Raw genomic sequence first — 56,394 nt, forward strand, 5'->3', positions numbered from 1 at the left:
GTGTCGGGTATCCGCCCGGCGGTCTTCTCGTCGGTGATGAGCAGTGCGGGCCGCGCATCGCCAAGGACGTAGGCGATCCGGTCGACGGGGTAGTCCGGGTCGATGGGCAGATACGCAGCTCCCGCCTTGGTGACGGCAAGGATCGCCACCGCAGCCTCGACGCAACGGGGCAGCGCGATGGCAACGAACCGCTCCGGGCCGACGCCCTGGGCGATCAGGTGGTGGGCGAGCTGGTTGGCTCGGGCGTTGAGCTCGGCGTACGTCAGCCGGGCACCCTCGTGCTCCAGCGCCGCAGCATCCGGGGTGCGCGCCACCTGCGCCTCGAACAGCTCGGCAAGCGTCGCATCGGGGACATCGCGGCCAGTGGCGTTCCAGCCGTTGACCAGCTGCTCCCGCTCCTCCGCCGCAAGAATGTCGATCTCCGCGAGCGGACGAGAGGCGTCCGCCACGACCGCCCGCAGCAGGCGCTCCAGCCGGGCAGCAATCGCCTGGGCGCTCCCGCGGTCGAAGAGATCGGTGGCGAACTCCACCGACCCCCGCATCCCCGCGGGCACACCCGCCCCGTCGTGCTGCTCCTCCACATCGAAGGACAGGTCGAACTTGGCCGACGCCATCCCCAGCGCGTAGTCCTCTGCCGTCAGTCCGGGCAGCCGCACCGCGGCGTCGTTGTTCTGGAAGGTGAGCATCACCTGGAAGAGCGGGTGGTGCGCCAGGGAACGGGTGGGGTTGACGATCTCCACCAGCCGCTCGAACGGCACGTCCTGGTGGCTGTACGCCGCGAGGTCCGTCTCGCGTACCCGCGCGAGGAGCTCGGCGAAGGTCGGGTTGCCGGAGGTGTCGGTGCGCAGCACCAGCGTGTTGACGAAGAACCCGACGAGGTCGTCGAGCGCGTCGTCGGTGCGTCCGGCGATGGCCGAGCCGAGGGGGATGTCGGTGCCGGCGCCGAGGCGGGTCAGCAGGGTCGCCAGTGCGGCCTGCACGACCATGAACACACTCGCCTGGTTCTCTCGCGCCAGGCGGGTGATGCCCTCGTGCAGGCCGGCGTCCCAGGCGAAGGGGAGGGTGTCGCCCTGGTGGCTGGCCACCGCGGGCCGCGGGCGGTCGGTGGGGAGTTCCAACTGCTGGGGAAGCGCGGCAAGTTGGTCCTGCCAGTAGGCCGTCTGCCCGGCGATGACGCTGTCGGGGTCGTTCTCGTCGCCCAGGACCTCGCGCTGCCACAGCGTGTAGTCCGCGTACTGGACCGGCAGCGGCGCCCACTGCGGTGCCGTGCCCTCGCAGCGGGCCGTATAGGCGGCCGACAGATCGCGGATGAACGGGTCCGTCGACCAGCCGTCGCCGGCGATGTGATGGGTCAGGACGAGCAGCACGTGCTGATCGGGCGCCGTGGTGAACAGCCAGATGCGCAGCGGCAGTTCGGCCGACAGATCGAAGAGGTGGCCGGCCGCTTCCTCGATCGCCGTGGCGACGTCGTCGCGGGTGGTGTGGACGACCTGGATCACGGGCCGGGCGGCGTCGCCGGTCAGCACCCGCTGGTGCGGGACGCCGTCGGTCTCGGGGAAGACGGTGCGCAGGGACTCGTGGCGGTCCACCAGATCCGCCGTCGCCGTGCGCAGTGCGTCGAGGTCCACCGTCCCGGACAGCCGCAGCGCCATCGGCAGGTTGTACGTCGCGCTCGGTCCCTCCAGCTGGTGGAGGAACCACAGCCGCCGCTGCGCGAACGACAGCGGTACGCGCTCGGGCCGCTCCACCGGGGCCAGCGCGGCCCGCGCCCCGGCGGCGTCGTCGAGCCGGTCGGCGACACCGGCGACCGTCGGGGCCTCGAAGAGGTCACGGACGGCGAGTTCGGCGCCGAACGTGGTGCGGATGCGGCTGATGAGGCGGGTGGCGAGGAGGGAGTGTCCGCCGAGGTCGAAGAAGTTGTCGTCGATCCCGACCCGCTCCACGCCGAGGACCTCGCCGAAGAAGCCGCAGAGGATCTCCTCCCGTGCGGTGCGCGGACGGCGCGCGGCGGGCGTGGCGGACAGCTCGGGTGCCGGGAGGGCCTTGCGGTCCACCTTGCCGTTCGGGTTGAGGGGGAAGGAACCGAGCTGAAGGAAGGAGGCGGGGACCATGTACGCGGGCAGCGCACGCGCCGCCCGGTCCCGCAGGCCGGCCGTGTCCAGCTGCACGTCGGCGTCGACCGGGACGACGTAGGCGGTGATCCGCTGGTCACCGGGCCGGTCCTCACGGACGATGACCACGCACTGGGCCACGCGCGCATCCGCGAGGATCACCGACTCGATCTCGCCGAGCTCGATGCGGTAGCCGCGGACCTTGACCTGGAAGTCGACCCGGCCCAGGTAGTCCAGCTGCCCGTCCGCCCGCCACTTCGCCAGGTCGCCGGTGCGGTACATCCGCGCGCCGGGGGCGCCGAACGGGCTCGCCACGAAGCGTCCGGCCGTCATCCCGGGCTGGTTGAGATAGCCCCGGGCCAGTCCGTGACCGGTGATGTAGAGCTCTCCGGGGGTGCCCACCGGGACGGGGCGCAGCGCCGAGTCCAGGACATGCATCTGCATATTGCCGATCGGCCGGCCGATGGGCGCGGCCCCGTCACCGGTGACGTCGGCGAACGTCGACCAGACGGTGGTCTCCGTCGGGCCGTAGAGGTTGGTGACGGACGCGGCGAGTTCGGTCATCCGGCGCGACAGGGCGGGCGGCATGGCCTCCGCGCCGACGAGGATCCGCAGCCCGCGCAGGGCGTCGGGGTACTGGGAGACCAAGCCCTGCCACAGTGAGGGCGTCGCCTGCATGAGGGTCGCGCCGGAGGCGGTGAGCAGCTCGGCCAGCTGTGCGGCGTCGCGTACCTGCTCAGAGGTGGCGATCACCACCGAGGCGCCCGAGATCAGCGGCAGGTGGATGTCCAGGCCCGCGATGTCGAAGGCGACCGTCGCCACGGCGAGGAACCGGTCCGAGGGCCGCGGCGCGATCAGGTCCTTCATCGCCGCCAGGAAGTTGACGAAGTTTCCGGTCGTGATCACCACGCCCTTGGGGCGGCCGGTGGACCCGGAGGTGTAGATGGCGTACGCGGGGTGGCCGAGCGAGCGGTTCCCGAGGAGTTCGCCGTCCGTCAGGTCGGTGTCCGGAAGGTTCGTGAGGGCGTCCCGGGTCGGCTCGTCGTCGGTGATCAGGAGGCGGTCGGCGTCGACGGGCAGGTTCGCCACGGTGCTCGTGGCGGCCAGCACACAGACGGGACGCGCGTCGGACAGGATGTGGCCGATACGGTCGGCCGGATGACCGGGGTCGACGGGCAGATAGGCCGCGCCGGTCTTCACGACCGCCAGCAGCGCCACCGGCAGTTCCACCGTCCGCGGCAGGGCCACCGCCACATAGCTCTCCGGCCCGGCGCCGCGCGCGACCAGCCGGCGCGCCAGCCGGTTCGCCCGGGAGTTCAGCTCCGCGTACGACAGCCGGGTCTCGCCGCAGATCACCGCGTCGGCGTCGGGCGTCAACGCGACCTGGGCCTCGAACAGTTCCCGCAGGCTCAGCGCGGGCACCTCGCACGCGGTGTCGTTCCACTCGGCCAACACACGCAGGAGGTCCGCCGTGTCCGTGGCAGGAAGCTGCCCGCCCGGCAGATCAGAACCGTGCATCTCAGAACCGTGCATCGATGCTCCAGCCATGCCGCTGACTCCTAGTGCGTTCGTAATGAGGCCATGGGCGCGTATGAGGGCTCGGCCCGCGATCTGGTGACCCGGCGCGGCACGAAGGGTCCTCACCACTCCCGCAAGTCCCCGCGTAGTACGCCAGTCTGTGAAGGTAAGTGGCTCACCTTTCGTCTCGTTATCGCTGGCACTTCGCGGTGTGACCTGGCAGAACGCGGCATACGGGAACGGCCGGGGCGGGCGATAGGCCGCCGATAACTCCGGTCCCTAGGCTCCCGCGTATGCCTCTTTCTTCCGGCTCGCTCTCCACCCGGTGGCTGCGGACGTTCCGACCGGTGGCCTCACCCCGGCTGCGGCTCGTCTGCTTCCCGCACGCCGGCGGCACCGCGAGTTTCTTCCGCGCCTGGCACCAGCACCTTCCCGCCGACTGGGAGGTGAGCGCGGTGCGTTATCCGGGCCGGGAGGAGCGCATCGCCGAGCCCGACAGCACGAGCATGGCGGAGCTCGCCGGTCAGCTCGCCGATGCGCTGACCCCCTCCATGACGCCGCGCACCGTCTTCTTCGGCCACAGCATGGGGGCGTCCGTGGCACACGAGGTCGCGGCCCTGCTCGCGGAGCGCGGGGCGACGGGCCCGGCGGCGCTGCTCGTCTCCGGCCGGGCCGCACCGCACCGTCTGCGGCGTCTGACCACCGGCGACCTCACCGATGAGGAACTCCAGGCCAAGGTCAGCCAACTGGGCGGCCCCGGGGCGGAGCTGCTGCTGGACCCCGAGCTGCGCGATCTGGTCCTGCCGCCGATCCGGGCGGACTACCGGCTGCTCGAAGCGTATGTGGACGGCGCCAAGGCCCCCGCCGTCGACGTCCCCGTCATCGCCTACTTCGGGGAGAACGACCCCGGGCCCACCCCCGACGACGTCCGGGCGTGGACGGAGCTGACCACGGCCGGCTTCGAGGTGCGCGGGTTCACCGGCGACCACTTCTATCTCGTTCCGAACGAGGCCGAGTTGCTCCGCGACATCCGCGAGCGGCTCACCGCCCTCGGGTGACGCGGGCGGAGGGCGGCGCGGTCGCGCCGCCCTCCCGGACGACGGCCGCTCAAGGACGGGGCGACGCCGCCTGGAAGCGCGGCAGCGGGCCGCAGAGTACGGCCGACCGCGCGACCGTCCGTGGCTGCCGCGTTCCGTCGGCCCACCGCGCCCACACCATCAGCACCAGCGGCAGCGCCAGATAGCCGAACCGTCCGGCGGGCGCGAGCAGGAAGGCCACGCTCAGACCGGCCGACAGCCGGTCCACGGCCGCGACGATGCCGGACGGCGGCCACAGGACGAGCGAGACGGTCACCGCCACCGCTCCCAGCAGGAGCAGGCCGACCGTCACATACCAGCCGCCGGGCACGAGTTCCGCGATCAGATGCCCCGGCAGGGGACTGTCGGCCGGGGTGCGCACCGCGCCCTGCCCCGTCGGAAACGCCAGTACCTGCTCCACCATCGCCGCGGGGGAGAGCAGCGCGCCGGGAAGCACGAGCACCAGCGTGCCGGCCAGGGAGGCCCCCGCACACCGCAGGGCCGGCCGGAGCCCGCCCGCGGCCGCGAGCACGGACACCGCGACCGCGACGGCCGGCAGCGCCGTCCACTTCAGGGAGCAGGCGACGGCGAGCACCAGCCCCGCCGCCAGCGGCCTACGGCGCACCGCCAGCGCAAGTCCCAGACCGCACAGCCCGGTCAGCGGGAGATCGACGCCGCTGACGCACAGCGGCATCGCCACCACGGGAGAGGCCACCAGCGCCGTCATCGCCATCCGGTACCGGGCGCCGTGGCCGGGGGAGTGGCCGGAGCCGCCCCAGGACCGTCGTCGCAGCACCACCCGCCCCGCCTGAAGGCAGAGCAGAAACACCGCCGCGCACCACAGACGGGCATCGCCCAGCAGGTGCGTCACCCCGTTCTGGTCACCCAGCAGCGCCCTCGGCACCCCGAACACCGCCATCCCGGGCAGATACGGCGTGTACTCCGTGACGTTCTGCGGGTGCGGCAGATAAGGCGTGCCCTGGCTGATCAGCAGCAGTCCGGAACGCTCGATCACCCCGACCTCGCTCTGCGCCCGGCCGGTCAGGACCAGGTACAGCAGCGGCAGGACGACGGCCCCGGTCAGCGCGCATGCCAGCGCCACGGAACGCGCACGCGGCCGGGGCAGCAGACATCCGGCCAGCGCCGCCCCCGCATATCCCACCCCGGCGCACAGTCCCCACGACCGATGGGTCTCCAGGTGCGTCGAGAATGCGAGCGCGGCCGCGAATCCGGCCGCCAGCAGCCATCCCGCGCCCCAGACCACTCGGCGGTCCCACCCCTGAACGGTCCGCCACACGGATGCGGCGGCCAGCTTCTTCTCCCCGTTATGTATCAGCACATTCCCTATTTTCCGCTACTGCATCCGGGCAGGTCATGACGGGTAGGGCCAGATCTCGTGGTGGGGTTTTCCCCACCACGAGATCTCGCCCTCGGCCACCCGCCCCGTCAGCCGCAACGGCTGGACGCCCAGGGCCCCATCAGCGTCGCCGTGAGATCCCGGCCGAGTCCGTCCATACCGCACAGCGTGGCCTGGTCGATCACGGAGATCAGGGCGGGCCGCTCGGCGGCCAGCCAGTCGGACGGCGAGGCCGTCAGCTTGTCGAGCATGGCCGGGTCGATCAGCCGGCGCAGTACGGAAGCGCGCAGCGGCGGGCTGCCGTGGCCGCTCTCCTGCCGGCGGGCGTGCTCGGCGATCGTCAGCCAGCAGCGGAAGGCCCGGCCCAATGCCTCCCGCAGCTCCGTGTCGTCGCCGTCCCGCTGCGCGACCTCCCGTGCGAAGAGCCGGGAGAGCCCGCGGAAGCGGTAGCGCGGCTGACCGGTGGCATCGAAACCCGCGGTGTGCAGGAGGTGGGCGTCGACCAGCCGTTCCATCAGACGCTCCGCCGTATCGGTGTGCTCGTCGAGCAGCGCCGCCCCCACCCAGCTCGCGAAGTCCGGTGCGTCCAGCAGCCCGAGCCGCTGATAGAGCACCGCGGCCTGCCACGGCAGGGACCGGTAGGTGAGCTCGAAACCGGACCGTACCGGGGACTCGCCCGAGCTGAGTTCGTCCAGCCGCAGACGCTCGTTGTCGAGCCGGGAGACCAGGTGCCCGACCGGCCAGTGCGGTTTGGCCGCCAGTTTCGCCGCGGCGATCCGGACGGTCAGCGGCAGCCGGTCGCACAGCTCGACGAGCCGCTCGGCCTCCGGACCGGCCGCGCTCACCCGTTCCTCGCCGATGATGCGCGCCAGCAGCTCGGTCGACTCCTGCCGGGACAGCGCATCGAGGTCGATACGGACCGCACCGTGGCGGACCATCAGCGCCTCCACCTGCCCGCGGCTGGTCACCAGGACACAGGAGCGCGAACTGCCGGGAATCAGGGCCTGGATCTGATCGAACGTCCGGACGTCGTCCAGCACGATCAGCACCCGGCGGTCGGCCAGCAGGCTGCGGTAGAGCGCGATCCGCTGGTGGAAGTCGTCGGGGACGTCCGCCTCCGGGACGCCCAGGGACCGCAGGAACCAGCCGAGCACCGCCTCGGCGGTGGCGGGGTCGTGGGTCTCGTCGTGCCCCCGCATATCGGCGAACAGCAGACCGTCGGGGAAGCGGTCGGCGACCTGGTGCGCCCAATGGACGGCCAGGCCCGTCTTTCCCACCCCCGGGCTGCCGGTGATCAGCCCCGCCGCGAGCGGCCCCGGCTCCCCCTGGTCGTGCAGGAGGCCGTCGAGCGCGGCGAGCTGCGCGGCCCGGCCGCCGAAGTCGGGGACGCCGGCGGGCAGTTCGATGGGTGTGCCACGCTCCTCGGTGGGGCCGGCGGGTGCCGCCGCGGGCACGGCGAGCGCGGGGTCGTCCCGCAGGATCGCATCGTGCAGCCGTTGCAGTTCGGGCCCCGGCTCCAGGCCGAGGCCCCGTACGAACTGCTCCCGCCCTTCCCGGAACGTCTCCATGGCCTCCGCCCGCCGGCCGACCCGGTACTGGGCCAGCATCAGCGCGCCGCGGGCACGCTCGCGCAGCGGGTGGTCCCGGACGACGGAGAGCAGGTCCGGCAGGAGGTCCCGATGGTGGCCGAGTTCCAACTTGACGGCCACATAGGCGTCGAAGGTGGCGAGCCGGAGTTCCTCCAGACGCTCCATCTCGTCCTCCACCAGCGTGCCGGCCACCCCCGCGAGCGCCGGTCCCCGCCACAGGGCGAGCGCCTCCTCGTACCACTGCGCCGCATCCGCCGTACGGTGCTCCCGGACGGCCTCCTGGGCCCTCGCGGTGAGCTGCTCGAACTCGACGGCGTCGACGTGGTGGTTCTCCAGCGCGAAGAGATACCCCGGGTGGGCCGTGACGATGACGTCGGTGGCGCAGCCTTCGGACTTGAACCTCTTGCGCAGCGCGGCGATGCAGATCGCCACCTGGGTGCGCGCGGTGGCGGGCGGCCGCCCGTTCCACACGGTCTCCACCAGTGTGTCGACCGAGACAATTCGGCCGGGATTCAGTAAAAGCAGCGAGAGGATGCTGCGCTGCCGAGCGCCCCCAATGGCAATCCGCCGTCCATCCATTGTCACCGTGAGCGCACCCAGTATGGTGAATTTGAGCTGTTCCCCCATGGCTTCCCCCCGAAGCTGATCATTCGCGACTCAACGGCACGCAGATCGTGGTCAAGGACCCGCGTGCGGTAGCTGCTCGTGGTGCTGGTGTTGCTCATGTGGAGTTCTGGATACTAGCCCTCCCGGGAGCGATTGAGAACTTCGCATTCCCGCTGGCCATGTCCGGCGGGGAGAGTCTTCGTGCGGACTTAAGCGTTCCGTATCGCCCGCCGGTACGGGGCGGGGCGCGCGGTGCGATCAGGCTGAAGACACTACCGGCAGGCCGTCCGGCCAGACTTCTGCTCAAGAAATTCTATGACAGAGCCATATCGCCTCGATATCACCTTCGTATTGATTCCTTATCGGGTCAATATCGTGTCGATATCGAGCCGTTGGGCGTCCCGCGTCACATTTCCCGATGGGAGCGGGATACGGGAGCGGGATACGGGAGCGGGATACGGGTGCATGGACGCGGGTACGGGGAATTCGAGGCGATATCGTTCGCCAATTCCCCCTGAAAGATGGGGTGTCGGTGCGCTCCGCACCCGTGCGCAGCCCCCGCGCAGCCGGGAGAGCTGCGAAGGCGGCCGGAGCTCCGGGAGTCGTTACCGGTACGTGGCGGCGCCCGTCGGCCCCGTTCGGGTACAGTCGGCGAACCGGGTGTCTGCGCCCCGGCTGGTGCAGGTCATACCTGAGAGCTACAGACCAGTTGGCTCTCGGGCGGGATGTTCTTTCCGGCCGCGAATTCTAGGGTTCCACTCAGTCGGACAATGAGTGGAAGGGAACGGCGGCTGTGCGAGCGGCAAGATGGGGGAGGGGCGGTCTGATGGTGGCCGTCGCCGCAGCGATCGTGCTGTCGGTCAGTGCGGGGACCCGGTCGACGGCCGGCGCCCCCGCCGCGCCACGGCTGCCTGCCGTACAGGCCGACACCTTGACCGCGCGCTACGCCGCGAACCGCACCTACATATCCGACTCCGCGGAAGCGGCACGGCGTATGGGGGACACCGGCCGCGAGCGGCACCTGGAGCAACTGAACTCCCCCGGCCGCACCTTCCTCTCCTTCAGCCCGAAGGGCGACGGACAGGCCGTGGAGGTCCTCGGCGACCTGGCCGCGGCACACCGGATCGTGGTCCTGGTCCCGGGATCGGACACCACCGTCGACACCTTCGACTACCTCGGTTCCCACCAGGCTTCCCTCGGCGGCGGCGCCCGCTCGCTGTACGCGGAGCTGAACCGCCTCTCCGAGGCGCCGGTCGCCGTGGTTGCGTGGTACGGCTACCACGCCCCCCGGACGATGAGCCGGGAGATCGCCACCACCGCCCGTGCGGAGGAGGGCGGCCGGCTGCTGACGACGCTGTTGCGGCAGCTGCGGGCCGCCAACACCCGCGCACAGGTGACCTTCCTGTGCCACTCCTACGGCTCCGTGGTGTGCGGCAAGGCCCTCGGCGGGATGACCTCCCGCACCGCGTCCGGCCTCGCCGGCGTCGCCGTCTTCGGCAGCCCCGGTATGAGCCTGACCTCGGTGTCCGACCTGCCCGTGCGGGTCCCGGTGTGGGCCGGCCGCGGCACCGACGACTGGATCGCGGGCGCCCCCCACGTCAGCGTGAACGTCTTCGGTGCGACCCTCGGCTTCGGCACCGACCCGACCTCCGCCTCCTTCGGCGCCCGGCCGTTCGCCGCCGGGGGCGCCGCCCACAGCGGCTATCTCGTACCGGGAAGTCTGCCGCTGCGCAATCTGGCCCTGATCGGTCTCGGCCGGGGCGCGGAGGTTTCCCATGACTGAGCTGCGCGCGCACCGCACGTGCCCTCCCCCTGAACCAGAGTCCAACCCCATCCGTACGCAACGTCCCCGTGGAGGGAACATGGAATCCATAACCGTCGAACAGGTCGCCAGCCTCTACCAGAAGTACCAGGACGACCTGCGCGCCGTCCGCGACAGCCAGCGGCAGTTCCTGCGCGACCGCGGCAAGGCGATGAAGGCCCAGCTCGACGACTACGAAGCGGAGATGACGTATCTGCTGCTCCGCGATCTGCGTCCCGAGGTCGTGGTGGAGATCGGCACCTTCTACGGGTGGTCGACGATGTGGATCCTGAGCGCGCTGCGCGACAACGGCATCGGCCATCTGTACTCGTTCGACATCGTCGACAACGTGGTGCGCAACGTTCCGGAGGAACTCTCCGCGGACCGCTGGACGTTCACCAAGGGTGACGTCAAGCAGCACATGGAGAAGGTCCCCACCGAGAAGACCGACTACCTCTTCATCGACGCGGACCACGGCGCCCGCTTCGCCCACTGGTACATCGACAACCTCTTCCCGGCGGTTCCCTCGGGCACGCCCACCAGCGTCCACGACGTCTTCCACGGCCGGCGGCCCAAGCCGTTCAGCGAGGGCTCGGTCGTCATGAAGTGGCTGGCCGAGAAGAACGTCGAGTTCCTGACGCCGTCCACCGCGAAGGCGCCGGAGGTCACGAAGCAACTGGCGGCGGTAAAGGCGGATCTGGGCCTGAGCGAGCCGGTGCGGGAGAGCGACCACAACCCGATGATCTTCTTCCACCTTCCGTAGTCACAGCCGCGGAACAGGGCCGACACACGTCCGCCGGCGGAGCAGGAATCCTGCTCCGCCGGCGGACGTTGTCGTGCGGGGGGCGTTATGCGGTGACGGTGTCCCCGCGCAGCAGACCGGAGTCGGCCGGGACGTCCGCGGGGTCGCTGCCCTCGGTGAGGACCTTGTTCTGCCCGTCGACGAAGACCACCCGGGGCTTGAGCTCGCGGGCCTCGGCGTCGTCCACCGCCGCATACGCGATGATGATCACCAGGTCTCCCGGGCTGATCAGCCGGGCGGCGGCGCCGTTGATACCGATGATCCCGGAGTCGCGCGGGCCCTCGATGACATAGGTGGACAGGCGCGCACCGTTGTCGATGTCCACGATGTCCACCCGCTCTCCGGGGAGCAGATCGGCGGCCTCCATCAGGTCCGCACTCACGGTGAGCGAGCCCACGTAGTGCAGATCGGCCTGCGTCACGGTGGCGCGATGGATCTTGGACTTCATCATGGTCCGGTACACGGTTGTCATTCCTTCGTCGATCTGTACACGGTCATCCCCTCGCACCGTAGGAGCCGGACCTATCGGCACCGTATCGGCCGCCTAACACGGGCGGAGCCCGCCGGAGAGGGCGCACCGCGCGGCGCGTCGGCGCCCGTCCACCCCGAAGGACCTCGGTGTTCGCCCCGTGCGCCCGGACCCCAAGTGCCCGAAAAGTCGGCCGTGAAGAGCCGATAACGAAAGAAAAGCCCGGCTGTCTACCTTCGCCGCAGGCAAACCGGCCGGACTGTCGGCTCGGCGTGCCGGCACGATCCAGCTCTCATCTCTGACCGGCTGGTTCCGTTCTTCGACGCAGGAGTTTCAGCGTGATCAAATCAGTTGTCATTGTCGGCGGTGGCACCGCGGGATGGATGAGCGCCTCGTACCTCAAGGCGGCGTTCGGGGACCGCGTTGACGTGACGCTGGTGGAATCCGACCGGGTCTCCACCATCGGCGTCGGAGAGGCGACATTCAGTACCGTCCGCCACTTCTTCGACTACCTCGGCCTGGACGAGCGGGAATGGCTTCCGGAGTGTGCGGGCTCCTACAAGCTGGGCATCCGCTTCGAGAACTGGCGCAAGCCGGGCCACCACTTCTACCACCCCTTCGAACGGCTGCGGACGGCCGAGGGATTCACCCTCGCCGACTGGTGGCTGCTGGAGGGCGACCGCAGCGAGCCCTTCGACCGCTCCTGCTTCATCACCCCCGCACTGTGCGAGGCCCAGCGCTCGCCGCGGATGCTCGACGGCTCCCTCTTCGCCGGCGACCTCGACGGCTCCCTGGGCCGCTCGACGCTGGAGGACCAGCGCGACCAGTTCCCCTACGCGTACCACTTCGACGCCTCGCTGCTCGCGAAGTTCCTGACCAAGTACGGCACCGACCGCGGCGTGCGGCACGTCGTGGACGATGTCGTCGACGTCGCCCGCGACCAGCGCGGCTGGATCGACCACGTCACCACGCGTGAGCACGGGGAGATCTCCGGCGACCTGTTCATCGACTGCACCGGCTTCCGCGGACTGCTGATCAACCAGACCCTGGAGGAGCCCTTCGAGTCCTTCCAGGACGTGCTGCCCAACAACCGGGCGGTCGCCCTGCGCGTCCCGCAGCCGGACCAGGCCACCAAGGGCATGCGGCCCTACACCACCGCGACCGCGATGGACGCGGGGTGGATCTGGACGATCCCGCTGTTCGGCCGCAACGGCAACGGCTATGTGTACTCGGATGAGTTCTGCACCCCCGAGGAGGCCGAGCGCACCCTGCGCGAGTTCGCCGCGCCGGGCCAGGACGACCTGGAGGCCAACCACATCCGCATGCGGATCGGCCGCAACCGCCGTTCCTGGGTCAACAACTGTGTGGCCATCGGCCTGTCCAGCGCCTTCGTCGAACCGCTGGAGTCCACCGGCATCTTCTTCATCCAGCACGGCATCGAGCAGCTGGTGAAGAACTTCCCGGACCAGCACTGGGACCCGGCGCTGATGAAGGACTACAACGACCGCGTCGCCAACGTCCTCGACGGCGTCAAGGAGTTCCTGGTCCTGCACTACCGCGCCGCGGAGCGCGACGACAACGCGTACTGGAAGGAGGCCAAGGTCCGCCCCATCCCGGACGGGCTCGCCGCACGGCTGGAGACCGCCTCCTCGCACATCCTGGACGAGCACACCATCTACCCGGCCTACCACGGCTTCGAGCAGTACTCGTGGATCACGATGCTGATGGGCCTCGGCCATGAGCCGGTCCGGCCGCGCCCGACGCTCGCGCACCTCGATCCGGCCGCGGCACGTGCGGAACTGGCGGCCCTGAAGGCCGACACGGAGCGCCTGGTCAACTCCCTGCCCAGCTGCTACGAGTACCTCGCCTCGATCAACAAGGCCGGCTGAGCACGGTCCTCCTGCGCCGTGCGTTGATGCCCGTCCCCCGCCCCACCGGCGGTCGGGCATCGGCGCCGCACGTCCCCGTATGCCCACCTTCTCTCCTGAAGGGCGACCGCGCATGGCCAGCCGCCTGCCCCTGTCCCCAGCCGCACGCACCGCCCCGCCTCCCGTCCGGTGGGAGACCGCCGACGACGGCCCGGCGCCGCTGCCCGTCAACGACTTCCGGTCGCTGATGAGCGCCTTCCCCGCCGGCGTCGCGGTGGTCACCACCCACGGCCCGGACGGGGACCCACGCGGCCTGACCTGCACCTCCCTGGCCAGCGTCACGGCCGAACCACCGATCCTGTCGGTCTGCCTCACCACCCGCGGCGAGACCCTCCAAGCGCTGCGCGGCTGCGGCGCGTTCGCCGTGAACCTGCTGCACGAACGGGCCCGGCACACCGCGGAGACCTTCGCCAAACCCGTGCCGGACCGGTTCGCGCAGACCGTCTGGCGGCCGTCTCCCCAGGCCGGTCTGCCATGGCTGAGCGAGGACGCCTTCGCGACCGCCGAATGCCAGGTCGTCCACCTGGCGGAGGTCGGCGACCACACGCTGGTCCTGGGCCTGGTCACCGGCCTGGTGCAGGTCACCGGGACCCCGCTGCTCTACGGGGCGCACCGGTTCGCCTCCTGGCCCGGCGGCGCCGTCCCGGCCCCTCGGCATCTGGCCGGGCCGGCCCCGGTCCGCGCCGGTGCGGCGGAGTCGCCATGCTGACGCCGGCCGTCTCCGGCGGCGCGGGCGCGGTGGACCCGATGGCCCGCTTTCTGCTGGCCGTCGCGGTGATCGTGCTGCTCAGCCATCTGCTGGGCGTACTTCTCGGCAGGCTGGGCCAGCCCCTGGTGATCGGTGAGATCCTCGGCGGGCTGCTGCTGGGACCCTCGGCGCTGGGCTGGATCTGGCCGGCGGGACAGGCATGGCTGCTGCCCGAGGAAGTCACCTCCACGCTCGACATGGCGGCCCAACTGGGCCTGGTGACCTTCATGTTCCTGCTCGGCTGCGAACTGAGCCTGGAGCAGACGGAGCAGACGGAGCAGACGGAGCAGACGGAGCAGACGGAGCATACGGGCCGCAAGGCGCTGGGCGCGGCCGTCGTCGGGGGAATGGGCCTGCCGTTCCTCGTCGGAACCGGCATCGCGGCCCTCGCCCCGACGATGCTGAAGGGCTCGGCGCCGCAGTTCGCGGGCTATGTCTGCTTCTTCGGCCTCGCCATGTCGATCACCGCGCTGCCGGTGCTCGCCAGGCTCCTGGTCGACCTCGGCATGGACCGCTCGCCGCTCGGCTCGTTCTCGCTGGCCGCCGCGGCCGTCGGGGACGGCGTCGCCTGGCTGGGCCTGACCGTCATCCTCGCCGTGACCGGCACCGGCGGCACCCTGCACATCGCGACGACCGTCGGCATCACCCTGGCCCTGGTCGCCCTCACCGTGTTCGTGGTGCGCCCGTTGCTCGCCGCGGTCGTCCGCACGGCGGAGCAACGCCCTGGCGGGGAACGGCTGTTGCCCCTGCTGCTGGTCGGTGCCATCGCCTACGCCGTCATCACGCATCTGCTGGGTCTGCACCCGGTCATCGGCGCGTTCCTCTTCGGTACGGCCGTCCCGCGCGATTCGACGGTCACCGCCCGGATGAACCAGCAGCTCCAGGGCTTCACCCTGACCGTGCTGCTGCCGCTGTTCTTCGCCGGTGTCGGGCTCCATGTCTCGGTCGGTGCGCTCGGCCTGCACCCCGGCCCCTGGCTGGTGTTCGCCGGAATCCTGGTCGCGGCCACCCTCACCAAGATCGTCGGAGCCGGCGGAGCCTCCCGGATGATGGGATTCCCCCGCACCGACGCGCTGCGCTTCGGCGCCCTGATGAACTGCCGCGGCGTCACCGAACTGGTGGTGGCGGGCATCGGCTGGCAGCTCCATCTGATCAGCGCGACCGGGCTGACGGTGCTGGTCCTGATGGCCCTGATCACCACCGCGGTCACGAGTCCGCTGCTCAAGGCCCTGGGGCCGACGCCCACACCGCCCGCGCCGCGGTCGCGGGAGAAGCAGCCCGTGGCCCAGCCGGCCGGATGACACCCCGCGGGCCCGTACGACACCGGGCCCGCGCCCCCCATACGCATCTGCGACGACATCGCAGCTGGTCAGCGCCCGTATGAGAGGCGTCGCCGCAATCGCCTCCGCGTGCCATGGTGGCCGTATGGCAGGCAACCACACCCCTCCGCACGGCCACGGTCACGACCACAGCGCGGGCCACAGCCACGGCCACGATCACGCCCACCCCCGGCGCCGTTGGGCGCGCCTGCGGCACCGGCTCGCGCACCTGGTCACCCCGCACAGCCACGACGCCATGGACAAGGTCGACGCGGCGATGGAGACCTCGCGCGAGGGCATGCGCACGCTGTGGCTCTCGCTCGGCATCCTGGGCCTGACGACCGTCGTCCAGGCGGCGGTCGTCGCCCTGTCCGGGTCGGTGGCGCTGCTCGGCGACACGATCCACAACGCGGCGGATGCCCTGACCGCCGTCCCGCTGGGCATCGCCTTCGTCGTCGGCCGGCGCGCGGCGAACCGCCGCTACACCTACGGCTACGGCCGCGCCGAGGACCTGGCCGGTATCGCGATCGTCCTGACCATCGCGGCCTCCTCGGCGCTGGCCGGGTACGCGGCGATCGACCGGATGCTGCACCCGCGCGAGGTCACGCACCTGTGGGCGGTGGCGGTGGCCGCCGTCGTCGGCTTCGCCGGCAACGAATGGGTGGCCCGCTACCGCATCCGCACCGGCCGCCGGATCGGCTCCGCAGCCCTGGTCGCCGACGGTCTGCACGCCCGCACCGACGGGTTCACCTCCCTCGCCGTCCTCCTCGGCGCGGGCGGCGCCGCCCTCGGCCTGCGCGCGGCCGACCCGGTCATCGGGCTGCTGATCACCGCCGCGATCCTGATGGTCCTGCGCGATGCGGCGCGCGAGGTCTACCGGCGCCTGATGGACTCCGTCGACCCCGATCTCATCGACACCGCCGAAAACGCGCTGCGCCAGGTGGACGGCGTCCTCGGCGTCGGGCAGGTCCGTATGCGCTGGGTCGGTCATGCCCTGCGGGCCGAGGCGGACATCGTCGTCGACGCCCGGCTGACCGTGGTGCAGGCCCATGCACTCGCGGTCGCCGCCGAGCACGCCCTGATCCACGCCGTTCCCCGGCTGACCGCCGCCACCGTGCACACCGACCACACCAGCGACGGCACCGACCCGCACGCCGTCCTCGCCCACCACCTCGCGGCCTGACGGGGCTCCTGCGCGGCGGAAGCAAGCCGGCCCCACAGCCGGGCGATCGGGGAGGGGGTGGTCGAGCGCGGTCCGGGCCGTGAGTAGACTTGCTGGGTACAAGCAATATGTTTATCCGATCGACAGTGCTACCGAGCAGAGATGGCGGGGGACATGACGATGGGCGACGGCACGGTCTGCCCCGGTGACCCGGCCGGTACCCCGCAGATCACGGCCGCTTCGGGGCTGGCCGACGCGGCCGCCGGGCTGGGTACGGAGATCGTGCGCTTCTCGCGGCTGATCGCGGCGTGGAAGCAGCGGGCCAAGAACGGTGCGGCCGACCGGGTCCTGCTGGCCCGCCTGGTGGTCGGCGGGGACCGCAGGGCGACCGATCTGGCCGCGGATGCCTTCCTGGACCTTTCGACGGTCAGCCGGCAGGTGCGCTCCCTGGTGGAGCGGGGCCTGGTGGCCCGGCGCCCGGATCCCGAGGACCGCCGCGGGACGCTGCTGACCGCCACCGACGCGGGGCGGGCCGCCTTCGAGCAGTACCGGCGCCAGCGCGATGCCGAACTGGCCGCGCTGCTCGAACCGTGGGCGCCCCAGGACCGGGCCGATCTGATCCGGCTCCTGGGCCGGCTCAACGAGGACTTGGCAGAACAACACGCACGGCAGCTCCCAGGGGGAGACCAGGGCGACGCCGTGGATCAGGGAGACACACACGTATGAGCACCTCCACCTCGCCGCCCGTGGCGGACAAGCCCGCGGCGATACCCGGCGCGGGGGGTCTGAGTCACCGGCAGATCCTCACCATCCTCAGCGGTCTGATGCTGGGGATGTTCCTCGCCGCGCTCGACCAGACCATCGTCAGCACCTCGATCCGTACCATCGCCGACGATCTGCACGGCCTCAGCCAGCAGGCGTGGGCCACCACGGCCTACCTGATCACCTCGACCATCGCCACCCCGCTGTACGGCAAGCTGTCCGACCTGCACGGCCGCAAGCCGTACTACCTCACCGCGATCACCGTTTTCGTCGTCGGCTCTGTGCTGTGCACCTTCTCCACCTCGATGTCCGAACTGGCCGCCTTCCGGGCGGTCCAGGGCCTGGGGGCCGGCGGTCTGATGTCGCTGGCGCTGGCGATCATCGGTGATATCGTCCCGCCGCGCGAACGCGCCCGCTACCAGGGCTACATGCTCGGCACCTTCGCCACCTCCAGCGTCGCCGGACCGCTGATCGGCGGCGCCCTGGCCGGTCAGGACCAGCTGCTGGGCATCACCGGCTGGCGCTGGGTCTTCCTGGTCAACGTGCCGATCGGCATCATCGCGCTGTTCGTCGTCGCCAAGGTGCTCAACATCCCGCACACCCGCCGCGACCACCGCATCGACTGGTGGGGCGCGCTCACCATCGCCATCGGCGTCGTACCGCTGCTGCTCGTCGCCGAGCAGGGCCGCGAATGGGGCTGGGGCTCGACCAGATCCCTGGTCTGCTACGGGGTCGGCGCCGTCGGCATCATCGCCTGGATCCTCGTGGAGCGGTGGATCGGCGACGATGCGCTGATCCCGATGCGGCTGTTCCGCAACGGCACCTTCAGCATGACCAGCCTGCTGTCCGTGCTGATCGGTATGGGGATGTTCGGTGGGATGCTGATGATCCCGCAGTACCTCCAGATCGTGAAGGGCGCCAGCCCCACCAGGTCGGGCCTGGAGATGCTGCCGCTGATGGCGGGCATGTTCATCGCCTCCATCGCGTCCGGCCAGATCACCGCCAAGACCGGCCGCTACAAGATCTTCCCGATCATCGGCACCGCGCTGATGGTCGCGGCGATGCTGCTGTTCCACTTCCGCGTCCAGTGGGACACCCCGCTGTGGCAGACCATGGTCTACATGCTCGTCTTCGGCCTCGGCCTGGGCGGCTGTATGCAGACCCTGGTGCTGGCGGTGCAGAACGCGGTGCCGCCGAAGGACATGGGCGTGGCGACCGCCTCGTCCACCTTCTTCCGGCAGATGGGCGCCACCGCCGGTACCGCGATCTTCCTGTCGGTGCTGTTCAGCACGGTCGGCGACAAGATCGCCTCGGCGTTCCGGTCGGCCGCCCGGACCCACGGCTTCCAGGCCGCGCTGCACGACCCCGCGGTGCTGCACGATCCGGCCAACGCGCCGGTGCTGAAGATGCTCAAGGGCGGCGGCGGGAACTCCTCCGGGGTGCTCAGCGATTCGTCGTTCATCCAGCACCTCGATCCGCGGCTGGCCGAGCCGTTCAAGCGCGGCTTCGCCGACTCGATGCACACCGTCTTCCTGATGGGCGCGATCGTGGTCGCGCTGGCCTTCCTGCTGGTGCTGTTCGTCAAGGAGGTGCCGCTGCGGCAGCTGTCCGGACTCCAGGCGCGGGCGCAGGCGGATGCGGAGGCCAACGGGGACGCGACCGGGGCGGCAACCGGAGACGCCACCGAAGAGGCGACGGGCACGCAGAGCGCGGCCGAGGTCGCCGCGGTGCCGGAGCAGGCCGGGGAGGCGGTCCCCGTGGCCGCCGCTGCACCCGTGGCGGACGGCCCCGTCATCCGCGGATCCGTACGGGACGGCAACGGCAGCCCCGTCGGGCAGGCCGTGGTCACCCTGATCGACGTCGGCGGGCGGCAGCTCGGCCGGGCCTCGACCGCGGCCGACGGCGGCTATGAGCTGCCCGCGCCCGGCCCGGGGACATACGTCCTGATCGGCTCCGCCGGCTCCCGGCAGCCGCAGGCGGCGACCCTGGTCCTGGCGGCCGAGCCGGTGCACTTCGATCTGACGCTCAGCGGTTCGGCGGGGCTGTCCGGCGAGGTGCGCGAGGAGAAGGGCGACGAGCCGGTGCCCGGCGCGCTGGTCGTGGCCACCGACGTCCGGGGCGAGGTCGTGGCCTCGGGCCTGGCCGGCCAGGACGGCGGCTTCAGCTTCGGCGAACTGGTCCCGGGCAGCTACACGCTGGCCGTCAGCGCCGACCACCACCGCCCCTCCGCCCTCCAGGTGGAGGTCGTCCCCGGCAGCCGCAACTGGTACGAGGTCCGGCTGGCGCACGGCGCACAGGTGCGCGGTGTGGTGCGCACGGCGGACGGCGCCCCGGTGCACGACGCCCGGGTGACCCTGCTCGACCCGGCCGGCAACGTCGTCGGCACCGCCACCACCGGCCCCGACGGCGCGTATGTCTTCACCGATCTCGACGGCGGCGAGTTCACCGTGATCGCCAGCGGCTACCCGCCGGCCGCCCGGCCGCTGCGGCTGGAGGGCACCGGGCGCGGCGAGTTCGACATCGAGCTGGGGCACGATCCGGTGATCTGACGGCCGCCGGAGCGGCACCCTCGCAGCGAGCGCCCGGCCGGAGCTTTTGGCCGGGCGCTCGTCCGTGGCAAGCGGTGGTTCGGCGCACCCCTCAGCCGGGCTCGGCGGTGACCCGGCCCGCCCGGACCGCATCCACCAGCGCCTGATGGTCGTGCTCGTTCTGGTCGGCGTAACACTCCGCGAACCGCGCCAGCGCCTCGTCGAAGGCATCGCCGTTGCCGAGATACCCGGCCATCGCGATCCGGTCCCCGCTGCGCGCATGGGCCCGCGCCAGCGTCGCCCCGCACAGCGCGGCAAACCGCCGCATCCCCCGCGGAACCATGATCTGCGTCTCGACGATGCCCTTCCAGTCCCGCAACTGCCGTACGTAGAAGTCGCGTTGGACGCCGTCGAGGCCGGTGACCCGCTCCCAGCCGAGAAAGATGTCACCGGCCGCCTGCATCAGCCGCTGCCCCGTGACGACCCGCTCGCCCTGGTTGTCGTAGCGGCTCGGGGCGGTGTGCCGGGCGAGCACGGAGGTGCCGGCCTCCTTCGCCTGGAGCAGCAGCGGATCGTCGGCGTCCTTGCCCAGCAGCAGGATGACCCAGCAGCGGGTGCCGACGCTGCCCACCCCGACCACCTTCCGGGCCATGTCGACCACCCGGTACTCCGCCAGCAGGCGGCGGTGGTCAGACCTCAGACAGCGGGCGTACCTCTCGATCAGCCCGCGCAGCAGCTCCTCCGTCCGGTCGGCCTCGGCGTCCGGCAGCAGCTCCCGCAGCGGCACGATCAGCGGCGGATCGGCGGCGAAGCGCAGCCGGCCGCCGTCCACCCGCACCAGCTTGCGGAACGCCTGAAGGGTGTCGCGCGAGCGAGCCTTGTCCATGGCCTGGTTCAGCCGCCTGCGGCCGAGACCGCTCAGCCGGTGGGCCTCCGCGATCCGTACGTCCTCCATATCGGCACGCGCGTACCAGACGTCGAGGGTGCGCATCCGCGCATAGCGGCGCAGCTGCTCGCGGTACGACGCGGCGGCGGTGCGCACGATGCCGGAGCGGACGGACGCATCGAAGCCGTTCTCGCGTCCGGCGATCACCAGGCTCGTGGTGAGCCGTTTGACGTCCCACTCCCAGGGGCCGGGCAGCGTTTCGTCGAAGTCGTTGAGGTCGAAGAGCAGATGACGCTCGGGGGAGGCCAGCAGCCGGAAGTTGAGCAGATGGGCGTCACCGCACAGCTGGGCGGTGAGCCCGGTGGACGGGGTGGTGGCCAGATCGGCGGCCATGACGGCGGCGGCGCCCCGGTAGAAGCGGAACGGCGACTCCAGCATCCGGCCGTAGCGCAGCGGCACCAACTCCGGTACCCGGTGCGCCGATTGCTCCTCCAGCAGATCGACGGGGTCGGCGCGGTCCGCCGCCGGGGTGTACTCGCCGTGCCGGGAGCGGGGGACCTCCCCGCGCAGCGCCTTGCCGGCCGCCGCGCGCTCGTGCGGGGAGGCGCCTTCCACCGTCGGATCGCCGGATGCGGCCGTCGTCGCCATCGTCGGGTCCCAGGTCCCGGACCGCCGACGCTAGGTCACCCGGCGCCGGTCACCCGTGCACAGCGCCCAGATGATGGTGATGTCGATGGCCATGAGCACCATGGCCCAGAACGGGGCCTGCGGAATCCACAGGAAGTTGCTGAGCGCGGCCAGCGCCGCCAGGATGACGCCGACCACCCGCGCCCACACCGCGCCGCGGAACAGCGCGATGCCCGCGAGGAGGACGACGATGCCCAGGATGAGATGGATCCATCCCCAGCCCGTCAGGTTGAACGAGAACAGGTAGTTGCGGGTCGAGACGAAGACGTGGTTGTGGGCGATGGCGGCGATGCCTTCGGCGATCGTCATCGCACCGCCGAAGAACATCAGCACCGCGGCGAACACCGTCCAGCCGCTGACACGTTTCCTAGAGGCCATGGCGTGCTCCTCACGGGGCCTACGGACCGGGGGAGACCGGGAGTGTCTGGCCGTCGACACCCGAGCCCGTCGGCGGACACGCTGTTCCTTCACGGTTTCACAGGGCCCGCGGACCCGCATCTCCGCCGGGCGGCGCCGGCACCAGGCCCTCGGAGACCAGTCCGGCCAGCACCGCCTCGCTCAGCGCCTGCACGGCGGACTGCGGCCGCACCATGACAGTGAACTCCTTGATCCGGCCGTCGCCATGGCCGTCTCCGTCACCGTCGAGGTGCAGCAGATCGATGCCGTGGATCTGCTTGCCGTTGACGGTGGCCCGGAACAGCAGGACCGCCGAGGGTGCGGCGGTGCCGTCCGCGCTGGTCTCCGAGCTGCCGGTGAAGTCGCCGACGTAGCGGAAGTCCTCGAAGGTGCGCAGCAGGACCCCGAAGAGGCCCAGCACCATCGGCTTGCCCTCGAAGGGGGTGAACTTCACGGGGCTGTAGAAGCGGATGTCGTCGGTGAACAGATCATCCAGGGCCGCGAGGTCGCGGCTCTCGACGGCGGAGCGGAAGCGGTCTGCTGCGGTCATGACGTCCCCTTTGTGCTGCTGGCCCTTTGTGCTGCTGGGCAGGGTCTACCTTGCGTTCCTGTCTTCCTACTCATGAATCTGAGTAGTCAGATTCATGAGTATCATGAGGGCGTGTCCACGGCCAGAGGAGGCGATCCGAGGTGGCATTGCGGCACGCCGTGCTGGCGGCCCTGCTCGACGAGGAGCTGAGCGGCTATCAGCTGACCAAGGTCTTCGACCTCGGAGTGGCGAACTTCTGGCATGCGCAGCCGCAGCAGCTGTACGCGGAGCTGACGCGGCTGGAGAAGGACGGGCTGGTCACGGGCCGGGAGGTGGTCCAGGACACCCGGCCCACCAAGCGCCTGTTCACGGTCACCGACGCCGGTCTGGCCGAACTCGACCGCTTCACGGCCGCCGCCGCCAAGCCCTCGTTCATCCGCGACGACCTGGTCGTCAAGGTCCAGGCCGCCGACCACGTCGACACCGGGACGCTGATCGCGCAGCTCACCGAGCGCACCGCCTTCGCCCAGGCCAAGATCGATCTGTTCGGCGAGCTGCTGCACGGGATGCGGGGCGAGCGGAGCGAGGAGGAGTTCCTGCGGCACGGCGAGCGCATCGGGCCGTATCTGACCTGTCTGCGCGGCCTCGCCTTCGAGCGGGGCAACCGCGACTGGTGCGAGCGCGTGATCACCGTTCTGCGAGAGAGGCAGCGCGCCCATGCACGACACTGACACCGGCACCGGCCACGGCGCCGACCCGCGCCACCCGCGCTACCTGCGGTACGTCGCCCTGGGCGACAGTCAGACCGAGGGACTCGGCGACGGCGACGACACCACCGGCCTGCGCGGCTTCGCCGACCGGCTCGCCGAACATCTCGCGCACCACAGCCCCGCCGTGCAGTACGCCAATCTGGCCGTCCGCGGACGGCCCCGTCTTCTGCCCGTGGGGACGGCCGCCGACCGGAGCGGAACCTGATCGGGCCTCAGGAGCGGCTGGTGCTGCGGGATGCGTCCGGGTCCGGGGACGGGCCCGCAGGACCCGTCAGCCCCACCCGTTCCAGCGCCGGCCGCAGCCCATCGGGCCGCTCCTCCGCCGGGAGATGGTCCACCGGCAGATAGCCGCAGCCCAGCGCCGTGGCACCGCCGTCCGCCCGGCGGTCGTCGCCCACCATCAGCACCTCGTCCGGCGGCAGCCCCAGCGCCTCGCAGGCCAGCGCGAAGATCTTCGGATCCGGCTTCTGGACGCCGTGTTCGTAGGACAGGACGTAGTGGTCGACATAGCGGTCCAGCCCGTGGGCGCGCAGCACCGGCCGCAGATCCCAGCCGATATTGCTCAGCACGCCGATACGGATCCCGGCACCGTGCAGCCGCGCCAGCACCTCGGCGGCATCGGGGAACGGGATCCAGGCGTCCGGCGTCATGTGGCGGTCGTACAGGGCGTCGTACAACTCCGGCTCGGGAAGCGGCACTTGGCGGGCCAGGCCGGTGTACACCGCGCGGTGGTGGGCGGCGTCGCGGTCGCGGCCCTCCCACAGTTCGGCCAGATCGGCGGGCAGCTCGACGGGGGAGGCGCCGCCGGGCAGCGCGCCCGCCCGCTCCAAGGCCACCGCGGTGCGGGCGACCTCGGCGTCGGCCATGGCGGTGCCGGACGCGTCCAGCGCGGCGCGCAGCCAGCTTTCGGCCGGCTCGATCCGCAGCAGCGTTCCGGAGAAGTCGAAGAGCACACCCTTGAACGTCGTCATGGTCGTCATGACGGCCATCCTGGCCGCTGTACGGCGTCCGGCCAACCCGGGGCCGCCGGAGGACGCCAACCCGCCCGCCCGCTCCGCGCATACCCGGTACGCCGCGGCCGCCCCGGCCACCAGCGCCGCGCCCAGCAGCCAGCCGCCGACCACGTCCGACAGCCAGTGCACGCCCACATAGACCCGGGTGAAGCCGACGCCGAGGACCGAGACGGCCACCAGCACCCGTGCCGTCCACCGCACGCCCCGGCGCGCCCCGTGCAGCCGCAGCAGCCACAGGACGAGCCCGCCCGCCACCGTCACCGACAGCGCATGCCCGGAGGGATACGCGGCGTAGTCCGCGGACACCACCGGATCCGGCCAGACGGGGCGCGCCCGGCCGATCACCGCCTTGAGCGTCTGCTGGAGCGCCGTACCGGTGAGCGAGGTCGCCGCCACCCACACCCCGACCACCCAGGCACCCCGCCGCACCAGCAGGCAGACCGCCACCGCGAGGAGGGCGCGCATGGTCCAGGGGTCCCACACCCAGTCGGTCAGCAGCAGGTTGAGCCGGGTCAAGGCGGGTTCGCCGACGGCGATGTGGTGGAGCGAGGTGGCCAGGGAGGCGTCCAGGGAGAGGAGCGGGCCCCAGCGCAGGACGACCAGGGCCGTGAGGAGGGCGAAGGCGAGGAGGAGGGGGACGGGGAGGAGCAGAGGGACGGGAAGTGCGCCCGGGGTGCGGCGGGGGCGTGGTGCCATGGGGGCCATGGGGTGATCCTCGCGTACGCCTGGGGCCATGGGCGAGCGCCCCGGGCCCCGCTCCGGCGCCCGGGCTACCTCAGCGCGCTGAGCCCGGGGACGAACGTCACCAGCAGCGGTACGGCCGGGACCAGCGCCGCGCACGCCGTCATCCGCAGCCGGCGGGCCGGGGTGAAGCGGGGCGGCGGCGTCAGCAGCCGGTCCACCCGCTGCGGAACCTGCGCGAGCTGGGGCGGACAGGGGCCGAACACCCCGCGGTCCTCGTTGAGTTCGACCAGCGCCAGGGCGATGGTCAGCCGGCCGAAGCGGCGCGAGGCGGAATCGTCGGCGGCCAGTTCGACCAGCCGGTGCACCTGGTCGCGGAACGCGGCGAAGACCGGAACCTGCGGGAAACCGGCGGCCAGCGCGGAGGCGCAGTAGAGCAGGAGGTCGTGCCGGGCGCGGGCATGGCCCTGCTCGTGGGCGATCAGCGCGTCGAGCTGACGGTCCTTCAGGCGGCGCAACGCCGAGGTGGTGACGACCAGTTGGGGCGAGGACTGCTGGAGCCACCAGGCCCCCGGGCGGTCGCTCTCCAGGACGACCAGGCGTTCGCCGGCGGGCTCCTCGCCGGGCAGCAGCGGGGCGCGGCGCAGCAGGTCGGCCCGCCGCCGGCGCCTACGGGCGCGGGCGGCCCGTACCTCGCGGGTCAGGGCGACGGCCGTCCAGGCGCCACCGCCCGCCAGGAAGACGGCGAGCGCCCCGGCCCAGGGCCCGTACGGCTTGAGGGCGTATGCCTCGACGACCACCCTCGGGGCGAGGCCGAAGACCGGGCCGCGGACGGACTCCCAGGCGGCGGCCGCGCTCAGCGACATCGCGAGCGCGCAGCACAGCAGAACCCCGGCCACCACGCACTGCCACACCCACAGGGCGAGCACCGGCTCGCGGTCGGGCCAGTCGGAACGGGCCATCAGCCGCGGCGCCATCGCCGCGGCCAGCACGCCGAGAACCATCAGCGCGAGGGGGACCATCATGGCGCCAGCCTATGAGCGGCCACTACCGGTGGGTACGTCCGCGCGACCTATGTGACACACGCCACTTCTGCGCCGCCGGGTCACATCGTCAGCAGCATGGCGATCATGGCGAGGCCCATCGCCACCCGGCAGGCCGCCACCACCGGGGGCCGCACACACGCCACCGCCGCCGCCGGACCGCCGCTCACCACGGCCGGAGGGACGAGCCGGACCCCGGCGGCGAGGACGAAGACGATGTAGTACGCGAGCAACAGGCCGGTCAGCAACGGCACCCCGCCGGGCGCGCCATGGCTCATCGGCTCGGCGGAACCCATGGGCATGGTGGCACTCATGGGCCCGGCGGAACCCGTCGCGCCCGCGGAACCCATCGACCCGTCCGAACCCATCGACCCGTCCGAACCCATCGACCCGTCCGAACCCATCGACCCGTCGTGCCCCAACACCATCGCCAGCCCCATGTACACCATCGCCACCGCATCCACCGCATGATGAAGATGACGCCGCATCAGCGCCCACACCCCCATGGCCCCGAAGCCCGCCACGAACAGCCACGACGACCACGACGGCGGCGCCACCGCCGACGCGGGCAGCGCCATCACGGCCATCCCCAGCGCCATCAGCCCCTCCCCCCGCAGCTCGGTACGCTGCGCGGCGCTGCCCGTACGCATCCGCGACAGGCAGTACGCACCCGCCGCACCGCACAACAGCACCAGCAGCCAGCCGATGAACGGCGATCCGTGCACGGCACACCTCCCCCATCACTCCGCCCGCAGGTTGCCCAGATCCCGCCGGGCGTATGGGAGCGCACCGGCGCAACGGGGGAGCGCACGAACATCGGGGGCGATAGCGCAGGGGTGATCGACCGCTCGCGCCGACAGGCACGTCGGGGCGGGCCCAAAACCGGGCCCAAAACCGGGCCCAGGGCGTGTTTGATGGGTCGCGCGACGGGGGCTGTGACCCTCAGCGGGATCCGCGCCTGGCCGAAATGGTGCACTGGCGCCCTCCTGCGTGGCTCCCGCATAACGGGGGCATGACGACAATGAGCGAGCAGACCACCGATCAGCGTCCCCTGCCCGAGCGCGTCGCTGCCGACCTGCGGGACGAGATCCTGTCGGGAATCGTCCTCCCGGGCGCCGTCCTGCTGACAGCAGAACTGCGGAAGCGGTTCGTCACGTCGAGCGCGACCGTGGAACGGGCGCTCCACATCCTGTGCGAGGAACGCCTGGTCACCAGGTGCGCCGACACGGCGGATGAGGCGCCGAACGCCGTCGTCCTCGAGCACCGCCAGCGGACCATGCAACCCGCGCGGAGCTTGGCTCCGGCCGATCCGGGGCAGCCCTTCCGCTGGGTTACTGAGGCACGAAGGCGCGGGGTACGCGCCACCTGCGTGTTGCTGGAAGTCAAGCCCGTGCCCAAGCCTCCGGCCCACATCGTGCAGGCGCTCGGGCTGAACGCAGGCAACCCTGTCCTCCTGCGGTCCCAGATCCTGACGTTCGACAACGAGCCGGCCGGACTGGTCAAGGCCTACTTCCCGCTACAGATCGTCCAGGGCACCGAGATGATGGAACACCGCAAGATCCGCGGAGGCACCTCCACCCTCCTGGCCCAGCTGGGCTATCCGCCGCGCCGGTGCGTGGACTCCGTGTCCGCCCGGATCCCCACCCAAGAGCAGCACGCCCTCCTGAAGCTGCCACGCAACGTGCCGGTCCTGCGCACCTTCCGAGTGGTCCACAGCGACAATGACCGACCCGTGGAGGCCCACGACACGGTTGAGGCCGGTCACCTCTACGAATTGCAGTACGAGTTCTCACAGATTTTGTAGCGGTCCCCGGCCGCCGGTACCCCTGCCCCGAGGAGTCGGTGGTCGACCGGTCGGACAGGGAAGCGGATGGCCGGCGGAGTCGTTCAGCGAAGAGGGTCGCCCCCCCCGCGGACACTCCGGCGGCAAGCACCGAGACCCTGGGGCATGTGGCCCGAGGTCCCGTTAGGCCGCGTTTTCGTCAGGGTCGGTATCGGAGTGGATGGTCCGCCGGGATTTCCACGATGACAACTTTGTGGCCGTCCGGATCCGTCAGCCACATCTCGATCAGCCCCCACGGCTCCCGGACCGGCGGCCGCAGCACCTCCACCCCGCGTGCCACCAGCTCCTCGTGCGCCGCCGCGGCGTCCGCCACCTGGAGCCAGAGCTGGAGCGTGCCCGTGGGCGGCTCCGCGGAGCGGCCGGACACCTCCAGGAAGCCGCCGCCGAGGAAGTACACGGTGCCGCGGTCGGGTCCCGTGCCGAACTCCCGGTAGATCTCCAGCCCCAGCGCCTCGCCGTAAAAGGCCCGTGACCGGGCGGGGTCGGACGGCCGCACCAGCACCCTGCTGCTCAGTACCTGCACCATGGCACGGACCCTAGGCGAAGGGACGGGACGAAGGGCCCTGACACGGCGGCCACCCCGCTTGTTAGCCTCCCCCCATGCCACCGACCAGCCGGCAGTCCGCCGCCCCGCAGCCCCTCCCGCAGCAGTCCGGGTCCGCCGCCCCGCTCACCTTCCGCCGCGCCGTCGACGCCGACATACCCGGGCTCGTCGCGCTGGTCGAATCGGCGTACCGCGGCGATGCCAGCCGGGCCGGATGGACGACCGAGGCGGATCTGCTGGCGGGCCGGCGCACCGATCCGGACGGGGTCGCGGCCGTGGTGCGGGCCGAGGACGGCCAGCTGCTGGTCGCCGAGCGGGACGGCGAGATGATCGCCTGCTGCCAGCTCGAACACCGCGGTGATCACGTCTATTTCGGGATGTTCGCGGTCCGCCCCGAGCTCCAGGGCGGCGGCCTCGGCAAAACGATCATCGCCGAGGCGGAGCGGACCGCCCGGGACACCTGGGGCGCCCGAGAGATGCGGATGACCGTGATCCGCCAGCGCGAGGAGCTGATCGCCTGGTACGAGCGCCGCGGCTACCGCCGTACCGGCGAGCTGAGCCCGTTCCCGTACGGCGACGAGCGGTTCGGCATCCCGCAGCGCACCGACCTGGAATTCGAGCTGCTGGTCAAGGCGCTCGGCTGACGGCCTGGGGCGCCCGGCCTGGGGCGCCCACCCCTCTCACAGCCGCCCCGCCGCGATGATCCGCTCCAGGAACTGCCGGGTGCGGCCGTGCTGCGGATCGCCGAAGACCTGCCCGGCGGTGCCGCGTTCGAGCACCACCCCGCCGTCCAGGAAGCAGACCTGATCGGCCACCTCCCGGGCGAAGCCCATCTCATGGGTGGCGATGACCATCGTCATCCCCTCCTCCTTGAGATCGCGCACCACCCCGAGCACCTCGCCCACCAGCTCCGGGTCGAGCGCCGCGGTGATCTCGTCCAGCAGGAGCAGCCGTGGCCTGCCCGCCAGCGCCCGCACGATCGCCACCCGCTGCTGCTGCCCGCCGCTGAGCCGGTCCGGGTACTCCCCGGCCCGCCCGCCGAGCCCGAGCCGTTCCAGCAGCTCATGGGCGCGCGCCTCGGCCTCGGCGCGCGGCACGCCGTGGACCCGGCGCGGCGCCAGCGTGATGTTGTCCAGCACCGTCATGTGCGGGAAGAGGTTGTACGCCTGGAAGACGATGCCGATCCGGCGGCGCACCGCGTCCTCGTCCACCCGCGGGTCGGTGATCTCCTCGCCGTCCAGGAAGATCGCGCCGTCGTCGATCTCCTCCAGCAGGTTCGCGCACCGCAGCAGCGTGGACTTGCCCGATCCCGAGGCGCCGATCAGCGCGGTCACGGTGTGCGGCGCGACCTCCAGGTCCACGTCCCGCAGGACGACCGTGCCCCGCCCGTACGTCTTGCGTACGGACTCCAGCCGCAGCACCGGCCCGCCGTCCGGGGCCTCCGTTGCGGTGCGCATACCGTCGTCCCCCGCGCTCATACCGTCCCTCCCTGCGCCCGGCGGCGGTCCATCCGGGCCGTGACCCAGTCCGTGAAACGCGTCATCGGGATGGTCAGTGCGACGAACACCAGCCCCGCGACGACATACGGCGTGTAGTTGAAGTCCTTGCCGGCGATGATCTGCGCTGCGTATACCGCGTCCACCGCGCCCGCGATGGAGACCAGACCGGTGTCCTTCTGGAGCGAGACGAGGTCGTTGAGCAGCGGCGGTACCACCCGCCGTACCGCCTGCGGGAGCACCACATGGCGCAGCGCCTGGCCGCTGGACAGGCCCAGCGACCGGGCCGCGGCCCGCTGCGACGGGTGGACGGACTCGATCCCGGCGCGGAAGACCTCGGCCACGTACGCCGAATACGTCAGCACCAGCGCCGAGCCGCCGAGCACCACCGGATCGGTGGTCACGCCCTGGAGCCGCAGCGCCGGGACCCCGAAGACCACCATCAGCAGACAGATGATCAGCGGCAGCCCGCGGAAGAAGTCGGTGTACGCGGTGGCCAGCGCGCGCAGCGGAAAGAAGACCGGGCCGCGCAGCGTCCGGGCGATGGCCAGCAGCAGCCCGATCACCAGCACCGCCGCCCCGCACACCACCAGCAGCTTCAGGTTCAGCAGCAGCCCCTCCAGCACCTTCGGCAGCGCCTTCCGTGCGTACTCGGCGCTGAAGAAGGTGGCACGGGTGCGCGGCCAGCCGGGGGAGCGGGTGATGACGAGGAAGAGGACGGCGCCGGTGACGAGGGTGCTCAGCGCCGCGAGGGCGGTGGCACGCCGCGCCCGCGTCCGTTTGAACCGCTCCCGTTCGAGACGCCGTGCGGAGGGTAGGTAACCGTCGTCGGCCTTCTCCAAGGCGTCCTGTACGTACGTCATTTGAGCACCGGCGCCGACACGGCATCGGTCAGCCACTTCTTCTCCAGCGCGGCCAGCGTGCCGTTCTTGCGCAGCGCGTCCACCGCGGCCGAGACGCAGCCGGTGATCCGGCTCTCCTTGTCCAGCACCAGCCCGAACTGCTCCTTGGCCGCGCCGCCTTCGCTGCGGAACTGCCCGACGACCTCGGCGTCCTTGACCTCGGCCGAGGTGATGTAGAAGGCGGTCGGCAGATCGACCACCAGCGCGTCGATCTGCCCGTTCCGCAGTGCCGATTTGGCCAGATCGTTCTTCTGGAACACGGCCACGGACTTGCCGGGCCGGATGGTGTCGTTGATGACATCGAGGCTGGTGGTGCCGACCTGCGCGCCGAGCTTGGCGTCCTTGAGGTCGGCCACGCTCTTCGCCTTCGCGGCCTTCGAGCCCTTGAGCGCGACGACCGCCTGCCGTACGTCGTAGTAACCGGAGGAGAAGGCGACGGCCTGCTTGCGCGAGGCGCTGATGGAGATCTGGTTGATGTCGAAGTCGAACGTCTTCTCACCGGGCGCGAAGGCGTTGTTGAACGGCACGGTCCGCCACCGCACCGCGTCCTTGCCGTAGCCCAGCCGCTTGGCCACGGCGTAGGCGACGGCCGATTCAAAGCCCTTGCCGTTGGCCGGATCGTCGTCGGCGAACCAGGGGGCGTAGGCGGGCTTGTCGGTGCCCACGGTGAGTTTCCCGGAGGCCACGGTGGCCAGTTTGCCGCGGTCGCAGCTCTTTCCCTGACCGGCGGCGGAGCCGCCACCGGGGGACTCGTCCTGCGGGGCACAGCCGACGGCCGTGACGAGCAGTGCAGCGGTTGCCCAAGCGGCAAGGTGGGTGGGGCGGTTGACGAGGCGCATGGCGGGAGACTGGCAGTGCCAGGGCCCCCGTGTCGAGATCAATTGGCGAAACGTCCGCATGCTGGAAGCGCATTGCACCGCTGTGAACTGCGGATTTCCGCGTACGGCTGCCGCTGCGACGGGCCCGCTACGCGGTGAAGCGCACCGCCCGCCGGATCTCCGGCTGGTCGGTCACCACCCCGTCCAGGCCCAGCCCGCGGGCGAGGCGGAGCTGATCGTGGGTGTTGACCGTCCAGGCCAGCACCTTCAGATGGGCGGCGTGGGCGCGCTCGACCAGTTCGAGGGTGAGCCGGCGGATGTTCAGCGAGAGCATGCCCGCGCCCACCGCCTGTGCGCGGTCGACCACATCGAGTCCGTAACGGTCGCCGACCAGAGCCGTACGGACCCCCGGCAGCAGTGTGCGGATCGCGGCCAGCGCCTCGTCGTGGAAGGAGATCACATCGATCCGGCCGGTCAGATCGCGGGCCCGCATCACCTCAGCCAGCGTCCGGGCCGCCGCCACGTCCTTGATCTCTGCCTGCAACGGCGCCTTGACCGCCTCCACCACCTCCTCGAACACCGGGATCCGCTCGCCCCGCCCGGCGTCCAGCTCGCGCAGTTCGGCCAGGGTGCGCTCGGCGATCGGGCCGGTGCCGTCGGTCGTACGGTCCACATCGGCGTCGTGCATCACCACGAGCGCGCCGTCCTTGCTCAGATGCAGATCGAGTTCGATCACATCGAGGCCCTCGTGCTCGGCGCGTACAAAGGACCGCAGGGTGTTCTCCGGCTCCACGCCCATGATCCCGCGGTGTCCGATGGTGAGAAAGGACAAGGCTGCCTCGCTTCTGTCGGTTCGCTTCTGTCGGTTTGAAGGTGTCGGCCGAAAACTGTCGACCGTCGACAAACTGCTGCCCGAAACGGCGCACAGCCTAATCCGTTCCGTCTGTTGGCGCTGTAGGACAACTCGCCCCTAGCCCGTACGAGTGCCCGCAGCTCGTACGAGTGCCCCCGAGCCGGTCCAGGTCCGCCGGCATCGCCTCGGCCAGCTCCAGCTCCGCCAGGTGCCGGCGTTCGCTCCAGTCCAGGGCGATCCGCGGGAACTGCCACTCCTCCGGGGCACCCGGGTCGTCGGCGCCGTCGGCCCAGGCGGCGAGCGCCTCGCGGCCCGCCTCGGTGAGGGCAATGTCCGGCAGTTTTATACCTAGGGCTCCTCCCGGCGCGGGGGAGCGGAGGGCCGTGAGGCTCTTGGGGGTGGTGTGGCATATGCCACACCACTGTCCGGTGTTTACGCCGGGACGTCCGCTCTCACCACCGGAGGAATGGCGGATTCCCTTGTCCTGGCGGGCAGAACGTCTTGAAGACTCGGCCACTCGCAGGAAAAAGATGCGTCTATGGCGGGTTACCGCAGAATAATTTTCACCGACCCCCCTTGAGCTGGCGATCCTTGGCTGGTTACGGTGGCCGGACAAGAGGATCTACCGCCGGAGGGCAGTCATGACGGAAATCTTTTCGCCTGTGGGTGTCCCGGAGGGCACCGCGACCGCAGAGCGTGTGGTCGACCATCCGGCGTGGCCCGTCCTCAAGGACGCGGTCGAGGCCATCCGCCCGTGGCAGTCCAAGGACGGCTCGATCGACCTGGAGGCCGACGGTGCGCCGCGTGCCGACGCCGTCCGCGCCGAGGTCGAGCGCGCGATAGCGGCCGTCGAGCAGCTCGCCCCGCTGCTGCCCCACGACGCCGAATACCACCGAGCGCTCGTCGCCGACCTGCGCCGCTGGGCCGACGAGGGCTACGGCGTGCCGGACTTCCTCGACTCGCTGCTGGCCTTCCAGCCCGCCCGGCAGCGCGCCGACGGCCTCCAGCACCTCGTCCTGTTCCCCATGTACACCCAGAACGGCAACCCGGACCGCAACTTCGAGGCCGTCGTCCTGCGCATGGTCTGGCCGGAATGGCTCGCCGAGCTGGAGCGCACCCGCTACGACAACCCCCTCTTCTGCGGCATCACCTTCGAGGACTTCACGGCCGGCTACGACACCAACTCGGCGGTGCTCTTCCCCGAGACGATCTCGGTGCGCGAGGCGCCCGAGCGCTTCTCCTGGGGCGGCATCTTCTGCGACCGCGAGGCCGCCCGCTTCCGCCGCGTCACCGAGGCCGCCGTCGGCATCCTCGGCCTGGACATCCCCGACGACATCCGCGAGATGGTCGCCGACCAGGAGCGCTGCCAGGAAGCCTTCGTCCTGTGGGACATGGTCCACGACCGCACCCACAGCCACGGCGATCTGCCGTTCGACCCCTTCATGATCAAGCAGCGCCAGCCGTTCTGGATGTACGGCCTCGAAGAGCTGCGCTGCGACCTCACCGCCTTCAAGGAGGCCGTGAAGCTGGAGGCCGAGGGCTACCGCCAGGCGCGTGACGTCCAGTTCGCGGTGATCTTCGACCGGATGTTCCGCTTCCCCGTCACCGGCGACCGGGTGCGCAATTATGACGGCCTCGGCGGCCAGCTGCTCTTCGCCTACCTGCACCAGCACGACGTCGTACGCTGGACGGACAACACACTGCACATCGACTGGGAGCGGGCGCCCAAGGTCACCAACGAGCTGTGCGGCGAGATCGAAAAGCTCTACCGCGACGGCATCGACCGGCCCAAGCTGGTCCACTGGCTCGCCGCGTACGACCTCGTCTCGACCTACCTCGCACCGCACCCGGGCTCGGTCTGGGCCAAGGGACCCGACGCCCTCGACCTGGACCAGCCGCCGCGCAAACTGGTGGACGACGTGCTGCCGGACGAGTTCCCGCTGAGCATGTTCTACGAGGCGCTGCGCAAGAAGCTGCGTACGGTGATCGCCTCCACCAAGGGCATCACCGCCGACAGCGACGTGCTGGCGGCGGCATGACGAACACAGCGCACAGCGACCGGCACGACTCCCGGCGGGCGGCCGTCCAGGGGCAGGACGAGGAGGCGACGGAGATGGGTACTTCGACGGGCGGACAGGGGCCGCTGGACGGCGCTGTCATCGCGGTGGCGGGAGCGGCCGGACCGGCCGGCCGGGCCACCCTGCTGCGGCTCGCCGAAGCGGGTGCGGTGGTGGTCGGCTCCGACGCGGACCCCGAGCGGCTGGCGGAGGCCGTGGACGCGGCGCGCTATGCGCACGGCGGCGCCACGGTGATAGGGGACACCGTCGACCTTCTCGACCTGGACCAGACCCGCGAATGGGCGGACCGCACGGAAAAGGAATTCGGCCGGATCGACGGGCTGATCCACCTCGTGGGCGGCTGGCGCGGCTCCTCGACCTTCGCGGAGACCAACCTGACGGACTGGGACACGCTGCACAAGCTGCTGATCCGTACCGTCCAGCACACCTCCCTCGCCTTCAACGACGCCCTCGAACGCAGCGGCAACGGCCGCTTTCTCCTGATCAGCGCGGCGGGCGCCTCGAAGCCCACCGCCGGCAACGCCGCCTACGCCGCCTCCAAGGCCGCCGCCGAGGCGTGGACGCTCGCGATGGCGGACGGCTTCCGCAAGGCGGGGGGCGAGGAGGGTCCGCGCGCCGCGGCTGCCATCCTGATCGTCAAGGCGCTCGTCAACGACCAGATGCGCGCCGAGCGACCGAACGCCAAGTTCGCGGGCTTCACCGACGTCACGGAGCTGGCCGAGGCCATCGCCGGGGTCTGGGGCAGGCCCGCCCAGGAAGTGAATGGACAGCGTCTGTGGCTGACCCCCAAGCAGTGAGCCGTGCCGTGACCGAAGCCGTCAGCGAGGCGGTGAGCCGGGCCGTGCCGTCGGCCGTGCAGCGGGCGGTGAACGAAGCGATGAGCGCGACGGACGGCCGGGCGGCGAGCCCGGCCGCCGGCGCCGGCACGACCGACGCCCGGCAGCACCACGACACCCAGGTACGCGGCTTCGCCAGCGACAACTACGCGGGCGCCCACCCGGAGGTCCTGGCCGCGTTCGCCCTCGCCAACGGCGGCCACCAGGTCGCCTATGGCGAGGACGACTACACCGCGCACCTCCAGCGCGTCGTCCGCAGCCACTTCGGGCAGAGCGCCGAGGCGTTCCCGGTGTTCAACGGCACCGGCGCCAACGTCGTCGCCCTCCAGGCCGTCACCGACCGCTGGGGCGCGGTGATCGCCGCCGAGACCGCGCACATCAACGTCGACGAGGGCGGCGCGCCCGAGCGGGTCGGCGGGCTCAAGCTGCTGACCGTACCGACCGAGGACGGCAAGCTCACGCCCGAGCTGATCGACCGGCAGGCGTGGGGCTGGGAGGACGAGCACCGCGCCATGCCGCAGGTCGTCTCGATCGCCCAGAGCACCGAGCTGGGCACCGTCTACACCCCTGACGAGGTGCGGGCGATCTGCGAACACGCCCATGAGCGCGGCATGCTGGTGCACCTCGACGGCGCCCGGATAGCCAACGCCGCGGCGACGCTGGACGTCCCGATGCGGGCCTTCACCAATGCCGTCGGCGTCGACATCCTCTCCTACGGTGGCACCAAGAACGGCGCGGTCTTCGGCGAGGCCGTGATCGTCCTCAACCACGACGCCGTACGCGCCATGAAGCATCTGCGCAAGCTGTCCATGCAGCTGGCCTCGAAGATGCGCTTCGTCTCCGTCCAGCTGGAGGCCCTGCTGGCCAAGGACCTGTGGCTGCGCAACGCCCGGCACGCCAACACCATGGCGCAGCGGCTGGCCGCCGGCGTCCGGCAGATCGACGGCGTCGAGATCCTCTACCCGGTGCAGTCCAACGCGGTCTTCGCCCGTCTCCCGCACGACGTCAGCGAGCGCCTCCAGAAGCGCTTCCGCTTCTACTTCTGGGACGAGGCGGCCGGCGATGTGCGCTGGATGTGCTCGTTCGACACGACGGAGCAGGACGTCGACGGATTCCTGGCGGCGCTGCGGGAGGAAATCGCGCGCTGATCCGCTGCGCTTTGCCGCGCCCCACGTTTTCGGCTTTCCCGCCGTGGGGGTTTGTCGCCGTTTCGCCTGCGGCGGGCGGGGGTTGTGTGTCGGCCGCGGTGCCGCCCCTGCGGACTTCGTCCTCCGGTGCGGCCCCTCCCGACGGTGGGGGGAGGAGGCCGGTGGGGGTGGGCGTCGGGTGTCCCGTTCTCGTGACGCGCACCCGACTGCGTACGTACGCCCCCACTGTCTTTTCCCACCCCCTACGGGGAGGTGCCGGGCCGTAGCGGCGGAGCCGTGTCTGGAGAAGGCGTGTCCCGGCGCCCGTATCGAGATCGGCGAGGTCTGGGGGCACTGATCTTGGTGCCCGCCCACGTGTTCCAGGGACCGCGCACCGAGCACGTGCACCCCTCGTGCCCGGGCCGTGCGGCAGCGCACCCGCACCGCGCATGACCGTCCGGGCAGTTCCCGTCGCCCGACGGCGGCGTGAGAATGACCCGATGAGACCTGACACGGCATACCACGACGAGATGGGCAGGCAGTTCGCCGTCCAGGCCACCGGCAGTGCCTATCACGCGTATACCGACCGGCCCGCCATGCTGAGGATGGCCGGTGACGTGAGCGGGCTGCGGGTTCTGGATCTGGGGTGCGGGGCGGGCCACCTTGCGGCTGAGCTGGTGCAGCGGGGTGCCGCGCAGGTCGTGGGCGTCGAAGGAAGCGAGGCCCTGCTGCGGGTCGCTCGGGAGCGTCTCGGCGAGGGTGCCGTCTTACACCACCACGACCTCGAGGAGCCCTTGGCCTACTTGGCGGACCGGTCGTTCGACCTGGCGGTGATGGCCCTCGTCTACCACCACATCGACGCACGCCGGGAGCTGCTCTCCGAGATCCGGCGCGTACTGCGGCCCGGCGGCACGCTCCTCGTCTCCACCACTCATCCGACCAGCGACTGGGCCTACTTCGGCGGTTCGTACTTCGCCGATGAGCGTGTGGAGCTCCCGTTCGGCGACGGATTCGCCCTCAACTTCTGGCGCATGACGCTGGAACAGTTCCTCGGCGAGCTTCTCGGCAGCGGCTTCGTGCTGGAAGAGCTCGCGGAGCCCCGGGCGACGGAGGAAGCCCGGCTGGTCGATCCGCGTCGCTACGACAAGACCCACAACCAGCCGCTCTTCCTGTCCGTCAGGCTCCGCCGTCCGTAGCGGAACCGCCCCGGTTGCGCGCCGAGCGGCACAGGTGGGGCCGGGTCGGCGCGCCGCGAGGCCCCGTCAGGCGCCCGGTACCGGGGCGGTGCCGCCCAGGTGGGCCGGGATCCACCAGGTGTCCTCGGCGTCCCTGGGGCGTACGGGGTAGGCGCGCTGGGCGGCCTCCAGGAGGTCCTGGACGCGGGCGCGCAGCCGGTCGGTGATCTTCTCGGCGTGGTCGGCGGGGTCGGCCTCCAGCGCCTCGCCGACGCGGATGGTGATCGGGAAGTGGTTACGGCCCAGATCGCGCTTGTGGCCCTTGGTCCACAGCCGCTGGGTGCCCCACAGGGCCAGCGGGATCAGGGGTACGCCCGCCTCCTGCGCCAGCCGGGCCGCACCCGACTTGAAGTTCTTGAGGGTGAACGACTCGGAGATCGTCGCCTCGGGGAAGACGCCGATGATCTCCCCGGAGCGCAGCGCGGTCAGCGCGTGCTTGTAGGCGTGCATGCCCTGTGCGCGGTCGACCGGTATGTGCTTCATCGCGCGCATCAGCGGCCCCGACACCTTGTGCCGGAAGACCGACTCCTTCGCCATGAAACGGACCAGCCGCTTGGCGGGCCGCGCCGCCAGGCCCGCGAAGACGAAGTCGAGATAGCCGATGTGATTGCTCACCAGGACCGCGCCGCCGCGGCGCGGGATGTTCTCGGCCCCCGAGATGTCGAACTTGAGGTCGAGCGCCTTGAAAACGGTGCGGGCGGCACCGATCACCGGCGGATAGACGAGCTCGGCCATATCGGGAGACCCCTTCTCTGTGCCTGGGGAGGGTTCTCCCGGCGGTGACGTGAACCTAAACCTACCCGGCCGTAAACCTACGCGGCCGTAACTGTGCGGCTCCGGGAGATCGTGCCCGATCACGGCCGTGGCGGCCAGCGGGCCGACGGCCCCGACCGGGAGATTCTCGTCACGTGAGGGACGGTAACGACCGGTACGTACCGGTGCGGGCCGGTGGGAATGGCGACCGGGGCGGGGTCGGCGAGGCGGGCTCAGGCCGTCGTCCGGTCCGCCGTCCTGCGCAGGAGGAGGTACATCTCGCAGCCCAGGCAGTAGCCGAAGGCCGCGTTCAGGAACGCCGCGGCGAGCGCGCAGCCGGTGGCCGCCATGCCCAGCCACTGCGGCCCGGCGAAGTAGCCGATCAGTCCCACGACGGCGAAGAGCAGGCCGACGCCCTGCGCGAAGCGCGGCGGGGCAGCGGACTCGAACTCGGTCGGCGGCGCGAGCCGGGGACGTACCGCCACCTTGAACAGCACGGCATACGGGGAGCGCTGGACGCCGGCCGCCGCCCCGATGGCGAAGACCAGGGCCTGGACGGCCAGCAGCGGGCCGCTCCCGGAGATCAGTACGGCGGCCAGGACGACGGTGGTGAGCGCCGCGCCGAACCGCGGGCCGCGGACGTCGAGCGAGGCGGGGGGAGGGGTGTCGGAAGGCATGGCTCCAGCCTGGCGTACCGCGGCCCCGCTCCGGAACCGCGGCGTCCGCGGGAATGATGGCGGTCTCGTGAATGCTGCATGCTGAGACGGCGGGCCCGGGATGACGGGCCCGGGATGAGGGGACTCATCGGACATGACGGGACTGATGGTGTGCATCGCGGTGCTCGCGGCGGCGAGCGCCTTCGGCATATGGCACCAGCGCCGCAACGGGAGGCTGACGGTGCGAGGGCGGGACGACGGGGAGCGGCTGGGCGCCGCCGAGATCGGCGCGGAGCTGGGCGAGCGGGCCACCCTGGTGCAGTTCTCCAGCGCCTTCTGCCAGCCGTGCCGGGCCACCCGGCGCACCCTGGCGGAAGTTGCGCAGATGCTGGAGGGCGTGGCGCATGTGGAGGTTGACGCCGAGGCCCATCTCGACCTCGTGCGGAATCTGAACATTCTGCGCACGCCGACCGTGCTGGTGCTGGACGCACGGGGCGCGATCGTGCGCCGCGCCGCAGGTCAGCCCCGCAAGGCCGATGTCATAGCCGCCCTGGGCACGGCCCTCGGTGATTGATCTCCCAGATGCCCGGCGCCACTTGACGCTGCGCCGTGAGCATCGTCAGTGTGACGTTATGCGGCCAGGAACCCTTCTGTACGGACGCGCGCACGTGGACCTTCTGCGGACCGCCAGCGCGCGCTGTCCCAGCGTGTGAGCGGCGACGACCCCACCGCCGCCGGCAACCGCGCTGCGGCCGGCGGCCCTGCATCGGCTCCTCCACTCCCTCAGAAGGACAACTCCATGACGGTCTCTCCCGACCTCGGCACGCCCCCTCTCGCCGGCCCCGATCTGCTGCGCTCCGTCTTCCGGCAGCACGCCGCCGGCGTCGCGGTGATCACCGCGCACGGCTCCCGCCCCGTCGGCTTCACCGCCACCTCCCTGACCTCCGTCGCCGCCGAGCCCCCGCTGCTCTCGTTCGGCATCGGCACCGGTTCCTCCAGCTGGCCGGCCGTCGCCGAGGCCGCGCACATCGGCGTCCACATACTCGGCGAGCACCAACGGGAGCTCGCCGCCACCTTCGCCCGCAGCGGCGCGGACCGCTTCGGCCCGGCCACCTCCTGGCGCACCGGCCCCGAGGGTGTGCCCCTCCTGGACGGCGTCCTGGCCTGGATGGTGTGCCGCGTCGTCGCGAAGGTGCCGGCCGGCGACCACCGCATCGTGCTCGCCCAGCCCGTCGCCGGCGACCCCGCAGGACCCGGCCGGCCGCTGCTCTACCACCAGGGCCGCTTCAACGCGCTGCGGGACTGACGAGTTCCCGCGCGGCGTCGTCTTCATCCGGTCGGGACCGTTGGCAAGGTCACAGTTCAGCGTCCTTGATTCGGGGGACGAGACTGGGTGTACTGGCTAGTAACATGACGGGCGGCGCGGGGATCCGTATCCGACCCGGAGCCGCCCCACAAGGCGCCTATGCTGCCGGTACAAGGCAGTTCTGAAGAGACGATGCAGGTAGGAGAGCCGGCGTGAGCTTGAGGATCGTTGTCTGTGTGAAGTACGTGCCCGACGCCACCGGCGACCGGCACTTCGCCGAGGACCTGACCGTCGACCGTGACGACGTGGACGGTCTGCTCTCGGAGCTCGACGAGTACGCCGTCGAGCAGGCCCTGCAGATCAAGGAAGCCGCCGACGACGCGGAGATCACGGTGCTGACCGTGGGCCCCGAGGACGCCAGTGACGCGCTGCGCAAGGCGCTGTCGATGGGCGCCGACAAGGGTGTCCACGTCGAGGACGACGACCTGCACGGCACCGACGCGCTGGGCACCTCGCTCGTGCTCGCCAAGGCCATCGAGAAGACCGGCTACGACCTGGTCGTCTGCGGTATGGCTTCCACCGACGGCACCATGGGCGTGCTGCCCGCGCTGCTCGCCGAGCGGCTCGGTGTCCCGCAGGTGACCCAGCTCTCCGAGGTCTCCGTCGAGGGCGGCGTCGTCACCGGCCGCCGCGACGGCGACACCGCCAGCGAGCAGCTGGAGGCCGCGCTGCCCGCCGTCATCTCCGTCACCGACCAGTCGGGCGAGGCGCGTTACCCCTCCTTCAAGGGCATCATGGCCGCCAAGAAGAAGCCGGTGGAGTCGCTGGACCTGGACGACCTGGACATCGAGGCGGACGAGGTCGGCCTGGAGGGTGCCTGGACCGCCGTCGACGAGGCGGCCGAGCGTCCGGCCCGCACCGCCGGCACCATCGTCAAGGACGAGGGCGAGGGAGCCAAGCAGCTCGCAGAGTTCCTCGCGGGTCAGAAGTTCATCTAAGGGCCGCTGGCAGCGCCCGCTCCTCAACCGCCGTCATTCTTCCCGCAGGAGAGCAACCCCATGGCTGAAGTCCTTGTCTACGTCGACCACGTGGACGGTGCCGTCCGCAAGCCCACCCTCGAGCTGCTCACGCTGGCCCGTCGCATCGGCGAGCCGGTGGCCGTCCACCTCGGTGCGAACGCCGAGGAGGCCGCGAAGGTCCTCGGCGAGCACGGTGCCGTAAAGGTGCTGGCCGCCGACGCCCCCGAGTTCGCCGAGTACCTCGTCGCCCCCAAGGTCGACGCGCTCCAGGCCGCCTACGACGCGGTCTCCCCGGCCGCCGTGCTGCTGCCGTCCTCCGCCGAGGGCAAGGAGATCGGTGCCCGCCTCGCGGTCCGCATCGGCTCCGGCATCATCACCGACGCCGTCGACCTGGAGGCCGGCGACGAGGGCCCGGTGGCCACGCAGTCCGTCTTCGCGGCGTCGTTCACCACCAAGTCCCGCGTCTCCAAGGGCACCCCGGTCATCACCGTCAAGCCCAACTCCGCCGCCCCCGAGGCCGCCCCGGCCGCCGGTACGGTCGAGCAGCTCGCGGTGACCATCGCCGACTCCTCCAAGGGCACCAAGATCGTCTCGCGCACCCCGCGCGAGTCGACCGGCCGCCCGGAGCTGACCGAGGCCGCGATCGTGGTCTCCGGTGGCCGCGGCGTCAACGGCGCCGAGAACTTCCCGGTCATCGAGGCGCTCGCCGACTCGCTCGGCGCGGCCGTCGGCGCCTCGCGTGCCGCGGTGGACGCCGGCTGGTACCCGCACACCAACCAGGTCGGCCAGACCGGTAAGTCGGTCTCGCCGCAGCTGTACATCGCGGCCGGTATCTCCGGTGCGATCCAGCACCGCGCCGGTATGCAGACCTCGAAGACGATCGTCGCCATCAACAAGGACGCCGAGGCGCCGATCTTCGACCTCGTCGACTACGGCGTGGTCGGCGACCTCTTCGACGTCGTCCCGGCCCTGACCGAAGAGGTCAAGACCCGCAAGGGCTGACCCGTTCCCGGACCGGCACTGCCCGAGGCCCCGTACGCATGTGCCGTACGGGGCCTCGGCGCGATCTCAGTCGCCCGTCGCCCCGTCGATCCGCTCACGCAGCAGATCCGCATGGCCGTTGTGGCGGGCGTACTCCTCGATCATGTGGACGTAGATCCAGCGCAGATTCAGCTCCTTGCCGGTGCGCTCGTGGACGAAGGTCTCGTCCAGCCCGCGGCCCTTGACCGCCGCGTCGGCCGCCTCGATCTCGGCGCGCAGCGTCGCGAGGTCCGTCCGGGCCCCGGCCGGGTCGGCGTCGTCGAAGTCGGCGTCGATGTTGCGGTCGAGGTCGTAGAGGTCCTCGATCTCCTCGCCGGCGAAGCGCTCGCGGAACCAGCTGCGCTCGACCAGCGCCAGATGGCGCACCAGCCCGAGCAGGGTGAGGGTGGAGGGCGGGGCGCTCGCCTCGACGAGCTGCTCCGGGGTCAGCCCGGTGCACTTGGCGAGGAGGGTGTCGCGGTGCCAGTCGAGCCAGCCCTGGAGCATCTCGCGTTCGCCGGCGGCGGCGGGCATGTCGCGGCGGGTGATCTGGGGTGCGGTCCATGTCATGCGGCGAGTCTGGCGGGGGTGGCGGCGGTGTGTCACGGAGTTATGGATCTTCGGTGCGGGGCCGTGATCTGCACCGCCTCGGGCGAGAGGGTGTTGACCTCGCCAAACCGACACAGTTAACTTCACTATACGGATTGTTGATTCCGTGGAGTGGAAAAATAAACATGCCCGGCGGATGCCGGGCAAAGAACCGGGAGGGTGTCGAATGGGGCAGCAGGAGACCGTGGCGACGAGCCTTGCGGACACCGTACGCGAGGGCATCGACGCCGCACTCGCCGCGGTGGACGCCGATCTGGCGCGGCGCTACCCGGGCGACCCCGGCACCCGTCAGCCGGTCCACACGGTCTACGTCCCAGGCGACGCCTTCGCCGCCGACACCATCCGCTCCTGGGGTGACCAGGCGCTCGCCGCCCTCGACGAGCACGCCCCCGACGCCGCCTCGCTCGCCGCCGTCCTCGGGATCCCCGAGGCCCTCGCCGGACCCGTCTACCAGCGGGTCCGCGCCAAACTGGAGCGCGAGCCCGTCGAAGACCTGCGCATCGACTTCGAGGACGGCTACGGCGTGCGCTCGGACGCCGAGGAGGACGCGGACGCCGCCCGCGCCGCCGCGCTCGTCGTCGCCGCCTACCAGGACGGCACCGCCGCCCCGTACATGGGTATCCGGATGAAGTGCATGGAGGCCGCCGTCCGCGACCGCGGCATCCGCACCCTGGACATCTTCCTCACCGGCCTGATGGAGGCCGGCGGCCTGCCCGACGGTCTGGTGCTGACGCTGCCCAAGGTGACCTACACCGAGCAGGTCACCGCCATGGTGCGGCTGCTGGAAGCCTTCGAGAAGGCCCGCGGCCTGGAAAGCGGCCGGATCGGCTTCGAGATCCAGGTGGAGACCACCCAGTCGATCCTGGGCCCCGACGGCCGCGCCACGGTCTCCCGCATGATCGAGGCCGCCAAGGGCCGCGCCACCTCCCTGCACTACGGCACCTACGACTACAGCGCCTCCTGCGGCATCAGCGCCGCCCACCAGTCGCTCGACCACCCCGCCGCCGACTACGCCAAGACCGTGATGCAGGTGGCCGCCGCGGGCACCGGCGTCCGGCTCTCCGACGGCTCGACGAACATGCTGCCGGTCGGCACGACGGACCGGGTCCACGAGGTCTGGCGGCTGCACCACGGCCTCGTCCGCCGCTCGCTGGCCCGCGCCTACTACCAGGGCTGGGACATGCACCCCGGCCACCTCCCCACCCGCTACGCCGCGGTCTACGCCTTCTACCTGGAGGGCCTCGAACAGGCCGCGTCCCGGCTCGCGGCGTATGTCGCCAAGGCGGGCGGCGATGTCGCCGACGAGCCCGCCACCGCCAAGGCCCTGGCCGGCTATCTGCTGCGCGGTCTGGACTGCGGTGCGGTTGCCTCCGGCGAGGTTGCGCGGCTCACGGGGCTGACCCGCGCCGACCTTGACTCACTGGCCGGCCGTTTGCCGTTCGGCGGTTAGCCCCACGTTGTCGGCCGTCCCGCCGTAGGGGTTTGTCGCCGTTGCGCCTGCGGCGGGCGTGGGTTGTACGGGTGCGGTGCCACGCCTCCGGACTTCGTCCTGCGGCCCGGCCCCTCCCCGTTGTGGGTGGGAGAAAACCAGTGGGGGTGCCTGTGAGCGGTCGGGTGCCGCCTGTCTGTCGAGTCATACGGGACCGGACGCACAACGCACGCCCCACCGACCCCTTCCCCCCACCCACGGGAGGGGCCGCGCCGCAGGACGAAGTCCGGAGGCGTGGCACCGCACCCGTACAACCCACGCCCGCCGCAGGCGCAACGGCGAAAACCCCTACGGCGGGGAAGCCGAAAACGTGCGGCCCTACCCCACGGGGGCCAGCTCGCCCGACCCCCGGGCGATCAACCGGGTCGGCAGCTCCACCCGCCGCGGCGGGTCGTCCACGCCGTCGAGGCGGCGGAAGAGCAGGCCGGCGGCGGTCCGGCCCAGCTGGGCCGCGTCCTGTGCCACGACCGTGATCGCGGGCCGTACGAGATCGGCGAGTTCGAAGTCGTCGAAGCCCACCAGGGCCACCGGGCGCGGGAGTTCGCGCAGGACGCGGACGGCCGTGACGGTGACGCGGTTGTTGCCCGCGAACAGCGCGGTGACCGGGGAGGGCCCCTCCAGCATGGCGGCCGCGGCGGCCCGTACCCGCTCCGGCGCGGTGGAACCCGGCGCCACCCAGGACTCCTCAACCGGCAGCCCGGCCGCGGCCATTGCGGCGCGATAGCCGCGCAGCCGCTCACTGGCGGTGTGGATGCGCGGCTGGTCGCCGATGAAGCCGATGCGGCGGTGGCCGTGCGCGATCAGATGGGCGACCGCCTCCCGGGCGCCGCCGAAGCTGTCGGAGAGCACCGTATCGGCGTCGATCCGGCCGGCCGGACGGTCCACGAAGACCGTCGCGACCCCCGCCGCGATCTCCGGCTCCAGATAGCGGTGATCGTCACCGGCCGGGATCACGACCAGCCCGTCCACCCGCCGCGCGCACAGTGCCAGCACCAACTCCTGCTCCCGGGCCGGGTCCTCGGCGCTGGAGCCGTTGATCAGCAGTGCACCGTGGGCGCGGGCGACCTCCTCGACGGCACGGCTCAGGGGACCGTAGAACGGGTCGGCGAGATCCTCCAGCACCAGGCCGATGCTGGCCGTACGGCCCTTGCGCAGGATCCGGGCGGAGTCGTTGCGGCGGAAGCCGAGGGCCGTGATGGCCTCCTGGACGCGGCGTTCGGTGTCCGGGGTGACGCCCGCCTCGCCGTTGACCACGCGGGAGACCGTCTTGAGACCGACGCCGGCGCGCGCCGCCACATCCTTCATCGTGGGCCGGGTGCCGTAGCGACGGGAGGTGCCCTGCGCGGTGTCCGACACGGTGTGCGGCCTCATTCTGTAGGGGGCTTGCGGAGGGGCGGGGGGTGCCGTCGAGCATAGCCCCTGGACAACGTTGTCAGCTGCCGTAAGACTGGCGTTCTCACGCCGGGCCGACCGGCCCCGGATCCCGGGCCCACCAGGAGATTCCACACCGATGCAGACGGACCTGAGCGCAGCGCTCGACATTGGCGGCACCAAGATCGCCGGAGCCCTGGTGGACGCGCACGGCAGGCTGGTCGTACGGGCCGCCCGGCCCACCCCCGCCGACCAGGACGGGGCGGCGGTGATGCGCGCGGTGGCCGAGGTGGTCGGGGAGCTCGCCGCGGTGCCCGAGTGGGCGCGGGTGGCGGCCGTGGGGATCGGCAGCGCGGGGCCCGTGGATGCCTCGGCCGGTACGGTCAGCCCCGTCAACATCCCCGGCTGGCGCGACTTTCCGCTGGTCGCCGGGGTGCGGGCGCTGGTCGGGGAGCGGCCGGTGACGCTGGTCGGCGACGGGGTGGCGATGACCGCGGCCGAACACTGGCAGGGCGCGGCCCGCGGCCACGACAACGCCCTGTGCATGGTGGTCTCCACCGGGGTCGGCGGCGGACTCGTCCTGAACGGCCGGCTGCATCCGGGCCCCACCGGCAACGCCGGGCACATCGGCCACATCAGCGTCGACCTCGACGGTGACCCCTGCCCGTGCGGCGGCCGCGGCTGCGTCGAGCGGATCGCCAGCGGCCCCAACATCGCCCGCCGCGCGCTGGCCGACGGCTGGCTGCCGGGCCCCGACGGCGACACCAGCGCCGTCGCCGTCGCCGCCGCGGCCCGCGCCGGTGACCCCGTCGCCGTCCGGTCCTTCGAGCGGGCCGCCCAGGCGCTGGCCGCCGGGATCGCCGCCACCGCGACACTGGTCGAGATCGATATCGCGGTCATCGGCGGGGGAGTTGCGGGCGCCGGAGACATCCTCTTCGCCCCCCTTCGTCGCGCCCTGCGCAGCTACGCCACGCTGTCGTTCGTGGCGGACCTGACGGTCGTGCCCGCTCAAATGGGGACGGACGCCGGGGTGGTGGGCGCCGCGGCCGCTGCACAACAGTCCCGTCTCGATGCCTTCGCACCTCTGCCCTGAAGCCACCCGTCGCACCCGTGCGCCCCTTAGTCTGTTGCCGACCGTGCCGTGTTCCGTGAGGTGTGCGGCGTACGGGCCAGGAATCGGGTATCGAGGGGATCGCGACGATGACACCGGGGGAGCGCGAGCACCGCGGCGCGGATGAGCCGGGCGAACAGGGCGGCGCGAGCGGCGGGGCGGCGGCCGCACGGCCCGGCAATGGGGCGCCCAAGGCTGCTTCGGCGAGCGGCCCCCAGCGCGGTACGGACGCCGATCTGACCGGGCGGCTGCTCGGCGGCCGCTACCGCGTCACCGGCCGGCTCGGCCGCGGCGGGATGGGCGTGGTCTGCCGCGCCGTGGACGAGGTGCTCGGCCGCGAGGTCGCCGTCAAGGTCCTGCGCGCCTACACCGACGCCTCCGCTCCCGAACTCGCCGATCTGCGCACCCGGATGCAGCGCGAGGCGCGGGCCGCGGCCCGTATCCGCCACTCCGGCGTGGTCACCGTGCACGACGTCATCGACGAGGACGGCCGCCCCGTCATCGTGATGGAGCTGATCGACGGGCCCTCGCTGGACGACGCCCTCCAGCAGCAGGGCTCCCTCGACCCGCGGGAGATCGCCCGGATCGGCGCCCAGGTGATGGACGCGCTGGACGCCGCCCACCAGGTGGGCGTGCTGCACCGCGATGTGAAGCCGGGCAACGTACTGCTGGACCGCAGCGGGCGGGTGGTGCTCACCGACTTCGGCATCGCCAGCATCGAGGCCCCCGGCGACGGCGCCGCCACCAACATCACTCGCAGCGGCGAACTGGTCGGCTCCCTCGACTACTTGCCGCCCGAGCGCGCCCAGGGCCAGGACCCCACCCCGGCCTCGGACATCTGGTCGCTGGGCATGACGCTGTACGCGGCCGTGGAGGGCGGCGGCGCCCCGTTCCGCCGTACGTCGGTGTGGTCCACGCTCACCGCGATCGTCACCGAACCGCTGCCGGAGCCGCAGCGGGCCGGGCCGCTCACGACCGTGCTGCACGCCCTGATGGCCAAGAACGCGGCCGACCGGCCGTCGGCGGCCCAGGCGCGCAGCATGCTGACGGCGGTGGCCGAGGGCCGCGAGCCGTCGGCGGCGCCGGTGCCGGGCGCGCCGCATCTGCCCACCGCCACGGACATCCGGCCACTGCCGACGCCGCCGCCTCCGCCGAAGGAGTTCCCGCAGGGAGCGGGGGGCGCCGGGGCCGGTGGCGCGGCGTCCGGGAGTGCCGGCGCGGCAAGCGGAAGCGGCAGTAACTCCGGTGCGCCGCCCGCCAGTTGGCTGTCCGGCGGTCCGGGATCCCAGGGCACCCCGGCCTCCTCCACGACCCCGCCCGATGCCGACACCCCCGTCTCCGCCCTCGGCCCCGGCTTCGACCCGCCGGGCGTGGTGAGCGGCCCGGCCGTGGGGGACACCGGCACCCACCCGCATCCGCGGAACGCGCCCGGGGGCGACACCGAGCGGCTGCCCGCCCGCCGCCGGCGCCGCCTGGTGCTCGCCGTTGCGGCGGTGCTGGCCGTCCTCGCCACCGGCGGCGGGGTGACCTACGCCCTGGTCGGCGGCGGTCCGAGCAGGACCGTCGCGGACGGCGGAGCGCGGTCGGCGCCGCCGGCCGGAAAGCCCTCGCCGGTCGCCGACCCGAGCCCGTCCGGCAGCAAGCAGGCCGGCAAGGGCGACGCCAAGGCGGGCGGCAAGGGCAAGGAGAACGGCACCGGTGCCTCGCCGTCCGCCTCCCAGGAGCCCTCGTCGGACCCGACCGGCAAGGACACCGAGCCCGGTGCGTCGGGCGGGAGTCTGGGCGGGCTGCTCGGCGGAGCCACGGGGGGCGGCCACGGCGGTACGTCGGGTGGCACGGACGGCGGCAGCTCCGGTACGTCCGGCGGCAGCGATGGCGGCACCAGCGGCACCAGCGGCGGCGGCGACCCCACCCCGAAGACCTCGTGCGTCTCCATCGGCGGCGGCAAGACCAACTGCGACGTCTGGCGCTCCGCGACCTCGTACACCGCGTCCTTCCAGCAGGCCGGCACCGTCAACGCGGGCACCAACTACTTCTACTGCCAGGCGAATCTGGGCCGCCGCGAGACGTACGGGAAGTGGACGAACGTCTGGTGGGCCAAGACCGATGACGACAGCGGGAACACCGGTGTCTACATCAGCGTCGTCTACCTCACTGGTGGCGAGAACGATCAGCCCATTCCCGGCCTGCCCACCTGCTGACGTTCCGCAAAGACGCGGTAGACGGCGATGCCGTGGGCCGGGACCGTGGCGGAAATGCTGCCCGTGGTGTGCGAGGCGCGGTGCCGCCACAGGTCGCGCAGCCGGTAGCGGTCGGCCTGGGGGAGGCCCACGTCCCGGGCGGTGGTGGCCAGGCGCTGCGGCGCTCCCGTCTCGTTGAAGAGGGCGACCGCGCGGTCACCGTTCGCCAGCGGTTTGACGAGCGTCCAGCGGCCGGAGTCGGAGGCCGCCACGGTGGCCTGCTTGCCCAGCGCGTCCTGGTCGAGCGCGATGACGTCCTTGTTGCCCAGGATCGCGAGGGATTCCGGGGTCGCCGTGCGCAGATCGGAGCCGATGAGCAGCGGGGCGGACATCATGGCCCAGAGGGAGAAGTGGCTGCGGTACTCGGTGTCCGTCATCCCGCCGTTGCCGACCTCCAGCATGTCCGGATCGTTCCAGTGGCCGGGGCCCGCATACGGGGCCAGCGGCAGGTTCTGCTTGACGATCCCGAGCATGCTTGACCAACTGTCGTCGATGTCCCCGGTGGTCCGCCACAGATGTCCTACGTCAGAAGCCCACTCCCAGGGCCTGTTCTCGCCCCATTCACAGATGCTGTAGACGATGGGGCGCCCGGTGGCCCGGAGCGCGTCCCGCATCGCACGGTAGCGCTGCTTGGCGTCCACACCCTGGTTGTTGCAGTTGTCGTACTTGAGGTAGTCCACGCCCCAGTCGGCGAACTGCCGGGCGTCGGACGTCTCATGCCCCAGGGCACCGGGGAACCCGTTCTCGTTGCAGGTCTTGGTGCCCGCGCTCGTATAGATCCCGAACTTCAGGCCCTTGGCGTGGACATAGTCGGCGACGGCCTTGAGCCCGTGCGGGAAGCGCTTCGGGTCCGGTACGAGCCTGCCCTCGCCGTCCCGGGCGGGCAGCGCCCAGCAGTCGTCGAGGTTGACGTAGCGATATCCGGCGTCCTTGAGCCCCTTGGCCGCGAGGAGGTCGGCGATGCCCTTGACCATGCCCTCGTTGAACTCCGCCCGGCAGTGCGTGGAGTTCCAGTTGTTGAACCCCATCGGCGGGGTCGTGGCGAGCCCGCCGGGCAGCCGGGGTGCGGCCGCCTGTCCCGGGGAGGGCGGCGTCCCTGCCGTACACAGCAACGTGGCGCACAGCGCTGCGAGGAGGCGTAGCGGGCCCTGGATGGTGCGGATGCGAACGCGCATGGTCGCGTCCTCCGTCTCCGTCTTCGCGAGAGGTGTGGGGCAACTCCCCGTCCTGGGTGTGTGGTTACGGTAGAGCTTGTTGAAGTCTGTTGGAAGAGGTGCGGTCGTGGTCGTTCGCCCGGCCCTCGCGCCGTCCGGGCCCTGCCCGTCATGACGTCAAAAGCGGGCGGCGACCCGTATGGCGTTGCCGGATCGGCGAAATACTGCGGGCAGCGGGTGAACACCGGCGCCGCATTGAGCTGACGCCTTATCGGGCGACGGGCCGCGGGGCACAATCCCCGCCGCATACCCGCCGCGACCTCCTCGTCCTGAGCCCGCGCCCGGGAATACGCATTCCGCGCGGCGCACCCCGATCCGGCGCCGCATTCGCCGGCCTCCCCAAAATTCCGGGCGCCCGCCATTCCCTCCACCGTCCACCATTCCGTCCGCCCGAATCCGGGATTCCGGCGCGGGAAATCCCTGCCGCCGCCGACGGGCCGACGGGCGGCGGAGAACCGGCCATTGACCGCTCGATGGGCCGCCGTCATATGCGACGGAGGCCCGTATCCAGGTGAGTGTTTCGGTACTGGAGGGGCGGGGGAGCGCTTGTTTGCCGGGGGCTTCGCGACGGGGGATGCACTGACCGGCATCCGTCTTCCCGAGCGTTTCCGTGGCAGGGTGTTCCGGGCAACTCACCTGGGTCTAGGGAAGAGGGGAAACCGTGATCGTCTGGCTGAACGGCACGTTCGGTGCGGGCAAGACCACTGCGGCGCATGAATTGCTCGACCTGCTTCCCGGAAGCACGCTCTACGACCCCGAACTCCTCGGCAGCGGACTGCGGTTGATGCTGCCGGCCAAACGGCTGGAGGAGATCGACGACTATCAGGACCTGCCGTCCTGGCGGCGGATGGTCGTGGACACCGCGGCGGCGCTGCTCACCGAGGTGCCGGGCCCCTTGGTGACGCCGATGACGCTGCTGCGCCAGGAATACCGCGACGAGATCTTCGGCTCCCTCGCGGCCCGCCGGATCCCCGTACGGCACGTCCTGCTGCATGCGGAGGAAACGATCCTGCGCGAGCGGATAGCCCGGCGTGCGGAGCCGCCGGGCGGCGACCCCGAGGCCCAGGCGTCCGTACGGCGCTGGTGTCTGGAGCATCTGGGCCCGTACGCCAGCGCGCTGGAATGGATCCGGGGCGATGCGCACATCGTCGACACCAGCCGGCTCACGCCCCGGCAGACCGCCGAACAGGTCGCCGAGGCGGTCCGCACCGGCGCCGGCGCCTGCGACATCGTGCAGACCCCCGAGCCGACCGCGGAGACCATCGCGGCCGGCGTGCTGCTCTTCGACGACCAGGACCGGGTGCTGCTGGTCGACCCGACGTACAAGCCGGGCTGGGAATTCCCCGGCGGCATCGTGGAACCGGGCGAGCCCCCCGCCCGCGCCGGGGTACGCGAGGTCGCCGAGGAACTGGGCATCCGGCTGCCCCGGGCGCCGCGGCTGCTGGTCGTGGACTGGGAGGCGCCCAAACCGCCCGGATTCGGCGGTCTGCGGCTGCTGTTCGACGGCGGCACGCTCACCGAAGAACGGATCCGGAGCCTGCTGCTGCCCGGCGCCGAACTGCGTGAATGGCGCTTTGCGACCGAGTCGGAGGCCGAGGACATGCTCCCGCCCGTGCGCTGGAACCGCCTGCGGTGGGCCCTTCGGGCCCGGGAGCGCGGCTGCCCGCTCCATCTTGAGGCCGGGGTTCCCGTGGGGTAATCCCACGTTGTCGGCTTTCCCGCCGTGGGGGTGTTCGCTGTTTCGCCTGCGGCGGGCGTTGCCGCTTGCGCGGGGCTGTTCGTCTGCGGGACCGGACCTCCGGACTTCGTCCTGCGGCCCGGCCCCTCCCCGTTGAGGGTGGGGGAAAGACAGTGGGGGCGCACGTAGACGGTTACGTGCACCCCCACCGGCCTTCTTCCCCCCCCACTCACGGGAGGGGCCGCGCCGCAGGACGAAGTCCGGAGGTGTGGTACCGCACCCGTACAACCCACGCCCGCCGCTGGGGGTACCTCCCAGCGTTAGCTGGGGGAGCAACGGCGACAAACCCCTACGGCGGGTCAGCCGACAACGTGGGGAGAATAGCGCTGCAAGAACACGGCCTCCGCCAGCGACAGCCGCTCCAGTTCCCGCGGCGACACGCTCTCGTTGACCGCGTGGATCTGCGCCTCCGGCTCGCTCAGCCCGATCAGCAGGATCTCCGCCTCCGGGTAGAGCCCGGCCAGCGTGTTGCACAGCGGGATCGAGCCGCCCATACCGGCCGTCTGCATCTCCTGGCCGTCGTACGCCTCGCGCAGCGCGGCCGCCATCGACGCATACGCCGGGCTGGCGGTGTCCGCCCGGAACGGCTGCCCCTGCCCGATCTGCTCCACCGCGACCCGCGCACCCCACGGGGCGGCGCTCTCCAGATGGGCGGCCAGCAGCTTCGTCGCCTCCACCGCGTCCGTACCCGGCGGCACCCGCAGGCTCACCAGCGCCCGCGCACCCGCCTGGACCGACGGGGTGGCGCCGATCACCGGCGGGCAGTCGATGCCGAGCACCGTGACGGCCGGCCGCGCCCAGACCCGGTCCGCGACCGTCCCGTTGCCGATCAGCTCCACACCGTCCAGCACCTTGGCGTCCTTGCGGAAGTCCTCCTCCGCGTACTGGAGGCCCTCCCAGACCGCGTCCGCCGCAAGGCCCTTGACCGTCGTCGAGCCGTCCTCGTCCCGCAGCGAGTCCAGGATCCGGATCAGCGCCGCCAGCGCGTCCGGGGCCGCGCCGCCGAACTGGCCGGAGTGCAGATTGCCCGCCAGCGTGTCGACCTGCACCCGCACCAGCGTCATCCCGCGCAGCGTCGAGGTCACGGTCGGCAGCCCGACCCGGAAGTTCCCGGTGTCGCCGATGACGATGGCATCCGCGGCCAGCAGCTCCGGGTGCGCCTCGGCGTACCGCTCCAGGCCGCCCGTGCCCTGCTCCTCGGAACCCTCGACGATCACCTTGACGTTGACCGGTATGCCGCCGTGCTCCTTCAGCGCCCGCAGCGCCGTCAGATGCATGATCAGGCCGCCCTTGCAGTCGGCGGCGCCGCGCCCGTACCAGCGGCCGTCGCGCTCGGTCAGCTCGAACGGCGGGGAGATCCAGGCGTCCTCGTCCAGCGGCGGCTGCACGTCGTAGTGCGCATACAGCAGCACCGTGGGGGCACCGTCGGGGCCGGGCAGGAAGCCGTATACGGACTGGGTGCCGTCGGGGGTGTCCAGCAGAGCCACGTCCTGGAAGCCGTCCGCCCGCAGCGTCCCGGCGATCCAGCCGGCCGCCGCCTCGCACTCGCTCCTGGGGAATTGCGCAGGATCCGCCACCGACTTGAACGCCACCAGCTCGGCCAGCTCGGTGCGGGCGCGGGGTTGCAGCGCGGCGACGGTGCGCGCGAGCGGGCTGTCGGCGCTTGCGGACATGGGGGACATGGAACGCTCCTTGTGGGGGCGACGATGCGTACGCGGCCCGTCCGTCCTTGTGGGCCGTACGGGCCGGACGTACGGGGATGACTGCACCCGATCTTCCCACAGGAGGCCCGCCGGACCTCGGCCCGTAGGATCGGGGCGGTACGGCAGCAGGCACCGAACGGGAGCGAACGCACAGGTGAGCAGCGAGCACGCAGCCGAGAACAACCAGCAGGTGTGGGACGTCGTGGTGGTGGGCGCGGGGCCGGCGGGCGCCTCGGCCGCGCACGCGGCGGCGTGTACGGGACGTCGGGTGCTGCTCCTGGAGAAGGCGGAACTGCCCCGCTACAAGACCTGCGGCGGCGGCATCATCGGTCCCTCGCGCGACGCCCTGCCGCCCGGCTTCGAGCTGCCGCTGCGTGACCGCGTGCATGCGGTGACGTTCACGATGAACGGCAAGCTGACCCGCACCCGCCGCTCCAGGCACATGCTCTTCGGGCTCATCAACCGCCCCGAGTTCGACGCCGGGCTGGTCGAGTCGGCCAAGGAGGCGGGCGCCCGGGTGCGTACCGGTGTCACGGTCGCCCGGGTCGAACAGCACGGCGCCGAGGTGCCCGACCGCCGGACCGTCGCGGTGGTGCTGTCCGACGGCGAGGTGGTGCTGGCCCGCGCGGTGGTCGGCGCCGACGGCAGCGCGGGCCGGATAGGCGGGCACGTCGGGGTCAAGATGGCGCAGGTCGACCTCGGACTGGAGGCCGAGATCCCGGTGCCCGACACGGTCGCCGAGGACTGGGCGGGCCGGGTGCTGATCGACTGGGGCCCGATCCCCGGCAGTTACGGATGGGTCTTCCCCAAGGGCGACACCCTCACCGTCGGCGTGATCTCCACCCGCGGCGAGGGCGCGGCGACCAAGCGCTACCTGGACGATTTCATCGGCCGCCTGGGGTTGGCGGGCTTCGAGCCGAGCGTCTCCTCCGGCCATCTGACGCGCTGCCGCGCCGAGGACTCGCCGCTCTCCCGCGGCCGGGTGCTGGTGTGCGGCGACGCGGCGGGCCTGCTGGAGCCGTGGACCCGCGAGGGCATCTCCTTCGCGCTGCGCTCGGGCCGGCTCGCGGGGGAGTGGGCGGTGCGCGTCGCCGAGGCCCATGACGCGGTGGACACCCGCCGTCAGGCCCTCAACTACGCCTTCGCCATCAAGGCGAGCCTGGGCGTGGAGATGGGCGTGGGACGCTCCCTGCTCGGCATCTTCTCCCGCCGCCCGGGCATGTTCCACGCCGCCCTCACGGGCTTCCGCCCCGCGTGGAACGCCTTCGCGAAGATCACCCGCGGGACGACGACCCTGGCGGAACTGGTCCGCACCCATCCGATGGCCCGGCGGGCGCTGGAGGCGTTCGACCGGGCTTGAGGGGCGGTCGCTTCGCTCGTCGGTGCTCGTCGGTCAGGATTCGATGATCCGGAAGACGGGGTGGCGCGGGGCCGCGGCCAGGAGGTCGTCGTCGCTGGAGTCGGCGGTGATCTCCCCGAAGAACGACTTCACCTCCCAGCCCCAGCGCCGGAGATAGGCGCGCAGCAACGCCGGGGTCTCGGCGGGCGGCAGTTCGACGGCGGTGAACGGCCGGACGCGCCGCCCGACCCGCAGTTCGCCGCCGCCCGCCGCGCGCATATTGCGCACCCACTCGGAGTCCCCGCGCGCCGAGACCAGGTAGTGGCCGTCCTCGTATGCCATCGGGTTGACGGGGACGCGCCGCCATTCCCCGCTCTTCCGCCCCCGCACGGCGAGGTCCGCCGAACCGGCGAGGCTGATGCCGCGCCGGGCCAGCCATCCGATGATGCCGTTGAGCCGGGCGGCGAAGCGGCCGGGCTTGAGGTAGCGGGATGCGGACATGGTGGGCCTCCGGTGAGGTTGATCGACGGTTCGTGGTCGGGGATCCGCTACCGGCTGTCCGTGGTCGGGGATCCGTTTCGAGAGCACTGCTCTCGCTTGCGAATAGTGTGCGCGAAGTTCCGCGCCAAGGCAAGAGCAGTGCTCTCTTTTCTACTCGCCGCTCTCGTATTGGTGCACTGCTCCAAACCGTGCCAGACTGCCTCCATGACTGCGATCCGAGGCGCCAGGGAACGGGCCCGTAGCGAAATCACCGCCGCCATCAAGGACGAGGCGCGCCGCCAACTCGCCGCCGAGGGCGCCGCCAAGCTCTCGCTGCGCGCCGTGGCCCGTGAGCTCGGCATGGCGTCCTCGGCGCTCTACCGCTACTTCCCCAGCCGCGACGACCTGCTGACCGCGCTGATCGTCGACGCCTACAACGCCGTCGGCGAGGCCGCCGAAGCCGCCCGCGATGCCGTGACCGGCCCCGACGCCAAGCGTCCCGTCGCCCGCTGGAGCGCCGTCTGCGCCGCGGTACGCACCTGGGCGCTGGCCCATCCGCACGAGTACGCGCTGATCTACGGCTCCCCGGTACCCGGCTACACCGCCCCCCGCACCACCGCCGGTCCCGCCTCCCGCGTCGGCCTCGCACTGATCGGTGTGGTCCGTGACGCGCATGCCGCGGGCGCCCTGAAGGAGCCCGCCGAACCGCTGCCCGACGCGGTGGTCGGCGAGGCGCTCGCCCTCGGCGCGGAACTGGGCGTGGAGCTGCCGGGCGCGGTGCTGACGCGGCTCGTGGGTGCCTGGGCGCAGCTGTTCGGGCTGGTGAGTTTCGA

The 56,394-nt window shown here is 71.5% G+C and carries 48 protein-coding genes and 3 pseudogenes (1 of these 51 only partly in view); 28 read left to right on the top strand and 23 right to left on the bottom strand.

What is annotated here, in order from left to right; translation table 11 throughout:
- On the bottom strand, nt 1–3,629 hold a 3,629-nt coding region (locus SNA_RS14845), incomplete at its 3' end, for an amino acid adenylation domain-containing protein (protein WP_241779656.1).
- Between the two features lie 293 nt (nt 3,630–3,922).
- Here SNA_RS14845 and SNA_RS14850 point away from each other — a divergent pair.
- Nucleotides 3,923–4,687 (top strand): thioesterase II family protein, encoded by a 765-nt coding sequence (locus SNA_RS14850; RefSeq protein ID WP_030074030.1) that lies wholly within the window; start codon nt 3,923–3,925, stop codon nt 4,685–4,687.
- Nucleotides 4,688–4,736: 49 nt separating this feature from the next.
- Here the strand turns inward: SNA_RS14850 and SNA_RS14855 are convergent, their stop codons facing one another.
- Together SNA_RS14855 and SNA_RS14860 are read right to left on the bottom strand one after the other, a co-directional pair.
- Complete coding sequence (locus SNA_RS14855) at nt 4,737–6,044, bottom strand: glycosyltransferase 87 family protein (protein ID WP_241779657.1); 1,308 nt, start codon at nt 6,042–6,044, stop codon at nt 4,737–4,739.
- Nucleotides 6,045–6,151: 107 nt separating this feature from the next.
- Nucleotides 6,152–8,278, bottom strand: coding sequence for a BTAD domain-containing putative transcriptional regulator (locus tag SNA_RS14860; RefSeq protein WP_078969919.1), 2,127 nt, complete (start codon nt 8,276–8,278; stop codon nt 6,152–6,154).
- An 805-nt stretch (nt 8,279–9,083) separates the two neighbouring features.
- Between SNA_RS14860 and SNA_RS14865 the strand changes: the two genes are divergently transcribed.
- Both SNA_RS14865 and SNA_RS14870 read left to right on the top strand, forming a co-directional pair.
- Nucleotides 9,084–10,040 (top strand): alpha/beta hydrolase, encoded by a 957-nt coding sequence (locus SNA_RS14865; RefSeq protein ID WP_044365369.1) that lies wholly within the window; start codon nt 9,084–9,086, stop codon nt 10,038–10,040.
- A 79-nt stretch (nt 10,041–10,119) separates the two neighbouring features.
- A complete protein-coding gene (locus SNA_RS14870) occupies nt 10,120–10,821 on the top strand; it encodes a class I SAM-dependent methyltransferase (protein ID WP_030073055.1) in 702 nt (233 codons plus the stop codon).
- Between the two features lie 85 nt (nt 10,822–10,906).
- Here SNA_RS14870 and panD read toward each other — a convergent pair whose 3' ends face one another.
- Complete coding sequence (gene panD, locus SNA_RS14875) at nt 10,907–11,323, bottom strand: aspartate 1-decarboxylase (protein WP_030073053.1); 417 nt, start codon at nt 11,321–11,323, stop codon at nt 10,907–10,909.
- Between the two features lie 344 nt (nt 11,324–11,667).
- On the opposite strand from panD, the gene SNA_RS14880 reads away from it, so the two are divergent.
- The 6 genes from SNA_RS14880 (at nt 11,668) to SNA_RS14905 (ending at nt 19,797) form a co-directional block, all read left to right on the top strand.
- Nucleotides 11,668–13,218, top strand: coding sequence for a tryptophan halogenase family protein (locus tag SNA_RS14880; protein WP_030073051.1), 1,551 nt, complete (start codon nt 11,668–11,670; stop codon nt 13,216–13,218).
- Between the two features lie 112 nt (nt 13,219–13,330).
- On the top strand, nt 13,331–13,966 hold the full coding sequence (locus SNA_RS14885) for a flavin reductase family protein (protein ID WP_104531975.1): 636 nt from the start codon (nt 13,331–13,333) through the stop codon (nt 13,964–13,966).
- On the top strand, nt 13,960–15,306 hold the full coding sequence (locus tag SNA_RS14890) for a cation:proton antiporter (protein WP_044365370.1): 1,347 nt from the start codon (nt 13,960–13,962) through the stop codon (nt 15,304–15,306). Before SNA_RS14885 ends, SNA_RS14890 begins: the two co-directional genes overlap by 7 nt.
- 124 nt (nt 15,307–15,430) lie before the next feature.
- Entirely contained in the window at nt 15,431–16,507 is a 1,077-nt protein-coding gene (locus SNA_RS14895; RefSeq protein ID WP_044365371.1) for a cation diffusion facilitator family transporter, read from the top strand.
- Nucleotides 16,508–16,648: 141 nt separating this feature from the next.
- Nucleotides 16,649–17,212, top strand: coding sequence for a MarR family winged helix-turn-helix transcriptional regulator (locus tag SNA_RS14900; RefSeq protein WP_241779658.1), 564 nt, complete (start codon nt 16,649–16,651; stop codon nt 17,210–17,212).
- The gene (locus SNA_RS14905) at nt 17,209–19,797 is read left to right on the top strand and encodes an MFS transporter (RefSeq protein ID WP_044365372.1); all 2,589 of its coding nucleotides are present in this window, start codon (nt 17,209–17,211) and stop codon (nt 19,795–19,797) included. The genes SNA_RS14900 and SNA_RS14905 overlap by 4 nt, the downstream gene beginning before the upstream one ends.
- Nucleotides 19,798–19,888: 91 nt before the next feature.
- On the opposite strand, the gene SNA_RS14910 is transcribed toward SNA_RS14905, so the two are convergent.
- The 3 genes from SNA_RS14910 to SNA_RS14920 form a co-directional block, all read right to left on the bottom strand.
- Nucleotides 19,889–21,310, bottom strand: coding sequence for a DUF2252 domain-containing protein (locus SNA_RS14910; protein ID WP_044365373.1), 1,422 nt, complete (start codon nt 21,308–21,310; stop codon nt 19,889–19,891).
- 30 nt (nt 21,311–21,340) lie between these two features.
- The gene (locus SNA_RS14915; RefSeq protein ID WP_037793811.1) at nt 21,341–21,727 is read right to left on the bottom strand and encodes a DUF7144 family membrane protein; all 387 of its coding nucleotides are present in this window, start codon (nt 21,725–21,727) and stop codon (nt 21,341–21,343) included.
- A gap of 97 nt (nt 21,728–21,824) precedes the next feature.
- A complete protein-coding gene (locus SNA_RS14920) occupies nt 21,825–22,295 on the bottom strand; it encodes a nuclear transport factor 2 family protein (RefSeq protein WP_030071920.1) in 471 nt (156 codons plus the stop codon).
- Nucleotides 22,296–22,435: 140 nt separating this feature from the next.
- Here SNA_RS14920 and SNA_RS14925 point away from each other — a divergent pair, with 140 nt between their 5' ends.
- Nucleotides 22,436–23,005: a PadR family transcriptional regulator gene (locus tag SNA_RS14925; RefSeq protein ID WP_030071918.1), complete on the top strand. Its 570-nt coding sequence runs from the start codon at nt 22,436–22,438 to the stop codon at nt 23,003–23,005.
- Nucleotides 22,992–23,201 (top strand): annotated as a pseudogene (locus SNA_RS14930) (SGNH/GDSL hydrolase family protein); the annotation flags it as partial. The gene SNA_RS14925 and the pseudogene SNA_RS14930, both read left to right, overlap by 14 nt.
- A gap of 55 nt (nt 23,202–23,256) precedes the next feature.
- Here the strand turns inward: SNA_RS14930 and SNA_RS14935 are convergent.
- The 4 genes and pseudogenes from SNA_RS14935 to SNA_RS14945 form a co-directional block, all read right to left on the bottom strand.
- Nucleotides 23,257–24,024 carry an HAD family hydrolase gene (locus tag SNA_RS14935; protein WP_420823482.1) on the bottom strand — a complete coding sequence of 256 codons (768 nt, stop codon included), beginning with the start codon at nt 24,022–24,024 and terminating at the stop codon, nt 23,257–23,259.
- Nucleotides 24,025–24,180: 156 nt separating this feature from the next.
- Nucleotides 24,181–24,792 (bottom strand): annotated as a pseudogene (locus tag SNA_RS44985) (phosphatase PAP2 family protein); the annotation flags it as partial.
- A gap of 35 nt (nt 24,793–24,827) precedes the next feature.
- On the bottom strand, nt 24,828–25,763 hold the full coding sequence (locus tag SNA_RS14940) for a M56 family metallopeptidase (RefSeq protein ID WP_044365374.1): 936 nt from the start codon (nt 25,761–25,763) through the stop codon (nt 24,828–24,830).
- Nucleotides 25,764–25,843: 80 nt separating this feature from the next.
- Complete coding sequence (locus tag SNA_RS14945) at nt 25,844–26,506, bottom strand: DUF5134 domain-containing protein (protein ID WP_030071910.1); 663 nt, start codon at nt 26,504–26,506, stop codon at nt 25,844–25,846.
- Nucleotides 26,507–26,793: 287 nt separating this feature from the next.
- Here SNA_RS14945 and SNA_RS14950 point away from each other — a divergent pair, with 287 nt between their 5' ends.
- Entirely contained in the window at nt 26,794–27,585 is a 792-nt protein-coding gene (locus SNA_RS14950) for a GntR family transcriptional regulator (protein ID WP_030071908.1), read from the top strand.
- Nucleotides 27,586–27,763: 178 nt separating this feature from the next.
- On the opposite strand, the gene SNA_RS14955 is transcribed toward SNA_RS14950, so the two are convergent.
- Entirely contained in the window at nt 27,764–28,150 is a 387-nt protein-coding gene (locus SNA_RS14955) for a VOC family protein (RefSeq protein WP_044365375.1), read from the bottom strand.
- A 74-nt stretch (nt 28,151–28,224) separates the two neighbouring features.
- On the opposite strand from SNA_RS14955, the gene SNA_RS14960 reads away from it, so the two are divergent.
- Nucleotides 28,225–28,812 (top strand): GNAT family N-acetyltransferase, encoded by a 588-nt coding sequence (locus SNA_RS14960; protein ID WP_044365376.1) that lies wholly within the window; start codon nt 28,225–28,227, stop codon nt 28,810–28,812.
- 36 nt (nt 28,813–28,848) lie between these two features.
- Here the strand turns inward: SNA_RS14960 and SNA_RS14965 are convergent, their stop codons facing one another.
- From SNA_RS14965 to SNA_RS14980, 4 genes are all read right to left on the bottom strand, one after another.
- Nucleotides 28,849–29,646 carry an amino acid ABC transporter ATP-binding protein gene (locus SNA_RS14965; protein WP_044365377.1) on the bottom strand — a complete coding sequence of 266 codons (798 nt, stop codon included), beginning with the start codon at nt 29,644–29,646 and terminating at the stop codon, nt 28,849–28,851.
- Entirely contained in the window at nt 29,643–30,527 is an 885-nt protein-coding gene (locus SNA_RS14970) for an amino acid ABC transporter permease (protein ID WP_030071900.1), read from the bottom strand. Before SNA_RS14970 ends, SNA_RS14965 begins: the two co-directional genes overlap by 4 nt.
- Nucleotides 30,524–31,405 carry an ABC transporter substrate-binding protein gene (locus SNA_RS14975; RefSeq protein WP_030071898.1) on the bottom strand — a complete coding sequence of 294 codons (882 nt, stop codon included), beginning with the start codon at nt 31,403–31,405 and terminating at the stop codon, nt 30,524–30,526. The genes SNA_RS14970 and SNA_RS14975 overlap by 4 nt, the downstream gene beginning before the upstream one ends.
- A gap of 127 nt (nt 31,406–31,532) precedes the next feature.
- A complete protein-coding gene (locus SNA_RS14980) occupies nt 31,533–32,216 on the bottom strand; it encodes a glycerophosphodiester phosphodiesterase (protein WP_030071896.1) in 684 nt (227 codons plus the stop codon).
- A gap of 151 nt (nt 32,217–32,367) precedes the next feature.
- On the opposite strand from SNA_RS14980, the gene SNA_RS42300 reads away from it, so the two are divergent.
- From SNA_RS42300 to SNA_RS15000, 5 genes are all read left to right on the top strand, one after another.
- On the top strand, nt 32,368–32,589 hold the full coding sequence (locus SNA_RS42300; protein WP_157879927.1) for a hypothetical protein: 222 nt from the start codon (nt 32,368–32,370) through the stop codon (nt 32,587–32,589).
- Nucleotides 32,590–32,878: 289 nt separating this feature from the next.
- Nucleotides 32,879–34,276 (top strand): DUF6421 family protein, encoded by a 1,398-nt coding sequence (locus SNA_RS14985; protein WP_030071894.1) that lies wholly within the window; start codon nt 32,879–32,881, stop codon nt 34,274–34,276.
- A 74-nt stretch (nt 34,277–34,350) separates the two neighbouring features.
- Nucleotides 34,351–35,112: an SDR family NAD(P)-dependent oxidoreductase gene (locus SNA_RS14990; protein WP_241779661.1), complete on the top strand. Its 762-nt coding sequence runs from the start codon at nt 34,351–34,353 to the stop codon at nt 35,110–35,112.
- Between the two features lie 80 nt (nt 35,113–35,192).
- On the top strand, nt 35,193–36,299 hold the full coding sequence (locus SNA_RS14995) for a threonine aldolase family protein (protein WP_044365398.1): 1,107 nt from the start codon (nt 35,193–35,195) through the stop codon (nt 36,297–36,299).
- Between the two features lie 479 nt (nt 36,300–36,778).
- On the top strand, nt 36,779–37,474 hold the full coding sequence (locus tag SNA_RS15000) for a class I SAM-dependent methyltransferase (RefSeq protein ID WP_030071890.1): 696 nt from the start codon (nt 36,779–36,781) through the stop codon (nt 37,472–37,474).
- Nucleotides 37,475–37,540: 66 nt separating this feature from the next.
- Here SNA_RS15000 and SNA_RS15005 read toward each other — a convergent pair whose 3' ends face one another.
- Nucleotides 37,541–38,248 carry a lysophospholipid acyltransferase family protein gene (locus tag SNA_RS15005; protein WP_044365380.1) on the bottom strand — a complete coding sequence of 236 codons (708 nt, stop codon included), beginning with the start codon at nt 38,246–38,248 and terminating at the stop codon, nt 37,541–37,543.
- Nucleotides 38,249–38,499: 251 nt separating this feature from the next.
- Nucleotides 38,500–38,943, bottom strand: a complete 444-nt coding sequence (locus tag SNA_RS15010; RefSeq protein ID WP_030071884.1) for a DUF4395 domain-containing protein — start codon at nt 38,941–38,943, stop codon at nt 38,500–38,502.
- Between the two features lie 133 nt (nt 38,944–39,076).
- Between SNA_RS15010 and SNA_RS15015 the strand changes: the two genes are divergently transcribed.
- From SNA_RS15015 to SNA_RS15030, 4 genes are all read left to right on the top strand, one after another.
- Entirely contained in the window at nt 39,077–39,496 is a 420-nt protein-coding gene (locus tag SNA_RS15015; protein ID WP_030071882.1) for a TlpA family protein disulfide reductase, read from the top strand.
- Nucleotides 39,497–39,721: 225 nt separating this feature from the next.
- Complete coding sequence (locus SNA_RS15020) at nt 39,722–40,228, top strand: flavin reductase family protein (protein ID WP_030071880.1); 507 nt, start codon at nt 39,722–39,724, stop codon at nt 40,226–40,228.
- 212 nt (nt 40,229–40,440) lie between these two features.
- Nucleotides 40,441–41,226, top strand: a complete 786-nt coding sequence (locus tag SNA_RS15025) for an electron transfer flavoprotein subunit beta/FixA family protein (protein ID WP_030071878.1) — start codon at nt 40,441–40,443, stop codon at nt 41,224–41,226.
- A gap of 60 nt (nt 41,227–41,286) precedes the next feature.
- Nucleotides 41,287–42,249, top strand: a complete 963-nt coding sequence (locus SNA_RS15030) for an electron transfer flavoprotein subunit alpha/FixB family protein (RefSeq protein WP_030071876.1) — start codon at nt 41,287–41,289, stop codon at nt 42,247–42,249.
- 66 nt (nt 42,250–42,315) lie between these two features.
- Here the strand turns inward: SNA_RS15030 and SNA_RS15035 are convergent, their stop codons facing one another.
- Nucleotides 42,316–42,837 carry a DinB family protein gene (locus SNA_RS15035; RefSeq protein ID WP_030071874.1) on the bottom strand — a complete coding sequence of 174 codons (522 nt, stop codon included), beginning with the start codon at nt 42,835–42,837 and terminating at the stop codon, nt 42,316–42,318.
- Nucleotides 42,838–43,042: 205 nt separating this feature from the next.
- Between SNA_RS15035 and SNA_RS15040 the strand changes: the two genes are divergently transcribed.
- Nucleotides 43,043–44,326, top strand: a complete 1,284-nt coding sequence (locus SNA_RS15040) for a DUF6986 family protein (RefSeq protein WP_030071873.1) — start codon at nt 43,043–43,045, stop codon at nt 44,324–44,326.
- A 357-nt stretch (nt 44,327–44,683) separates the two neighbouring features.
- Here the strand turns inward: SNA_RS15040 and SNA_RS15045 are convergent, their stop codons facing one another.
- Nucleotides 44,684–45,721, bottom strand: a complete 1,038-nt coding sequence (locus tag SNA_RS15045) for a LacI family DNA-binding transcriptional regulator (RefSeq protein ID WP_044365381.1) — start codon at nt 45,719–45,721, stop codon at nt 44,684–44,686.
- 154 nt (nt 45,722–45,875) lie between these two features.
- Between SNA_RS15045 and SNA_RS15050 the strand changes: the two genes are divergently transcribed.
- Nucleotides 45,876–46,829 carry an ROK family protein gene (locus SNA_RS15050; RefSeq protein ID WP_044365383.1) on the top strand — a complete coding sequence of 318 codons (954 nt, stop codon included), beginning with the start codon at nt 45,876–45,878 and terminating at the stop codon, nt 46,827–46,829.
- A gap of 107 nt (nt 46,830–46,936) precedes the next feature.
- Entirely contained in the window at nt 46,937–49,048 is a 2,112-nt protein-coding gene (locus SNA_RS15055; protein ID WP_078969920.1) for a serine/threonine-protein kinase, read from the top strand.
- Here SNA_RS15055 and SNA_RS15060 read toward each other — a convergent pair.
- Nucleotides 49,030–50,262 (bottom strand): annotated as a pseudogene (locus tag SNA_RS15060) (glycoside hydrolase family 27 protein); the annotation flags it as partial. The gene SNA_RS15055 and the pseudogene SNA_RS15060 overlap by 19 nt on opposite strands.
- A 700-nt stretch (nt 50,263–50,962) precedes the next feature.
- Between SNA_RS15060 and SNA_RS15065 the strand changes: the two are divergent.
- A complete protein-coding gene (locus SNA_RS15065) occupies nt 50,963–52,000 on the top strand; it encodes an NUDIX hydrolase (RefSeq protein ID WP_030073026.1) in 1,038 nt (345 codons plus the stop codon).
- A 338-nt stretch (nt 52,001–52,338) separates the two neighbouring features.
- On the opposite strand, the gene SNA_RS15070 is transcribed toward SNA_RS15065, so the two are convergent.
- On the bottom strand, nt 52,339–53,721 hold the full coding sequence (locus SNA_RS15070) for a dipeptidase (RefSeq protein WP_030071010.1): 1,383 nt from the start codon (nt 53,719–53,721) through the stop codon (nt 52,339–52,341).
- 175 nt (nt 53,722–53,896) lie between these two features.
- Here SNA_RS15070 and SNA_RS15075 point away from each other — a divergent pair, with 175 nt between their 5' ends.
- Nucleotides 53,897–55,102, top strand: coding sequence for a geranylgeranyl reductase family protein (locus SNA_RS15075; RefSeq protein ID WP_030071012.1), 1,206 nt, complete (start codon nt 53,897–53,899; stop codon nt 55,100–55,102).
- A gap of 33 nt (nt 55,103–55,135) precedes the next feature.
- Here the strand turns inward: SNA_RS15075 and SNA_RS15080 are convergent, their stop codons facing one another.
- Complete coding sequence (locus SNA_RS15080; RefSeq protein WP_030071014.1) at nt 55,136–55,582, bottom strand: nitroreductase family deazaflavin-dependent oxidoreductase; 447 nt, start codon at nt 55,580–55,582, stop codon at nt 55,136–55,138.
- Between the two features lie 204 nt (nt 55,583–55,786).
- Between SNA_RS15080 and SNA_RS15085 the strand changes: the two genes are divergently transcribed.
- Nucleotides 55,787–56,394, top strand: partial view of a TetR/AcrR family transcriptional regulator gene (locus SNA_RS15085; RefSeq protein WP_030071016.1) — the 5' portion only. It continues 103 nt past the right edge of the window; 608 of the gene's 711 nt are visible here — the first part of the coding sequence; its start codon is at nt 55,787–55,789; its stop codon lies beyond the right edge, outside the window.

This window comes from Streptomyces natalensis ATCC 27448 (genome assembly GCF_000935125.1).
GTDB lineage: Bacteria > Actinomycetota > Actinomycetes > Streptomycetales > Streptomycetaceae > Streptomyces > Streptomyces natalensis.

Excerpts from the sequence above, each read along its gene's own strand:
- SNA_RS14955 (WP_044365375.1), bottom strand. The coding sequence starts at position 28,150 with ATGGTGCAGGTACTGAGCAGCAGGGTGCTGGTGCGGCCGTCCGACCCC.
- SNA_RS15010 (WP_030071884.1), bottom strand. The coding sequence starts at position 38,943 with ATGCCTTCCGACACCCCTCCCCCCGCCTCGCTCGACGTCCGCGGCCCG.
- SNA_RS15035 (WP_030071874.1), bottom strand. The coding sequence starts at position 42,837 with ATGACATGGACCGCACCCCAGATCACCCGCCGCGACATGCCCGCCGCC.
- SNA_RS14860 (WP_078969919.1), bottom strand. The coding sequence starts at position 8,278 with ATGGGGGAACAGCTCAAATTCACCATACTGGGTGCGCTCACGGTGACA.
- SNA_RS14915 (WP_037793811.1), bottom strand. The coding sequence starts at position 21,727 with ATGGCCTCTAGGAAACGTGTCAGCGGCTGGACGGTGTTCGCCGCGGTG.
- SNA_RS14900 (WP_241779658.1), top strand. The coding sequence starts at position 16,649 with ATGGCGGGGGACATGACGATGGGCGACGGCACGGTCTGCCCCGGTGAC.
- SNA_RS14890 (WP_044365370.1), top strand. The coding sequence starts at position 13,960 with ATGCTGACGCCGGCCGTCTCCGGCGGCGCGGGCGCGGTGGACCCGATG.
- SNA_RS14995 (WP_044365398.1), top strand. The coding sequence starts at position 35,193 with ATGAGCGCGACGGACGGCCGGGCGGCGAGCCCGGCCGCCGGCGCCGGC.
- SNA_RS14865 (WP_044365369.1), top strand. The coding sequence starts at position 9,084 with ATGGTGGCCGTCGCCGCAGCGATCGTGCTGTCGGTCAGTGCGGGGACC.
- SNA_RS15030 (WP_030071876.1), top strand. The coding sequence starts at position 41,287 with ATGGCTGAAGTCCTTGTCTACGTCGACCACGTGGACGGTGCCGTCCGC.
- SNA_RS15055 (WP_078969920.1), top strand. The coding sequence starts at position 46,937 with ATGACACCGGGGGAGCGCGAGCACCGCGGCGCGGATGAGCCGGGCGAA.
- SNA_RS15070 (WP_030071010.1), bottom strand. The coding sequence starts at position 53,721 with ATGTCCCCCATGTCCGCAAGCGCCGACAGCCCGCTCGCGCGCACCGTC.
- SNA_RS14935 (WP_420823482.1), bottom strand. The coding sequence starts at position 24,024 with ATGACGACCATGACGACGTTCAAGGGTGTGCTCTTCGACTTCTCCGGA.
- SNA_RS14975 (WP_030071898.1), bottom strand. The coding sequence starts at position 31,405 with ATGCGCCTCGTCAACCGCCCCACCCACCTTGCCGCTTGGGCAACCGCT.
- SNA_RS14970 (WP_030071900.1), bottom strand. The coding sequence starts at position 30,527 with ATGACGTACGTACAGGACGCCTTGGAGAAGGCCGACGACGGTTACCTA.
- SNA_RS14905 (WP_044365372.1), top strand. The coding sequence starts at position 17,209 with ATGAGCACCTCCACCTCGCCGCCCGTGGCGGACAAGCCCGCGGCGATA.
- SNA_RS14940 (WP_044365374.1), bottom strand. The coding sequence starts at position 25,763 with ATGATGGTCCCCCTCGCGCTGATGGTTCTCGGCGTGCTGGCCGCGGCG.
- SNA_RS14850 (WP_030074030.1), top strand. The coding sequence starts at position 3,923 with ATGCCTCTTTCTTCCGGCTCGCTCTCCACCCGGTGGCTGCGGACGTTC.
- SNA_RS14985 (WP_030071894.1), top strand. The coding sequence starts at position 32,879 with ATGACGGAAATCTTTTCGCCTGTGGGTGTCCCGGAGGGCACCGCGACC.
- SNA_RS15020 (WP_030071880.1), top strand. The coding sequence starts at position 39,722 with ATGACGGTCTCTCCCGACCTCGGCACGCCCCCTCTCGCCGGCCCCGAT.
- SNA_RS15040 (WP_030071873.1), top strand. The coding sequence starts at position 43,043 with ATGGGGCAGCAGGAGACCGTGGCGACGAGCCTTGCGGACACCGTACGC.
- SNA_RS14910 (WP_044365373.1), bottom strand. The coding sequence starts at position 21,310 with ATGGCGACGACGGCCGCATCCGGCGATCCGACGGTGGAAGGCGCCTCC.
- SNA_RS15015 (WP_030071882.1), top strand. The coding sequence starts at position 39,077 with ATGACGGGACTGATGGTGTGCATCGCGGTGCTCGCGGCGGCGAGCGCC.
- SNA_RS14950 (WP_030071908.1), top strand. The coding sequence starts at position 26,794 with ATGACGACAATGAGCGAGCAGACCACCGATCAGCGTCCCCTGCCCGAG.
- SNA_RS14960 (WP_044365376.1), top strand. The coding sequence starts at position 28,225 with ATGCCACCGACCAGCCGGCAGTCCGCCGCCCCGCAGCCCCTCCCGCAG.
- SNA_RS14870 (WP_030073055.1), top strand. The coding sequence starts at position 10,120 with ATGGAATCCATAACCGTCGAACAGGTCGCCAGCCTCTACCAGAAGTAC.
- SNA_RS14885 (WP_104531975.1), top strand. The coding sequence starts at position 13,331 with ATGGCCAGCCGCCTGCCCCTGTCCCCAGCCGCACGCACCGCCCCGCCT.
- SNA_RS15000 (WP_030071890.1), top strand. The coding sequence starts at position 36,779 with ATGAGACCTGACACGGCATACCACGACGAGATGGGCAGGCAGTTCGCC.
- SNA_RS14895 (WP_044365371.1), top strand. The coding sequence starts at position 15,431 with ATGGCAGGCAACCACACCCCTCCGCACGGCCACGGTCACGACCACAGC.
- SNA_RS14990 (WP_241779661.1), top strand. The coding sequence starts at position 34,351 with ATGGGTACTTCGACGGGCGGACAGGGGCCGCTGGACGGCGCTGTCATC.
- SNA_RS15050 (WP_044365383.1), top strand. The coding sequence starts at position 45,876 with ATGCAGACGGACCTGAGCGCAGCGCTCGACATTGGCGGCACCAAGATC.
- SNA_RS14920 (WP_030071920.1), bottom strand. The coding sequence starts at position 22,295 with ATGACCGCAGCAGACCGCTTCCGCTCCGCCGTCGAGAGCCGCGACCTC.
- SNA_RS15080 (WP_030071014.1), bottom strand. The coding sequence starts at position 55,582 with ATGTCCGCATCCCGCTACCTCAAGCCCGGCCGCTTCGCCGCCCGGCTC.
- SNA_RS15005 (WP_044365380.1), bottom strand. The coding sequence starts at position 38,248 with ATGGCCGAGCTCGTCTATCCGCCGGTGATCGGTGCCGCCCGCACCGTT.
- SNA_RS14965 (WP_044365377.1), bottom strand. The coding sequence starts at position 29,646 with ATGAGCGCGGGGGACGACGGTATGCGCACCGCAACGGAGGCCCCGGAC.